The sequence below is a fragment of the Brevundimonas sp. Leaf280 genome (assembly GCF_001422455.1).
Taxonomy (GTDB): Bacteria; Pseudomonadota; Alphaproteobacteria; order Caulobacterales; family Caulobacteraceae; genus Brevundimonas.
The window spans coordinates 339,750-393,459 of record NZ_LMNC01000003.1 but is presented as its reverse complement, the minus strand read 5'-3'; the positions used below and the strand labels follow the sequence as shown (position 1 = coordinate 393,459).

Here is a 53,710-nt window from a genome sequence, read left to right as displayed (position 1 = left end):
GTCCTCTTCGCGCAAGACCGTCTCGATCTCCCAGCCCTTCGCGCGGGCGTAATCCAGCACGCCCTGCCGGAAGGCCGCGCGATCCAGCGCATCCCCATCGGTGTAGCGCGTATCCTCGATCAGCAGCGTGCGATCATCGAACGGCAGGGTGTAGAGAAACCGATAGCCCCCGGCCTGATCGACGCAGGCGTCCATGACGATGGGCGTGGTCAGACCGTGCGGCGCCGCCAGCCGCACCTCTAGCCCGACGAACTTCTGGAAACCCAGCGCCAGATCCGGCGTCGCGGTTGGCCCGCGCCCATCGATCACCGCCTTGGCGCTCAGACGCCGTCCATCAGCCAGCACCGCTTCGGTCGGCGACACCGAAGCGACCGGCGCACCCAGCATGATCTTTCCGGGCAAAGCCGCCTGGATCACCGCCGCGAACCGTTCGGCCGTGACGCTGCAATAGGGGGTCGACAGCGCGCGTTCGAACTGGGGAAAACGGACACTGTATCCCGGCCAGCGATGCACCACCACGGGCGCGATCCAGTCGCGCTGCGCCTGCGTCAGGTCGCTGTCGAAGAAGGACCAGGTGTGGCCCCCGCCCAGGGTCTGCGCCGCCTCGACGATTCGCACGTCCAGATCAGGGCGGACCTGCGACAGCCGCAACGCCAGCAAGCCATTGGCCAGGCCGCCGCCGACCAGCAAAAGGTCCGGCGCGGAAGTGTCAGAGGCGTCGACCTGCATTCCAGACAGGTGGCACGCGCGGAGGCATGCGGCAAGCGAACAGGATGCTTACCGGGCCGCGATGCGCTAAGTGTCGCGCCATGTCCGCCGTCACGCCAATGTCACGGGTCGTCCCGAACCAGGCCCTGATCGGGCTGACGCTGGCTGGCCTGATCGCGGCGGCTTGGCTGAGCCTGCATATCTACGGCGTCTATTTTCATCGCTGGACGATCTGGAGCGTCCTGACCGTTCCGCTGATCGTCGCCGTCCAGACCTGGCTGTCCGTCGGCCTGTTCATCGTCGCCCACGACGCCATGCACGGCTCCCTGGCGCCGGGGCGCCCCCGGCTGAACACGGCGATCGGCAGCCTGACGCTGGCCCTCTACGCCGGTTTTCGGTTCGCGCCTTTGAAGACCGCACACCACGCCCATCACGCCGCGCCCGGCACGGCGGAAGATCCCGACTTTCACGCCGACGCCCCCCGCGCCTTCCTGCCCTGGTTCTACGGCTTTTTCCGCACCTATTTCGGCTGGCAAGAACTGGCCGTCTTGACGGTGCTCGTGGCCGTCGCGGTGCTGATCCTCGGCGCCCGCATGCCCAATCTCCTGGTCTTCTGGGCCGCGCCCGCCCTGCTCTCGGCGCTACAGCTTTTCACATTCGGCACTTGGCTGCCTCACAGGCATACCGACGACGCCTTCCCCGACCACCACAACGCCCGCACCAGCTCCTTTGGCCCGGTCCTGTCGTTGCTGACCTGCTTCCACTTCGGCCGCCACCACGAACACCATCTGACCCCCTGGAAGCCCTGGTGGAGTTTGTTCAGCTAGCCGGATCGCGTCAGCCGTCGCGCCATTCGCTGAGCATCTGGCCGTCGGCGTCTTCGAAGGCGACGCGGTCCAGTTGCACCGCCCCGATGCACACCGGCCGTTGATCGGGCGCGGCCGCCCGACAGTGGATGGCGCGGCCGTCGGCGAAGGCGGTCATGCGCCCTTCGAGGACCAGACGGTATCCTTGCGCCGACGGCACGGGTGGTTGACCGTCCTCGCCGCGCAGCGTGAACTCGTAGGCGCGGCCGTTTCGGCGGCCGGTCCGCGCGCCGTTCGCCTTGAACACGGCGGCCAGACCCACTGTCTGAGGCGAAGACAGGTCGGACGTCGAGGCGCCGGGCGCCATCGCCGGGCAGACCTCGGTGCGCAGCCACGGCCGTTCCAGCCAGAACCCCTCGACCGCCTCCAAGCCGCTGTCGTCGCCTCCAATCAGACCGGACTGCAGCCAATCCGCCGGCGCCAGGCTGAACCTCAAGGTCTGGCGGTCTTTCGCCCAAGTCACTGTCGCCAGTCCGTCCGCCGCTGTTTCAGCAGCGTCACTAGGTGCCCCGCAGCCAAAGGCCTGGCGGACGACGAAGCGTCGCCCGGCCAGAGACGCGCCCCCGACCTCTCGCCCTGCGGCGAAGGCCGAGGCGGCGATGTCCATGGCCTCAAGCAGGCCGGCGCGATCCAGCACCGGCGCAGGCGCAACGGTCACCACCGGCGGCGTTTCGGATTTTTGGGCCGGAGCAGGCGCAGGCTGCGGCTCACGCTGGCAAGCGGCGAGCGCCAGCAGGGACGCCGCAAGCGCGACTATCAAAGACCGAGGCGACGCAATCGTTTCGAGCATGGAACCACTCTAACACGCGAACCGCTGAGGTGGATGCGCTGACCCGAAAAGGTTGACGCGAACGATGGGGGACGGTCTGCACAGCATCATGACTTTCGACCAGATCGCCGCCCTTGCCGTGCTCGTCGCCGTCGTGGGCGTCCTGATCCATGGCAAGATGCGGGCCGACGTCGTCGCCTTGACCGGCGCCGCCGTGCTTCTGCTGCTGGGCGTCGTGCGGCCGGTCGAGGTGCAGGGCGCCTTCGCCAGTCCCGCCGTCATCGCTTTGGCAGGCCTGTTCGTCATCGCCTACGCCATTGAACTGTCCGGTCTCTTGGGCTGGCTGATCCGACAGGCGACGCAGCTTTCCGCCCGGATCGGCGCCCGGGGTATCTGGATCGTCATCGGCCTGTGCGGTTCAGTCGGCGGCTTTCTGAACAACACGCCTGTGGTGGTCTTGGCCGCGCCGGTGATCCGCGACGTGGCCCAGTCGCTGCGCCTGTCGCCGAAACGCTTTCTGATGCCGCTCAGCCACGTCACAGTCATGGGCGGTCTGCTGACGCTGATCGGCACCTCGACCAACCTGCTCGTCAACGACATGGCCCGCAACGCCGGCCAGCCGGTCTTCGGCCTGTTCGAGATCACCCCCGTGGGTCTGGCCATCGCGGTCGTCGGCGGCCTGTGGCTCTATTTCGTGGGTGCGCGCCAGCTGGGTCGATCGGTCGCCAGGGATGAGGCGGAAACCGCGCGCCTGGCGGAAATGGAAGAGGCGCGTCGCCGCGCAGAGGCCGAAGCCATCAATCGCCGCAAGCGCCTGCTGCCGTTCGGCCTGCCGCGCCTGGGCGGATCACGAAACCAGGTCGATGGATCGGGCGATGCGCATCTCGGCGACGTTGAACTGTATGGCGCCGCCGATCGTCCGCTGCGGCTGAGGCCGGCTGCGATTTCGCTCGGCGTGTTTGTTCTGGTCATCTTGTCGGCGGCGCTGGGGTGGGCGCCGATCGCCGCCTCGGCCTTCGCCGGCGCCGTCGGCTTGATCCTGCTGCGCGCCATCACGCCCGAAGAGGCCTATGCCGGACTGCGCCCTGAAATCCTGTTGCTGATCGCCGGCATGGTCGTGGTCGGCACGGCCATTGAGGTCACGGGGCTGGCGTCCGCCGGCGCGGACCGTCTGATCGGCGTGATCCGGCCCCTGGGGCCGCTGGGCGCCCTGATCGTACTTTACGGCGTGACGCTGTTCGCCACCGAACTGCTGTCCAACGCCACGGTCGCGGTTTTGATTACCCCCATCGCCGTAGCCCTGGCCGAAAGCCTGGGCGTCGATCCCCGCCCCTTTCTGGTGTGCGTCATGATGGCGGCCTCTGCCGCCTTCGCCACCCCTTTCGGCTATCAGACCAATGTGCTGGTCTTCAACATGGGCGGCTACAGCTACATGGACTTCGTCCGCGTCGGCCTGCCTTTGAACCTGATCACCTGGATCGCCGCCATGGTCGCCATCCCGATCTTCTTCCCATTCTGATCGAGTGGCAGTCGGAGTGGTGCGGGCGGCCGGGCTTGAACCGGCAAGGACTTTCGTCCGACAGATTTTAAGTCTGCTGCGTCTACCAGTTTCGCCACGCCCGCAGCCCGGTCTGGCCCGGTTCGGCTCCTATAGACGGAACCGGGCCGGGTCTCCAAGTCGTCAGCGTGTCGGGGTCGCCGGCGTGGTCTCGGGCTTCATTGCCCGAAAGTCCACGTCCGAATCGGCGATCAGCCACAGCAGGCCCGCCCAGGCGGCGACGTTCTGGTTCAGCTGCGCCGGGTCGATCTTGTCCAGCGTGTCGTTGGCGGTGTGGTGCAGGTCGAAATAGCGAGTTCCGTCCTGAGCCAGACCGAAGAAGGGCACGCCCAGCGGGCCCATCGGTCCGACGTCGACGCCGCCTTCGGTTTCGACGCGATCCGAGGCCAGGACGCCGATCGGGTAGAGGACGCGGGTCGCGGCCTTCTGGAAGTCCGAGCCTTGCGCGCCGGCGGGCAGGCGCAGGGCATAGACGCGGTCGGCGCCGAAATCGCTCTCGCCGGCGATGATGTGCTTGTCCAGCGCTGCGCCCTGGCCGCGCGCGTATACGCCGCCGCCGTTGCCGGTCTGGGCGGTCGGCTGGGCCACTTCTTCCGAACCGTAGAAGATGACGCGCAAGGTGCGGGCCGGGCGGCGGCCGCTGTCCGCGATGGCCTTGGCGGCGGCGACGGTGATGGCGCCCCCTGCCCCGTCGTCGATGGCGCCGGTGCCCAAGTCCCAGCTATCCATGTGGGAGCCCAGCACGATGATCTCGTCGGGGCGCGTGGCGCCCGGCAGATCGCCGATCACATTCTGACTGGTGGTGCGATAGGTACGGGCGGTCGAGGTCAGGCGCATGCGCACCGGCTGGCCCAGGGCAACCAAGCGGCTGACCTGATCGGCGTCGGGCGCGGCCAGGGCGAAGGCGGGAATGGTCGGCTTGCCGTCGACATAGCGGGTGGTGCCGGTGTGCGGCATCCGGTCCTCGTCAGAGCCCACCGAACGCATGACGAAAGCCGCCGCGCCCTTGGCCGCCGCCACGCCGGGGCCGGCGCCGCGCACGCGGGTCTGAGGACCATAGCCTGAACCGTCCTGCATGGGGTGCATCTGGCCCAGATCGACATAGACGATCTTACCGCGGACGGCGGCCTCGGGCGCGGCCTGCAGGTCTTCGAAGGTGGAGAAGCGCACGATCTCCGCCTCGACACCGCCCCTCGGCGTGGCCGGCGAGTGGCCCAGAGCCGCAGCGACCAGGGCCTGGGCGTTGTCGCCGACGATGGCGGCCGAGCTTTCGCCCCGCTCCCAGCCGACCAGTGGGAACTCTTCGATGCGGACATTCTGGAAGCCGTTGGCGCGCAGATAGTCGGCGGCCCAGGCGGCGGCCTGCTGTTCGGAACGGGAACCCGCCGGGCGCGCGCCGAACCGCGTCGTCAGCTGGGTGACATAGTCCATTGCGATGTTCGAGCGCATCGCGGCGTCGCGCACGACGATCGCCTGCTGCACCGTCGCCGCATCCTGAGCCTTGGCCGCCGGGATAAACGCGACAAGACCCAGGGCGACGGCGCTGGCGGTCAGCAGACGGATGGACATAGGCAGGCTCCGGACTCAGATGAGAGCCGGACCCTAGGTAGGTTCAATCGTTCTGGAAATAGGGTTCGACCGGACCCTGCAGTTTCACGGTCAGGGCCTTGCCCTTGCGATCTACGCGGTTGCCGAGCGCCAGACGGACCCAGCCTTCGGAGACGCAATATTCCTCGACATTGGTCTTCTCTTCGCCCTTGAAGCGAATGCCGACGCCGCGTTGCAGGACTTCGGCGTCGTGATGCGGGCTGGACGGGTCGACCGAAAGGCGATCGGGGGGCGTGTCGGACATGGCGTTGGTCGGGCTCAGATCTCGGGAAGGCGCGGTGATAGACGCGCAGGCGCGCCCTGCCAATCCGAAACCGGGCTCAATGAACTACGGCAGCAGGTGATAGTGCTGGGCGACAGCGGCCATCATCACGGTTCCGACCGCCGGAACGGCGAGTATGATGGCCCGGCGCATGCGGTGCGCGACGTAAAGCAGTTCGCCGATCATGGCGCGGATCCTCGATGTCATCGCTCTCTGACGGAGCGTTCGAAGATCATTGGTCGAACAGCGCGCGCTGTCGAGACGAAACGTCAGCGCCGAGATCACACTTAAGGTTACTGCACAGTTTGACGGGGCTGGGCGTTGGGGGCGGCTGACGGCTGATAGGCCTGCGGGCCGGTCGCAGCGGGAGCAGTCGCAGGCGTGGCGGCGGGACGGCGCGCCGGGGTCGCGGCTGGGCGGGCCGCCGGTCGCGCAGCGGGACGGTTGGCGGCCGAGCGCGGCGTCGGACGGGTCGTCGGGGCGGCGGCGGGCTGAGCCGTCGGTGTCGCGGGCGGGGTCGTGGCGGCTGGCGCAGCAGCGGCTGGCGCGGCGGCCGGAGGGGGCGTGGCTTCGGCGGCGGCGGCGCGGGCGGCCATCTGCTGGGCCTGGAAGCGGGCGGCGAGTTTTTCGGTCAGCTCCTTGGCCTGCGGTGCGCTCATCTGGGCCATGATGGCGGCCAGGGTGCGCGGACGCATGGCGGCGGCGACCGGCAGGCGCACACGATCTTCCAGCGACGCCATGACGGGGGCGGCCTCCTTGGGACGCATGGCGGAATAGACCTGCACCAGACGGTCGATCTCGGCCTTCTCGCGCTCGTCCACCTGGCCAAGCATCTGCTTCATCTCGGCCTTCAAGGCTTCCAGCGCCTTGACCTTGGCGTCCAGCTTCTGCTCGGCGGCGACCATCAGCGGCAGGGTGGTGGCGAAGTCTTGGTCACGCGCATCCAGCGCCGCGCGGCGCTGCGACAAGGACTGGATGATCTTCAGCTCGGCCGGCGAAATCCCCGCCTGCTGGGCCAGTTGTTCGGGAGACAGGGCGGAACAGGTGCCGGGCAAAGCCGGCTTGGGCGGCGCGCCGGCCGCAACGGGAACCGCCTCCTCGGCCCAGGCCTTGGCCCCGTCGAACAGGCCAGGCGCGACGCCGACGGCGCGCACGGCGACGACCCCGCCGATGGCGATGGCGATCAGGGGCAGGATGCGGGGAAGGCGGGCCATGAAATGGGGTTCCGAACTCAGGCGGCGAACAGGTCGTCGTCGAGATTACGACGCGCGGCGTTGAGGCTTTGTTTGGCGGAATGGTTAGCGGAGCGTCCGGCGGTCAGGGCCTGAACGATCGCGGCGACATTGTCGCGCCCGGCGGGCGCAGCCGCTTCATTGCGACGGTTCGAAGAGGGACCGGCCAGTCCCTGGATGCGTTGAGCAAGGGCCGCCATGCGCTCGGCCCGCTCCTCGTCTTCGGTCGCGGCCAGGGTCGGAGCGAGGGCGACCGGGGGCGCGCGGCGGACGGCCTCTTCCTCGACGATCCGCGCCGGCGCCACGGCCGGCGCGCGGGCGATAAGGGTTTCCAGCTGCGCCTTGACCTCACGCGCCTTGATGATCCGGTCGTGAAGCAGGTCCGTTTCCTGGCCCGAGGCGCGAAGGGTGGCCAGCGCGTTTTCGGCGCGGCCAGCGGCGGCATTCAGTTCGGTGACGGCCTGGGCGAAGGCCAGCTGTCCGGCGCGCAGGGCGGCCAGCTTGCGTTCCAGCTTGATGCCGTAGCCGACAGCCGCGATCAGCAGCACCATCAGCACGCCGTCCATGATCATTCCGGCCATCAGACGTTCACTCCCAGGCGGGCGGCGACTTCCGGATTGACCGGTCCTTCGACGCGTATGGCGATGTGCTGGCCCTTGCGACCCATGCGGCCTGTGGTCAGCGGAATGGAGCCGGCGCGGATCGAAACCTCGGAATCCGGCGTGGCGTTCAGCATCATCGTGTCGCCGACCTTGAGGTTCAGCACGCTAGACAGAGGCATTTGCTGTTCGTCCAGGACCGCGCGGACTTCGGTCTCGGTCGTCCAGATCTCGGTGGCCAAGTGGCCTTCCCAGATGTTGTCGCGGCCGAACTTCTCGCCCATGAACTGCTGCAGCAGCATCTTGCGGATCGGCTCCAGCGTCGCATAGGGCAGCAGCAGCTCGATGCGACCGCCGCGATCCTCCATATCGATCCGCAGCTTGATCAGGATGGCCGCGTTGGCGGGACGCGCGATGGCGGCGAAGCGCGGGTTGGTCTCCAGCCGGTCCAGGTTGAAGTGCACCGGGGTCAGCGGCTCGAACGCCTGGCGGGCGTCGTTCAGCACGACCTCGACCATCCGCTGCACCAGCACCCGCTCGATCGTGGTGTAGGGCCGGCCTTCGATGCGCAGCGCCGCCGTGCCGCGACGACCGCCCAACAGCACGTCGACGATCGAATAGATGAGGTTGGAGTCGACCGTCAGCAGGCCGTAGTTGTCCAGCTCCTCGGCGCGAAACACCGCCAGAATGGCCGGCAGCGGAATCGAGTTCAGATAGTCGCCGAACCGGATCGACGAGATATTGTCCAGGCTGACTTCGACGTTGTCGGAGGTGAAGTTGCGAAGGCTGGTCGTCATCAGACGCACCAGGCGGTCGAACACGATCTCCAACATCGGCAGACGCTCGTAGCTGACGAGCGCGGAGTTGATGATGGCCCGGATTCCCGAGCGTTCGGAACCGTCGTCGTCGCCCAGATCGAAGCCCAGCAGGCTGTCGATCTCATCCTGGTTCAGGACGCGTTCGGACAGGGCGTCGCCGGGATCGCCCAGACCGCCGAACGGATCGAGTTGCGCTGCGTCCGTCATGCCTATTGCACCAGCATTTCTTCGATCAGCACGGCGTCGATCTTGCCCGGAGCGGCGATCAGATTGACGCGGCGCAGGATCTCGGCGCGCAGCTGATAGGTGCCGGCCGAGCCGCCGAGGTCCTCAGGACGCAGTTCGCGCACGAAGCCGGTGAACATGTCCTGCAGACGCGGCATCTCTTCCTGCAGATGGGTCGCCACTTCGGCGTCCTGCATCTCCAGCGTCAGCTTCAGCTTCAGAAAGGTCGGACGGCCGTCGGGCGACTGAATGTTCATGACCATGTCGGGCAGGGTGTAGAAGGTGACGCCATCCGGCCCTGCGGCGATGACGCCCAGCGCAGGATCGGCCTCGCCCTCCTTGCCGCCGCCGCCGTGACCGCCGCCTTCCTTCTTCTCTTCCTTGCCCTCGGCCTTCTTGTCGGCCTTCTCTTCTCCGTGGCCGGCTTCGGCTTCGGCGCCGTGCGCTTCGGCAGGCTTGGGCTTCAGCATGAAGAAGGCCGCCGCGCCCCCGCCGCCCAACACCAGCAAGGCGACCGGCGCGATGATGAACAGCAGCGGGATTTTCTTTTTCTTGGGCGCGGCGGCGTCACCCTCGGGGGCCTCGCCTTCGGTCACGGCCGGCAGGTTGGCGTCGGCGTCGGCCGCAGGCGCACCCTTCTTCTTGCCGAACTTGAACATGCGTGCGCCCCGGAGACTCTCTCATGGCGAGGATCGTCCGGTTTGGTTAACGCGACGTTTACAATGGGCAGGATTTGCCGGGTCAGAAGCGAGCCGATCCCGCTCAAACCCGCATTCCGCCTGAATTAACCCTGTTGGCACGGCCGTTGCGAGGGCTGAGGCGAAGGAGCACGCCTCTCGTGGAAAACGCCGCCTATATCGGACTGTCACGCCAGATGACGCTGCGTCGCGAACTGGACATCGTGGCCAACAACGTCGCCAACGCCAACACCACCGGCTTCAAGGTCGAGCAACTGATGCTGGGCACCGAGATCGGTCAGCGGGCGCGCAATGACTCGATCCGCCCGTCGGCCAGCTTCGTGCTGGACAATGGCGTCGGTCGCGACTTCGGCCAGGGTTCGATGCAGCAGACGGGCCGCTCGCTGGACTTCGCCATTTCCGGCGAGGGCGCCTTCTTCACCGTGCGTGATGGCGCCAACGGCGAGGCCTACACCCGCGACGGCGCCTTCACCCTGGACCCGGAAGGGCGTCTGACCACCAAACAGGGTCAGGCCGTCCTTGGCGGCGGCGCAGAGATCGTGCTGGACCCCGCGCTTGGCGCGCCCAGCGTCGGCGCCGACGGCACCATCACCCAGAACGGACAGGTCACTGGCCGGCTGTCGGTCGTGCGTTTCGACACGCTGGGCGTGCTCGAAAAGGGCGGCGACAGCCTCTACCGCAATAAGTCCAACGCCCAGCCGATCGAGGCCGCCGACGCCCAGGTTCATCAGGGCTCGCTGGAATCCTCAAACGTCAATCCGTTGATCGAAATCACCAATCTCGTCGAGATCAGCCGCGCCTACGAGAGCATTTCCAAGCTGATCGAAAACACCACAGACCTGAGCCGTCGCGCCGTCGAGCGCCTCGGCAAGGCCGCTTAAGGGAGAGCCGGAACATGCGCGCTCTGAGAACCGCAGCCTCGGGCATGGCCGCCCAGCAGCTGAACGTGGAGGTCATCTCCAACAACATCGCCAACATGAACACGGTGGGCTTCAAGAAGCAGCGCGCCGAGTTTCAGGACCTGCTGTACCAGAACGTCGAACGTATGGGGGCCCAATCCTCGGCCTCCGGCACCGTGGTTCCAACCGGCATCCAGATCGGCGCAGGCGTCAAGGCCGGTGCCGTCTATCGGATCACCGAACAGGGGACGCCCCAGGCGACCGGCAACCCGTACGACATGGCCATCGACGGCAAGGGCTATTTCCAGATCAGCCTGCCTTCTGGCGAAAAGGCCTACACCCGCGCAGGCAATCTGCAGGTCAACCCAGAAGGTCAGATGGTGACGGACGACGGCTATCTGCTGGAGCCGGCGATCACCATTCCGCAGGACGCGACCAAGGTATCGATCTCCAAGACTGGCCTGGTTCAGGTGACCCAGGCCGGGCAGCCCGCGCCGACCACGGTCGGTCAGATCGAACTGGCCAGCTTCTTCAACGAAGCCGGTCTGGAAGCCATCGGCGACAACCTGTTGCTGGAAACCGCTGCGTCCGGGCCGGCGATCGTCGGGACGCCCGGCGACGCGGGCTACGGCCAGATCATGCAGTCGTACACCGAGGCGTCGAACGTCGATGCCGTCGCTGAAATCAGCGCCCTGATCGTGGCGCAGCGCGCCTATGAGATGAACTCCAAGGTCATCAGCACCGCCGACCAGATGCTGTCCGTCGCCTCGCAAGTGAAGGGCTAGGGCCATGACCATGATCCGTTCCCTGCTGCTCGCCGCCGCCGTCAGCGCCTTCGCCGGCGCCGCCCTCGCAAATCCGGTCGTGCTGCGCGCAAACCCCGTGGATGACGACGGTCGCGTCACCCTGGGCGATATCTTCGAGGGCGCGGGCGCTGCGGCCAATGTCGCCGTCGCCGAGCGCGTCGGTCCTTCTGTCGTGCTGGACGCCGGTCAGCTTCAGGCCCAGGCGCGTCAGGCGGGCCTGGACTGGAGCAATCCCAACGGCCTGCGCCGCGTCGCCGTGCGGCGTTCGGCCGGACCGGTTCAGACCGTGGCCGAGGCCGCGCCGACGGACGCTGTCCAGGCTGCCCAACCCATCGCCCGCGCCGCCTATCGTCCCGGCGCCGCGCCACAGATCATCGCCCGCAACGATATGGTGCGCGTCACCTATCAGGTCGGCGGCGTGAACCTGGCCGTTATGGGTAAGGCCATGCGCAGCGCCGGTCTGGGCGAACCAGTGGCCATCATGAACACCACGTCCAACCGCGTCATCGACGCGGTCGCCTCGGGTCCCGGCCAAGCCATCGCCGGCCCCGGCGCCGACATGGCCCGCGCCAATCCCCAACAGTTCGCCGCCCGCTAGGGAATCCAAGTCATGCGTAAAGCCATCCTGATCCTCGCCGCCCTCGCCCCCCTCGCCGCCTGCTCGACCGTCGCCGAAACGGTGCGCGGTCCGGAACTGGCCCCCATCGGCTATCCGGCCGCCCTGATCCCGGCGCAGCAGGCCTATTTGCCCGCGCGCGAGACCGCGCCAGCCAGCGCCAACAGCCTGTGGCGCACGGGCGCCCGCACCTTCTTCGGCGACCAGCGCGCGCGCCACATCGGCGACATCCTGACGGTCAAGATCGACATCGACGATCGCGCTCAGACCCAGAACTCGACCCAGCGCTCGCGCTCCAACGAGATCAATGCCGGCGTCAGCAATCTGTTTGGCCTGGAAAGCAGCCTGGGCCGGGCTTTCCCCGGCGGCTTCGATCCGTCGAAGATGGTCGGCATGGAAGGCGATCTGAAGTCGTCGGGCAATGGTTCGGTCACCCGCGCCGAGAAGGTGTCGCTAACCATAGCCGCCGTCGTCACCGACGTCCTGGCCAACGGCAATCTGGTGATCCAGGGTCGGCAGGAAGTGCGCACCAACCGCGAGGTCCGCGAACTGACGGTCGCCGGCATCGTCCGCCCCGAAGACATCTCATCGGCCAACGCCATCAACCACACCCAGATCGCCGAGGCGCGCATTTCCTACGGCGGTCGCGGCGACGTCAGCCGCGTCCAGGCCCCGCCCGTGGGTCAGGCGCTGGCGGAACGCTTCAGCCCGTTCTGACGCGAGCTGACCCTGCGGGTTGAACTGCGGACGGATAACCGCGTTCAAAGGAAATGCGGTCGTCCGATCTCTTGCGGTCACAGCCGCGTCTGACGACATTCAAGGCGACGCGGCGCTGCGCGTCGTCGGCGGGGGCTGACACATGATGCTGATACTCTCCGCCCTGATGACGGTCGCGATACAGACTGCGCCCGCCGCAGGCTGGACCTGGAGCCTGTACGAGGGCGAGGGACCGATGGTGCTGGCCAACGACATCCCCGACACGGCCAGCCTGCGCGCGACACTGCAATGCCTGCCGGGTTCGGGCGCGGTTTCGGTCGCGGTCTATGGCGAGGATGCGTCCGCCGGCTTTGCGCGCATCACCTCAGGCGGGTCGACGGCCACCAGCGAGGCGCGCGTCGGGCGTGGCGGCAAGCTGGAGACGGCGATCCCCGTCGACCACCCCGCCTTTTCCGCCTTCGTGTCCAACGGCCGGATGACGATCGCCGTCGGCGACGACACCAGCACGATCACCGTCGAACGTCCGCACATGGCCAAGCTGCGTCGCTTCGCCGATCGCTGCGCCGGCTGAGGAACTCACGCATGCGTCTTTGCTTGATATCAGCTTTGACCGCCGTCTCGGCTCTTGCGGCTTGCGCGACCCAGGCCCCGATGCTCGCAGCCGGCTCTGCGGCGACTGCATCGGCGCCGGCTCCGACGCCCGGTTACGACTGGTTCCTGAACACCGATGGTCAGGAGGCCATGCTGGCCTACGGCATCGCCAACAGCGACGAAGTCAAACTTCGGCTCGCCTGTCAGGTGGGGTCGAGCGCGCTGGAATTGACGGCGTCCAGCGACAAGCCGGGCCGCGAAATCTATTTGGAATCCGGCGGCGACACCGAGCGCTATCGCGCCGCATCTGAACCAGCCGTTGTGCATGACGGCGAACTGCTGACGGCGCAGGCCAAGACCAAGGATCCGGTCTTCCAACGCTTCCGCCGTCTGGGCTGGATCGCCGCCTGGGCTGACGACGAACGTCACGTCTACGCCGCCCATCCCGCCGCAAAGGTGCAAATCGAGCAGTTCTTCACCGTCTGCGGTTGACGCATCGGCTCTGCTCGGCTTGCGTGCCCCTCCTGACAGGAGGGGCGTCATGAAGATTTCTTATCTGGCTGTTGCAGCCATGCTTGCGGCTGGCTCGCCGGTTGCGGCCGTCGCGCAGACGCCGCCCGCTGCCGTCGCAACCGCCCCGGCAGACGCCGCGCTGAACGCCGTCATCGCTGACTACGAGACCTATCTGAAGTCGGTCGATCCGATCTCGGCAGGCGGAGAGGGCGATGTCGAGGCGATGGGGCGGGTGCCTGACCTGTCGCGGGAGTTCGAACTGGCCCAGCGCGCGCCGCTGCAAGGGTTCGTGCGGCGGTTGGCGGCCATCGACCCGGCAAGTCTTTCCCACGGCGGCGGCATCAACCACGCCTTCCTGCTCTATACGCTCAACCGCAGTCTCGAAGGGCTGGATTACGACACCAGCCGCCTGGCGTTCGACTCCGAAGGCGGCCCTGGAACCTGGGCGCTCTATGTCGGCGGCAGCACGCGACTGAACTCGGTCGCGGAGGCCGAGGCCTACATCAAGCGTATCCGGGGCTTCGGCCAAATCTACGCCCAGACGACCGCCAATGCCCGGCGCGGCCTGGACACCGGCCTGGTCCAGGCCCGATCCGTGACAGAAAGCGCCCTGACGCTGGCGCGAAACGATGTGGCGATCAAGCCGGACGCCGAGCCGCTGCTGAAGCCCTTGGCGACCCTGCCCTCGACCGTGTCTCAAGCGGATAAGGATCGCCTGAGCGCAGAGGCGACGGCGGCGGTTTCAGAAGCGATCCTTCCCGCGCGCCGGGCCTGGCGGACCTTCCTTGAAAGGGATTATCTGCGCGAGGCGCCGGTCCAGCCGGGCATCGGCAATCGGCCCGGCGGCAAGGCGCTCTACGCCTATCTGGTGCGCGGCCACACCACGACCGACCTGACGCCGGACCAGATCCACCAGATCGGTCTGAACGAGGTCGCCCGCATCCGCGCCCGCATGGATGTGGAGATGAGGGCCGCCGGCTGGACCGGCGAATTCGCCGGCTTCCTGAACTTCCTGCGCACGGATCCTCAGTTCTATGCGACCAGCCGTGAGGCCCTGTTGCAGCAGGCGTCGGAGATGGCCAAGCGCGCGGATGGCGGCCTGCCCCTCTGTTCGCCACCCTGCCCCGCCTGACCTACGACGTGCAGCCCGTGCCGCCGCAGATCGAGGAAAACTACACCACCGGCCGCTACAACGGCGGTTCGATGCAAAACGGCGTTTCGGCCCATTACATCGTCAATACGTCCAAGCTGGATCAGCGTCCGCTGTACGAGTTGCCCGCCCTGACCCTGCATGAGGCCGTGCCGGGCCACCACCTCCAGATCGCACTGCAACAGGAGGCGCCCGGCCAACCCTATTTCCGCCGCCAGGCCAACGTCAGCGCCTATACCGAGGGCTGGGGCCTGTATGCCGAATATCTGGGCGAGGAGATGGGCTTCTACCGCACGCCTTACGAACGGTTCGGCCGCCTGTCCTATGAGATGTGGCGCGCCTGCCGACTGGTCGCGGACACCGGCCTGCACTGGATGGGCTGGACCGAGGAACAGGCCCGCGCCTGTTTCCGCGACAACTCGGCGCTCGCGCCGCACAATATCGAGACCGAACTTCAACGCTACATCGGCTGGCCCGGTCAGGCCACGGCCTACAAGATCGGCGAAATCCGCCTGCGCGAAATCCGCGCGCGGGCCGAGCGGGAGTTGGGGCCGAAGTTCAACATCCGCACCTTCCACGACGCCCTGCTGGTCGAGGGCCCGCTGCCGCTGGCGCTGTTGGACCAGCGGATGGACGCCTGGATCGCGGAGCAGAAGGCGAAGTAGCAGAAGCGTCGTCTCCTCCCCGCTTCGTGGGGAGGTGGCTCGGAGCGAAGCGGAGAGACGGAGGGGTTCTTAGCCGCATCACAGGCCGCTTGTGGGACTTCAAGAGCCCCTCCACCGCTTTGCGGTCCCCCTCCCCACAAGTGGGGAGGAGACGATGGGCTTACGCCCAGTCCGGCTCCGGCAAACCCTTTGACCGCAGGAATTCCGGGTTGAACAGCTTGGACGCATAGCGCGAGCCGGGATCGCACAGGCAGGTCACGATGGTCTTGCCTGGCCCAAACTCGCGCGCCAGCCGCACCGCGCCGGCGATGTTCACCCCCGCCGATCCGCCCAGCGACAGGCCTTCGTGCTTCACCAGGTCGAACAGGATCGGCAGGAACTCCGCGTCCTCGATCCGATAGGCGTAGTCGGGTTTGAAGCCTTCCAGATTGCCGGTGATGCGGGCCACTCCGATCCCCTCGGTGATCGACGATCCCTCGCCCGTCATCTCGCCCTTGGTGAACCAGTTGAACATGGCCGCGCCCGCTGGATCGGCCAGGGCGATGGTCACATCCGGCTTCTGTTCGCGCAGATAGGCGCCGACGCCGGCGATAGTCCCGCCCGAGCCGACGGCCGAGACGAAGGCGTCGACCTGACCGTTTGTCTGCGTCCAGATTTCGGGGCCGGTCGTGTTGTAGTGGGCCTCGCGGTTGGCGGTGTTGTCGAACTGATTGGCCCAGATGGCGCCGGCCTCTTCGCTGTCGTTCAGTTCGGCGGCCAGACGCCCGGAATAGTGGACGAAGTGGTTCGGGCTGGAAAAGGGTGCGGCGTCCACCTCGACCAGGCGGGCGCCCAGCGAACGGATGGCGGACTTCTTCTCTTCCGACTGGGTGCGTGGAATGACGATGACGACCGGATGACCCAAGGCGGCCCCGACCAAGGCCAGGCCGATGCCGGTGTTGCCGGCCGTGCCCTCGACGATCGTCCCGCCGGGTTTCAGCGCGCCGGACGCCCGCGCGCCCTGGACGATCGACAGGGCCGCGCGGTCCTTGATCGAGCCGCCGGGGTTCATGAACTCGGCCTTGCCCAGGATCTCGCAGCCCGTCGCGTCGGACAGACGGTTCAGGCGCACCAGCGGCGTATTGCCGATCAGATCAGTGACGGATGACGTAGCGGACAAGGTCAGGCTTTCAGGCGAAGGTCGAGGACAGGGCGGATCAGGCGGCGGCCTGGCGTTGCCCTAAGTGGATGCCGCACTCGACCTTGTCCATGCCCGACCAACGTCCGGCGCGGGCGTCTTCGCCGTCCTGGACCGCGCGGGTGCAGGGCCAGCAGCCGATGGAGGCATAGCCCTGCTCGACCAGCGGGTGACGCGGCAGATCGTTCTCTTCCAGCCAGGCTTCCACGTCGTCGGCGTCCCAGTTGGCCAGGGGATTGATCCGCAGCACTCCGTCCAACACCTCGAACGGCTTCAGCTTTGCCCGCGTGGCGGATTGGTAGCGTTTACGTCCGGTGATGAGCGCATTGAACCCGGCGGTCGCCCGCGCCAGCGGCCGCACCTTCCGCAGATCGCAGCAGGCGTCGGCGTCGGTCTTCCACAGGTCGTCGCGCGCATCCAACGTCGCCTTCTCGCCCGCATCCGGCGTGACCAGCCGCACGTCGGTCAGGCCCAGCGCCTTGGTCAGTTGCGTGCGATAGGACAGGGTCTGGAGAAAATGCTGGCCTGTCTCCAGAAACACCACCGGCACGGTCTTGTCCTCGCCGGCGATGATGTCAAGCAAGGCGGCGGATTCGGCCCCGAACGACGAGATGGCGCCGACCCTCAGGGCCAGCGCTGGGTCCAACGCCGCCTTCAGGATTTCGGACGCGTCCTTGCCCGCCGTCTCGCGGTTCAGCCGTTCGGCCAGCGCGTCCAGATCACGGTCGTTCGACACCGCACGACGACGCTGCCAGATGGTCGGCGCGGTATCGACGGCGGGCTGATAGGCACCGCTGAACGCCTGATCCATCCGGTCCCAGGCGGCGGGATCCGCGCCCTCGGCCAGTTCCACCGCATCGAAGCCCGAACGCCGCAGGTGCCGCGCCTGATCCGGCAGCACCTTGCCCGCCGCGATCAGCCGCCCGGAATAGCCCCGCTCGCGCAGCACGGCCGCCAGCGAGAATCCGCGCCCGTCGCGAAAGGCGTCGAACTCCAGCACCAGGGTATCTTCGTTGGCGGCAGCCGCCTCGACCTCCTCCAGCGGCGTGGTGACGGGCAGGCGCAGCCCGTTCTGAATGCCCTCAAGCCGTTGCATCGAGCGTCTCATAGATGGCGTCGCGGAAGGGATCGGGACCGACGCGGCGCACCGTGTCGATGAACCGTTCGCCGTCCGTGCGGATTTGCAGATAACGGTCCAGGGTCCGGTGAATGGCCGGCGCGACCTCGTCGGCCGGCAGGCTCTTGCCGACGATGTCTCCCAGAGCCGCCTGTTCGTCAGGCGAGCCGCCGACGGTGATCTGGTAGTATTCCTCGCCCTTGCGATCGACGCCCAGCACGCCGATGTGGCCGACGTGGTGGTGGCCGCAGGCGTTGATGCAGCCGCTCATATTGATGCGGACCGGCCCCAGCTTCTCCTGATAGTCCATGTCCGCCAGCCGCTTGGACAGGGCCTGGGCCACCGGGATCGACCGGGCGTTGGCCAGGCTGCAATAGTCCAGGCCCGGGCAGGCGATCACGTCCGTCGCCAGATCGGCATTGGCCGTCGCCAGCCCCGCCTTTCGCAGCGCCCGCCAGACCGTCGGCACATCGTCCAGCCTCACATGGGGCAGGACAAGGTTCTGCTCGTAGGCGGCGCGCAGTTCGTCGAAGGAATATTGCTCGGCCAGGTCCGCCACCGCGTCCATCTGGTCCGCCGTGATGTCGCCCGGCACCCCGCCGACCGGCTTCAGCGACACCACCACCGAAGCGTACCCCGGCTGGCGATGACGACGGACGTTGTTGCGGGCGAACCGGGCGAAGTCCGGATCGGCCAACAGGGCGCGGTCGAACGGACCGCTGACCTTGGGCAGATCCTCGAACGGCGGCGGGGCGAAATAGGCCTTGATCCGCTCGGCCTCGTCCTCGGGGATGCGCAGATCCTCACGGCGTAAGGTGGCGTAATGCTTGTCCACCTCCTCGCGGAAGGCCTCGATCCCCAGCGAGGCGACCAGGATCTTGATCCGCGCCTTGTGGATGTTGTCACGCCGACCCAGCAGGTTCCAAGCCCGTAGAATGGCGGTCAGATAGGCCAGAAGGTCCGCCGCCGGGACCGCCGGGGCGATCTCCTGACCGATATGCGGCAGACGCCCCTGCCCGCCGCCGACGAAGACGCGGAAGGCCGTTCCACCGTCTTCGCCCTTCACGATCTGCAGGCCGACGTCGTGGGTGCGGATCGCCGCCCGATCTTTCTCCGCGCCGATCACCGCGATCTTGAATTTGCGCGGCAGGAAGCTGAATTCCGGGTGGATCGTCGACCACTGGCGGATGATCTCGCACCAGGGACGCGGATCCTCGATCTCGTCGTCGGCGGCGCCGGCGAAGACGTCTGTCGTGGTGTTACGGATGCAGTTGCCCGAGGTCTGGATGGCGTGCATCTCGACATCGGCCAGATCGCTCAGGATCGCCGGCAGGTCGGTCAGGGCCGGCCAGTTGTACTGGATGTTGCAGCGGGTGGTGAAGTGGCCGTAGCCCTTGTCATAGGTCCGGGCGATATGGGCCAATCGGCGCATCTGACGGCTGCTCATCACGCCATAGGGAATGGCGACGCGCAGCATATAGGCGTGAAGTTGCAGATAGACGCCGTTCATCAGCCGCAGCGGCTTGAACTCGTCTTCGGTCAGGGCGCCGGATGCGCGGCGCGTCACTTGGTCCGAAAATTCCTCAACCCGTTCGCGCACCAGGGCATGGTCGAATTCGTCATAGCGATACATCAGCCCACGCCTCCGACGACGCTGTGACCCACGGTCGGCCCGGCCGAGCGGATGCGTTCCTTCAGCCGGTCGCGGCCCGAGGGCGTGCGGTTCTGACCCTCGAACAGGTAGGGATTCACAAAGACGTCCGGACGCCCAGCGACATCAGCCAGCACGACCTCGGCCGCCGTATCGTCCAGCACCAAAGCCTGATCAATGTGCTCGACCGGCTGGTTGTCGACGCCTGCATAGATGACGCGACCGTCCGACAGGCGGTTTGCGGTGACGATCTTCACGCCGCGACCTCCGCTCGAACATCCAGTTGAGCTGCCGACAACGCCGCCGTTTCGCCGACGAACAGCAGGGCCGGGCCGGTCAGGTCGGCGCCGCGCACCAAGGCGCCCAGCCCATCCAGTCGCCCGGTCAGAACCCGCTCGTCCGGGCGGCTGCCGTTCTCGACAATGGCGACGGGCGTCGAGGGCGAACGCCCCGCCGCGATCAGGCGCGCAGCCGTCTCCTCGGCACGGTCCGACCCCATGTAGATGGCCAAGGTGTGGTTGGGGCTGGCCAGTCGCGTCCAGTCGGCCTCGACGCCGCCTGGCTTGGCCTGGGCCGTCACGAAGGTGACCGCCTGGGCGTGATCGCGATGGGTCAGGGGGATGCCCGCCAAGGCCGCGCAGGCCAGCGCCGCCGTCACGCCCGGCACGACGAAGACTGGGACTCCGGCCGCCCGCATGGCGTCCAGTTCCTCGCCGCCGCGCCCGAAGACGAAGGGATCGCCGCCCTTCAGTCGGACTACCCGATGACCGGCGCGCGCCTCCGCGATCATCAGGGCCTCGATCTGATCCTGCGGCACCGAATGCTCGCCGCGCGCCTTACCCACGTACAGCCGCTTGGCGTCGCGCCGCGCCCGCTCCAGCACCGCCTCGGGCACCAGTCTATCGTGGATGATGACGTCGGCGTCCTGCAACACCCGCAGCGCCTTCAGGGTCAGCAGTTCAGGATCGCCCGGCCCGGCGCCGACGATATGGACCACGCCCTGTTCGGGTGCGGCCGAGTTCAACAGGCGCAGCATTTCACGCCGCGCCTCGGCCGTCCGACCTTCCGCCGCCAGCGTCGCGGCCGGTCCCCGGAAGGCCTTCTCCCAGAAGCGACGTCGCGCCATGAAGTCCGGCACGCTGGCTTTGACCGTGTCGCGCAACTCGCGCGCCAGCCGCGCCACATTCGCCAGTCCGGCGGGCAGCACGCCCTCGATGGCTGTGCGGATGTCCCGCGCCAGAATGGGCGCTGAACCACCGGTCGCCACGCCGATCACGACCTCGTCGCGGTCGATCAGGGCCGGGGTCTGGAAATCGCTCAGATGCGGCTTGTCCACCACATTGACCTGGGCCCCAGCCGCCCGCGCCAAGGCGCCCAGTCGCGTCAGTTCGTCCACATCGTCCAGCGCAATGAACACCAGCCGGGCACCCACCAGATCTTCAGGCTCTGGCGAACGCAGGACCGGCTCCGGCGCCGTCAAAGGCGTCTCTATCTTGGGGGGCGCGCCGTCGGGCGCGAACCAGACTACCTCGGCGGGCGTGTTCAGGAACAGTCGCAGCTTGGCCAGCGCCGGCTCGCCGCCGCCGATGATCACGATCTTTGCGGCCTCCAGCGGGATGGAGGCGAGAAATACACGCATCGTCTTGCTTTCAGGGCCGTCGGGAGAGGAAACAGGGACGACAGCAGGGCGCGAACCTTCCTCTTCCCCGTCCGGAGCCGCAAACCAGATTGCCTTTGTCTCGCTGATAGGATTTCTATCCGCGATGGCCCGTCCCCTGCTCCCGCTCAACGCCCTGCGCGCCTTCGAGGCTGCTGCCCGGCACCTGAACTTTTCGCGCGCCGCCGACGAACTGTCGGTGACGCCGGGCGCGGTCAGCCAGCAGATCCGCCTCTTGGAAGACATCGTCGGCGGGCCGCTGTTCGCACGCGAGGCGCGGGGCCTGCAACTGACCGATCTGGGCCGCTCGTCCGTGCCGCTGCTGCGCGAAGGGTTCGAGCGGCTGATGGACGCCTCGGCGCTGCTGCGTGAACCGCCGCGTCGCAAACAGGTGTCGATCAGCGTGGCGCCCGGTTTCGCCTCCAAATGGCTGATGCCGCGCATGGACGACTTTCACACCGCCCATCCCGAGATCGAACTGTGGATCTCGGCCGACATGGAGCCGGCGGACCTGAGCGAGGGCAAGGTCGATCTGGCGGTGCGCTACGGTCCCGGCGACTATCCCGGCCTGACGGTCGATCGGCTGATGACCGAGACAGTGCTGCCTGTCTGCGCCCCATCGCTGATGGATGGCGACAAGCCAATCCGCAAACCCGCCGACCTGATCGGACACACCCTGCTGCATGACATGTCCAACGACGGCGATCCCAGCCGCCCGGACTGGGCCATGTGGTTGAAGGCGCGCGGCATTCGTCACCCCGACCCGCGTCGGGGCTCACGCTTCAACCAGTCAGGCCTGCTGATCGAGGCCGCCATATCGGGACGCGGCGTGGCCTTGGCCAAACGCACCCTGGCCCAGGCGGACCTGGCGTCGGGGCGGTTGGTGGCGCCCTTCCCCGATGGATCGGAAGCGGTCGGCTTCGCCTATTATGTCGTCCAGCCCCGTGACCGCCCGCCATCGCCCAGCGCGACCGCCTTCGTGGGCTGGCTGAAGAAACAGGCCGTGGATCACGACAATACGATGGGGCAACTGTAAGGTCCGCCGCACCGCAGACTGGCGGCGCAGGAAAAGGACATCCGCCATGGCTGACGACAAGGCCCCCCGCCTCGCGGTCCTGATCGATGCGGAGAACGCCTCCGCCCGGATCGCAGAGGCGCTGTTCAGCGAGATCGCCACCCTGGGCGAGGCCTCGGCGCGGCGCATCTATGGCGACTTCGCCAGCCCGCAGATCGCCGGCTGGACGCGGGTCCTGGCCCGTTTCGCCATCCAGCCCCAGCAGAATTTCGCCAACACCAAGGGCAAGAACTCTGGCGACATCGCCCTGGTCATCGATGCGATGGACCTGCTGCATTCCGGGAGGTTTGACGGCTTCTGCCTGGTATCGTCCGACGCCGATTTCACCCGCCTGGCGGCGCGCATCCGCGAGGAAGGCGTCGACGTCTACGGGTTCGGCGAGCAGAAAACGCCCGAAAGCTTCCGTCAGGCCTGCACCCGTTTCATCTATACCGAGAACCTGATCGCGCCGGTTCCGGTCGACGCCGGCGCCAAGTCGCCCGTCGCCGAAGCGCCGGCGACCAAGCGCAAGCCGTCCGAGGCCGCGCGCCTGATCGCGGCCATCATCGCCGACATGGACGAGGACGGCGACGGATGGGTCGCGGTGGGCGGTATCGGCAATCGGCTGCGCAACGCCCATCCCGACTTCGACCAGCGCACCTACGGCTACGCCAAGCTGTCGGATCTGATCCGCGCCACCGGCCGGTTCGAGGTGGAGACCGGCGAGCGCGGGGCGATGCGAATTCGCGACCGGGCCTGATCTAAGCTCTGGCCGCCTGACTCGCCGACACGCCCAGGGCCTGAAGCGCGGCAGCGGCGATGTGTTCGGCGTTCAGGCCGGCCTGGGCGTACATGGCCATCGGCGCATCCTGGTCCTGGAAGGCATCGGGCAGATTCAGGGTGCGGATCTTCAGACCCGCATCCAGCGCGCCCTTCTCGGCCAGCAGCTGCAGCACGAAGGCGCCGAAGCCGCCCATGGCGCCTTCCTCCACCGTGATCAGCGCCTCGTGCTCGCGCGCCAGGCGCAGGATCATGTCGGCGTCCAGCGGCTTGGCGAAACGGGCGTCCGCAACCGTCGCCGACACGCCCTTGGCGGCCAGCATGTCCGCCGCCTTCAACGATTCCTGCAAGCGCGTGCCCAGGCTGAGGATGGCGACTGACGTGCCCTCGCGCACGATCCGACCCTTGCCGATCTCAAGCGGCGCAGCGAGTTCCGGGATCTCCACTCCCACGCCGTCGCCGCGCGGATAGCGGAAGGCGCTAGGCCGGTCGTCGATGGCCAGGCTGGTCGAGATCATCGCCGCCAGTTCGGCCTCATCCGCCGCCGCCATCAGCACCATGCCGGGCAGCGCGCCCATGAAGCCGATGTCGAAGGATCCAGCGTGCGTCGCGCCGTCCGATCCGACCAGACCCGCCCGGTCCATGGCGAAACGCACCGGCAGCGACTGGATCGCCACGTCGTGGACCACCTGGTCATAGCCGCGCTGAAGGAAGGTCGAGTAGATGGCGCAGACCGGTTTCATCCCGTCCGCCGCCAGACCGGCCGCGAAGGTGACCGCGTGCTGTTCAGCGATGCCGACGTCATAGGTCCGCTCGGGGAAGGCCTGACCGAACAGGTCCAGACCCGTGCCGGACGGCATGGCCGCCGTGATTGCCACGATCGACGGATCGACCTTGGCGTGTTTGATCAGCTCGGTTCCGAACACCTTGGTGTAGCTGGGGGCGTTGGAGATGGCCTTGGCCTGCTTGCCTGAGACCACGTCGAACTTGACGACTGCATGCAGTTTGTCGGCGCTGCTTTCGGCGGGGGCATAGCCCTTGCCCTTCTGCGTCACGACGTGAACCAGAACCGGGCGGTCCTCAATGGCGGCCGCCTTCTTCAGGATTGGCACCAGATTGTCCATGTCGTGGCCGTCGATCGGACCGACGTAATAGAAGCCCAACTCCTCGAAGAAGGTGCCCCCGGTGACCATGCCGCGGGCGTATTCCTCGGCCTTCTTGGCCGCCTTGCGGAAGGGGCGCGGCAGGTGCTGGGCCACCGTCTTGCCCAGGCGGCGGACGTTCTGATAGGCACCGCCCGACACCAGGCCGGCCAGATAGGCGCTCATCCCGCCAACCGGCGGCGCGATCGACATGTCGTTGTCGTTCAGGATGACCATCAGCTGGCCGCTGGTCGCCTCGGCGGCGTTGTTCATCGCCTCATAGGCCATGCCGGCGGACATGGAGCCGTCGCCGATGACCGCTACGACGCGGTTCTTCTCACCCTTCTGATCGCGCGCGGCGGCGAAGCCCAGGGCGGCGCTGATGGAAGTCGAGGCGTGGGCCGCGCCGAAAGGATCGTATTCGCTCTCGCTGCGCTTGGTGAAGCCCGACAGGCCGCCGCCCTGGCGCAGGGTGCGGATGCGGTCGCGCCGTCCGGTCAGGATCTTGTGCGGATAGCACTGATGCCCGACGTCCCAGATCAGGATGTCCTTGGGCGTCTCGAACACATGGTGCAGCGCCGTGGTCAGTTCGACCACGCCCAGCCCCGCGCCCAGATGGCCGCCGGTGACGGACACGGCGTCGATTGTCTCGGCCCGCACCTCCTGCGCCAGCTGTTTCAACTGGGCGATATCGAAGTCCCGCGTGTCGGCGGGCGTCTTGACGGTGTCGAGTAGCGGGGTGTCGGGCATCAGCCGTAAAACCTTGGAAAGTCTGGTCGATCAACCCGCAGGTCGGTTCAACGTTTCGTATCAGGACCGGCGCTTTAGCACAAAGTCCACGCTGGCCCTGAGGATTTCGGCCTCGTCGCCGAACGGCTCCAGATGCGAACGGGCCTGGTTTGCGAGATGCGCGACCCTTTGCCGCGCCGCCTCCAGACCCAGCAGGGTGACGAAGTTGGTCTTGCCGAGAGCCGCGTCCTTGCCCCCGGCCGCCTTGCCCATTTCCTCGGCCGACCCTTCAGCATCCAGCAGGTCGTCGACGATCTGATAGGCCAGGCCGACATCGTGGGCGAAGCTGATCAGGGCATGGCGGTGCTGGGCAGAGGCGTCGGCGATGATCAGAGGAATTTCGAAGGCATAGGCGAACAGGGCGCCGGTCTTCAGTCGCTGCATACGCGCCACGCCGCCCAGGTCGTCGCGCACGCCCAGCAGATCGATCATCTGACCGCCCGCCATGCCCCGCGCGCCGGACGCCAGCGACAGCCGCGCCGCCAGTTCGCAGCGCACGGCCGCATCCTCATGGGTGTCTTCGTGCAGGATGATGTCAAAGGCGGCCGTCTGCAGCGCGTCGCCGGCCAGCACCGCCGTCGCCTCGTCGTAGGCGCGGTGAACGGTCGGGCGGCCCCGGCGCACGTCGTCGTCGTCCATGCACGGCAGGTCGTCGTGGACCAGGCTGTAGGCGTGCACGCATTCCAACGCGCAGGCGGCGCGGAGCACCGACCGCTCATCGATGTCGAACAGGCGTGCGGCCTCCAACGCGAAGAACGGGCGAAGGCGTTTGCCGGGGCCCAGCGCCGCATAGCGCATCGCCTCGGTCAGGCGGGATTCTGGGCCCTCGGCGCGCGGCAGCAGTTCATCTAGCGCGACCGTGACCAGATCGGCGACCTCAGCCACGCGATCGATCACAGCCTGTTCCGGCGAGTTGGCGGCGATGACCCGGTTCACGAGAACCGGCTCCAGACCAGGCTCGAAGACGACACGGGGATCATTCGAACGACGCCGCCTCGACGCCCTTGGCCTGGCCGTCGGGGCCGACGACGATCTTTTCCACACGCAGTTGAGCCGCCTTCAGCCGCGCCTCGCAATGCGCCTTCAGCTTGGCGCCCTCTTCATAGAGGGCGATCGATTCTTCCAGCGGCGCCTGGCCGGATTCCAGGCGAGACACGATGGTTTCCAGGCGCTTCAGGGCGTCTTCGAAGCTGAGATCGGCGGGGATGGCGGCGGCGGTATCGGTCATGGCGCGGACCCTAGAGGCGCGCGCGGGGCGCATCAACGTTAGAAGCGGCTATCGCTTCTCGTAGCGACGCTGCGACCAGTATTTGAAGCCCTGGTTCTGGACCAGTTTCCAGCCGTCGGCCTTCAGCGCGCGGCCGACCATGTGGTTGAAATAGCCGTGGGCGAAGACCAGCACGTCCTGACCGTTCTCGGCTCGCGCGATCAACTTTTGCGCCGCCTGATCGGCGCGCGCCTCGGCCTGGGCGCGGGTTTCCTGGCCGCCGTGATGATCGAAAGCGTGCCACCAGAAGCGCGACACCACGCCCCACCATTTGGGCGACAGCTTGATCCATTCCGGAATCGGCGGCGGCGGCAGGGGCGCCTCGATGAACATGACGTCGGCCATGACCTCACGCCCGGCGGCGACAGCAGCGGCGGTTTCCTGGGCGCGCTGACGGGTCGAGGCGTAGATGGCCCCAGCCCCTTGGGCCGCCGCAACCAGTTCGGGCGGCGGCGTCTGACCGGCCAGCAGGCCGCCGATCTCATATTTCGCCCACCAGTCGCCGTACTGGCGCGCAGAGATCAGACACTTGCGCGACAGGGCCGGCTCGCCGTGACGCGTCAGGATGATGGCGCCGGGACGGACAGCGACAAGCGCGCCGCCGGATGGCGCGGCGTCAGGCGGGGACACGGACGGTTCGGTCGAATCGAGGGACAGGGCGGGGGCTGACATGACAAACGGACGGGCCTTTGGTTTCAAGGCGTTAAGCGTCCTCAGTCCTCCCCGAGCGCAGCGACGTGGGCGACCGCAGAGCGGCCTAGTCCTTCAAGGTCGTAACCGCCCTCAAGCGCCGACACAACCTTGCCCGAACAGGTCCGACGCGCGACCTCCAGAATCGCACGCGTCGCCCAAGCGAAATCCTCGGCCTCCAGCGACTGATGCGCCAATGGATCGCGTCGGTGGGCGTCGAAACCGGCAGAGATCAGGATCAGGTCCGGCCGGAACGATTCCAGCGCCGGCATCAACCCGCCGGCGAAGGTGGCGCGCCAGTTCTCGCGCGCCGCATGGGGCCCGACAGGCGCGTTGACGATATTGCCGACGCCCGTCTCGGACGCCGCGCCCGTGCCGGGATAGAGCGGCATCTGGTGGATGGAGGCCAGAAACAGGCTGTCGTCGTCTTCGAACGCCGCCTGGGTGCCATTGCCGTGGTGAACGTCGAAATCAACCACCGCCACGCGCGCCATCCCTTCGGATTGAGCCGCACGCGCCGCGACGGCGACGGAGGAGAACAAGCAGAATCCCATCGCGCGGTCCGGCTCGGCGTGGTGGCCCGGCGGGCGCACGGCGGCGAAGGCGCGGTCCATCTCGCCCCGCGCCACGGCCCTTACGGCATTGATCGCCGCCCCCGCCGCCAACCGCGCCGCCGGCACGCTGCCGGGTGACAGGACGGTGTCGGCATCCAGCTGAACCATGCCGGCGACCGGCGAGGCGTCCAGCAGGCGCGCGACATAGGCGGCGGGATGCACCCGCTCCAGATCCACAACCTCGGCCTGGGTCGCGGCGCACCGGTCGCGGGCCAGGCCTGCATCCTCCAGAGCATCCAGCACCGCCTTCAGCCGCTCGGGACTTTCGGGATGGCCCGCGCCCGGCGCGTGGGACAGCATGGACGGATGGGTGAAGATCGGCAGGGACATTGAAGCGACGATACGACGGGCTTTCGGACTTGTCGCCCGTGACGCGCACCAAGGCGCGCGCTAGAGCCGACGCATGACCGAAATCGTGATCCGCCCTGCCCGCCCCGAAGACGCCGCCGCCTTGGGCGCCCTGGGCCGCCAGACCTTTATCGACACCTTCGTCGAGGGGTTCGGCATCCCCTACCCGCAAGCCGACCTGAACGCGTTTCTGGACGCCAGCTTCGATCTGGAGCCGACGCTGAAGAAGTTGGCGGAGCCCGACTGCGCCTGGTGGGTGGCTGACCGCGACGGCGAGCTGCTGGCCTTCGCCAACGCCGGCCCCAACGGCCTGCCCCATCCCGCGGCCAGACCGTCGCACATGGAACTGCGCCGGCTCTATGTGTCCCAGGCGGCGCAAGGTCAGGGCCTTGGAACCAGACTGCTGAAGCTGTCTCTGGACTGGATGCAAACCCACACGGACGGCCCGCTATGGATCGGCGTCTGGAGCGGCAATGACAAGGCCCAGCGTCTGTACGCCGCCTACGGCTTCCAGAAGGTCGGCGAATACGACTACCCCATCGGGGCCTGGCGCGACCACGAGTTCATCTTGCGGCGCGGATAGACCAGGCCTATCCAGACAACCGGGGATAAGAGTTCGGGGGAACCAATGCGTAGATTATTGCTGGCGGCCGTGGCCGTCTTCCTTTCGGCAAGCCCCGTCATCGCACAGGAAACCGAAAGTCCTCCCGCCGATCCCATCGCCGCCAAGGCGGAAGGCGAACGCATTCTCGCGGAAGGTCGCGCCGCAGACCTGTTCGAGAACATTACTGCAGAGGACGGCGCAGTTCGATTGCGTCACAAGGCCAGCGGCATGGTCTGCATCTTCGAGGCCGCAGCGCCAGGCAATGTGGTTCGCGTCTATCCGCAAAGCATCATGACGCCCAATCGCGGCGACGACGTCAGTTGCGGCAACACGATGATGGGAGCGACCTTCACCCTCTACGCCACACGATACCGAACCATGCCGACCGAAGCGCAGGACATGGCGAGTTCCGTGGCAAGCATTCGCGCCAACTGGACCAACGTCCAACCGCTTGAAGGCGCCTTTGGCGTCGCCTCGGTGGAAGGCCGCCCCGCACCCCTGTTCGCCGCCTTTAAGGGACGCCATCCGTATGGGTGGGACGCGGCAACCTTCATCATCCTGACCCACATCGACGGGTGGTCGTTCAAGACCCGCGCATCCGGCCCCGTCGCCGACGCCGACACCATCGCCTTGGCGGCTGGATTGATGTCCGTCGCCAGCATTCCAGCGCCGAAGAACTAAGCCACATGACGGCGTCGCCGGCGCCGTCCTATAGTGCCGCCATGCTCCTGCCCTTCTTCACCGCCCTGCGCGACGCCAAAGTTCCGGTGTCGATGAAGGAATGGCTCCATCTGATGGAGGCGATGGATCGCGACGTGGCGGGTCGAGAGGTCGAGGCCTTCTACCACCTGTCGCGCGCCGTCCTGGTTAAGGACGAGAAACACTATGACCGGTTCGATCAGGTGTTCGGGAGGGTGTTCAAAGGGATCGAGTCGGTAGGGGCGGGCGAGGACCTGACCACCGACATTCCCGAGGACTGGCTGCGGCTGCTGAACGAAAAATATCTGACCGACGAGGAGAAGGCCCAGATCGAGGCGCTGGGCGGGTTCGACAAGCTGATGGAGACGCTGAAGCAGCGGCTTGAGGAACAGCACGAACGCCATTCCGGCGGCTCCAAATGGATCGGCACGGGCGGCACCAGCCCCTTCGGCCACGGCGGTTACAATCCCGAAGGCGTGCGCATCGGCGGGCCGGGCAAACACGGCCGGGCGGTCAAGGTCTGGGAGAAGCGCGAGTTCAGGAACCTGGACGATACGGTCGAACTGGGCACGCGCAATATCAAGGTGGCCTTGCGCCGCCTGCGCCGTTTCGCGCGCGAGGGGGCGGCCGAGGAACTGGACATCGACGGCACCATCGACGGCACGGCGCGCCAGGGCTGGCTGGACATCCAGATGCGGCCCGAGCGGCGCAACACCATCAAGGTGCTGCTGTTCCTCGACATCGGCGGTTCGATGGACGGTCACATCAAGCTGGTTGAGGAGCTGTTCTCGGCTGCCAAGACCGAGTTCAAGAACCTGGAGTTCTTCTACTTCCACAACTGCCTCTACGAAGGCGTCTGGAAGGACAATCGCCGGCGCCACACCGAGCGGATCCCGACGTGGGATCTGCTGCACAAATACCCCGGCGATTGGCGCGCCATCTTCGTCGGCGATGCGACGATGAGCCCCTATGAGATCACAATGCCCGGCGGCTCCGTCGAGCACTGGAACGAAGAGGCCGGCGCCGTCTGGATGAAGCGGGCGCGCCAGCAGTGGGAGAAGTCGGTCTGGCTCAATCCCGTCCAGGAGCGGTACTGGGACTATACCGCTTCCGTCGGCCTGTTGCGCGAGGTGATGGAGCAGAGGATGTTCCCGCTGACGCTCGAAGGCCTCGACAAGGCGATGCGCGCCCTGACAAGGTAGGGGACGTTCAGGCGACCGCCTGAAACTTCACGAAGGGTCCGACCATGATCGCCGCCGCCTTCGCCTTGTTGATCCTCCAACAGACTGCGCCGACCGTCGTGTGGGATGCGCCCGCGCCGGAGGCGGTCGTTGAAGTGCCCGCGCCGCCGCCCGAGCACAACATACCTGCCTGGGGCCTTGCCGATCCGTTCGGCTTCGAGCGCGCACGGTGCAGTCCGCTGGTGCGCGGCCAGAAGTCCATGGCCGAATGCCAGACCGAGGTGCGCGAACAACTCGCCATCGCCATGGGGTCCGACCTGCCCGAGGCTCTGCGCCCGAGCGGCATGGCCGGCGACTGCCAGATGATCCGGGCCAGCGCCGCGGGCTCGGACTATGCGGTCCAATGCGGCCCGCAGTCGCGCACGGCGGCCGCGCCCTCGAGTCTGCGCGAAATGGAATGTCGTCCGCGTCCGGTCGAGGGCGGGTTCAGCTCCGAGTGCCGCCCAGTCGATGCAGCGGACAAGAAGGGTCTGTCGCTGACGCTGTGGGGCGACAAGGATTGATCGACACAGAAAAGCGCCGCCCGCTTTCCCGGACGGCGCTTCGCATTTTCGCGCATTTCTAGCGAGGCTTAGGCCTTGTCGCGCAGGCTGTCCTTGGCGCCGCCAACGGCGTTCTGGACCTTGCCTTCGACCTGATCGGCCTTGCCTTCGGCTTGCATCTTGGTGTCGCCGGTCAGCTTGCCGACGCCTTCCTTGATCTTGCCGCCGATGTTTTTGGCGGCGCCTTCGATACGGTCATGATCAGCCATGGAAATCTCCTGTTTTCATCGCCGCGACGTGGCGTTGCGGTTCGAAAAATAAACGACTTCGCTGAGGGCCTGTTCCGTAAAGCTCAGCTTGGGCGGCGGAGCCAGACGGCGACAGCCCAGGCGTGGGAATCGTGACGCAAGCGCGAGATGGCGAAGGTCGGATCCAGCCACACCAGCGTATGATCGTCCTCGCATTTCGCATCGGGATTTTCCGCCGCCACGGTCGCTGTCCAGAAGCCGCCGACGTTGTTCACCGGCTCGCGCGTGGACCGCACGAAATACTGGCTGGCCTCGGCGATGCGGTTCAGCGGCGTAACCGTCAGGCCGGTTTCCTCGACGAATTCGCGGATCAGGGCCTGGACCTCGGTTTCTTCCATATCCACGCCGCCGCCGGGAAGGTCGAAATAAGGACCGGCCTCGCGCTCGACGCGCACGCAGGCGATCAGGCCCTCACGCTCGACGATGCCGAACGCGGTGGCGCGGTGACGATAATCCGAAGCGGGTTTGCGAACGCCGAACTGCAACATGATGAAAACCGACCCTAGAGGTCGAACGACAACCTGGCGCGCACACCCTTGTGGGCGCCGTCGAACTCGACCGCCGACCGCAGACCCGATGCCATGGCGGAAATGATCTTGGCGCCCAGACCAGTGCCCTTTGGCGTGCCGTCGCCCATGCCGGGGCCGTCGTCCTCGACCGTCAGCATCACGCGATGTTCGTTTTCGCGACGCAGATGGATGCGGATCTCGCCGCCCTGCCCCGGCGCATAGGCGTATTTGACGGCGTTGGTCACCAGTTCGGTGACGATGACGCCGATGGAGACGGCCTGATCGGTGGTGACCGACAGAGGCTCGGCGTCGAGCGTCAGTTTGGGTGATCCTTCGTCCGGTCCGATGGACTTGGACAGTTCGTCCATCAGCCCGACCAGATATTCGTCCATCGCCACGTGGCTCATGTCGCCGGACGTGTAGAGGCGGCGGTGAACATGGGCGACGGCCTCGATCCGCGCCTGCGATTCGCGCAACGCGTCCTTCGCCCCCTGATCGGTGACGTGGCGCATCTGCAACGACATGAAGCTGGACACCAGTTGCAGCGAGTTGCCGACGCGGTGGTTGACCTCGCGCAGCATGGCCTCGGCCCGATCGCGCGCCCGGCGGATTTCTTCCTGCGCCAGTTGGTTCTCGCGCTCCAGCCGACGACGCGACAGGGCGTCCTCGAGCGCCGAGCGCAACAGGGAGGTGAAGTCCTCCGACACGTCCTTGATCACATAGTCCGCCGCGCCGGCGCGCAGGGCCGCGACGGCGATCCGACCATCCTGCGCACCCGTCACATAGACGACGGGCGGCGGCGCCGTCAGGGCCAGAATGTCCGGCAGGACGTCCAGCCCGTCTCGCGTCGGCATATAGTGGTCCAGCGCGCAGACGTCGTAGTCATGCTGCTGCAACAGCTCCAACCCCGCATCGCCGTCCGGCGCGCAGGTGACGGCATAGCCGTGACGCCCCAGCTCCTTCTCGACCAGCCGGGACAGACCCCGATCATCGTCGATGTAGAGCAGGCGAATGGGCTGGGACGCGTTGATCGTCAGATCTCCGGCGCCTGAATCACCGACAGGAACAGGCCCAGCTGACGGATGGCGCCGGCGAAGGATTCATAATCCACCGGCTTGGTGATGTAGACGTTGCAGCCCAGATCGTAGCAACGCTGGATCTCGACCTTGTCGTCTGTTGTGGTCAACACGACGACCGGCGCCCGCTTCAGACGATCGTTGCCCTTCACCTTTTCCAGAATGTCCGTGCCCGACATATCCGGCAGATTGAGGTCGAGCAGGATCAGGAGCGGACCGTTGGCCAGGATTTCGTCGCTGAACAGATAGTCCAGCGCCGATCCGCCGTCGTCGAAATGCTTGATCTCGTTGTTGATGTTGGCCCGGCGGATGTTCTTTTCGATCAGTTTGGCGTGGCCGTGGTCGTCTTCGACCATAATGATTTTGACGGGTTGCGTCACAGCGCGCCTCCGGGTTCAGACAGGATCAGTCGTTTGGGGAATTTCAGCAGGAAAGTCGAGCCTTTGCCCAGTTCGGACTCGACGTCGATGGTGCCGCCCAGGCGGCGCACGCTGTTTCTGACGAACGCCAGCCCCAGACCTTCGCCGGAACGGTCTTGTTTTCCCGACCGACGGAACAGCTCGAAGATCCGCTCGTGGTCGCGTGGGGCGATGCCCCGGCCGTTGTCGGCGACCCGGTAAACGACCCAGCCGCCCGGTACGTCCTCGCCCGACACGACGATTTCGCCCGGCCGGTCGTGATCCAGATATTTGACGGCGTTGTCGATCAGATTGCCGACGATCTGCTCCATCGAAATACGGTCGCTTTCGATTTCAGGCAGCGACTGCACATCGATGCGCGCGCCCGAGGCTTCGGTCTGGTGATGGACGCTGTTGGCGATGTTCTGAGCCATCGTCGTCATGTCCAGCGGTTCTGGAAGCAGGTTGCGGCGACCTTCGCGCGACAGCTTCAGGATGGCGTTGATCAGCCGGTCCATCTTCTCGGTCGAGGCGCGGATAAAGCCGATGGCCTCGGGCATTTCCTCGCGGACGGCTGTGACGATCTCGGGATCGACCACGCGCGTCTTTTCCGCCTCGTAGATCGCCTTGTCGACGATCTTGCCCGCCTGCTCCAGTTCGGAGGTGTAGCCCATCACGTTGACCAGCGGCGCGCGCAGGTCGTGGCTGACGATATAGGCGAAGCGCTGGATCTCCTCGTTCGCGCGCATCAGGTCGCCGGTGCGCTCGCGGACCTTGTCCTCCAGGCTGGCGTTGGCGGCGTCGAGCGTCGCACGGGCGGACTGGATCTCGGCCACGTATCGCCGCACCAGCCAGGCCGACAGCAGGGCCAGAACGATGACCAGAAGCCCCGCGATGGCGTTCATGACCACCGTCAAAACGCCAGACCGTTCCGACGCGATCCGTCGGTCCTCGATCCGCTTGGATTTCAAGGCATCGAACGTGTCCACGGCCGCGCGCAGTTCGTCCATGTAGCGCTTGCCCTCGCCCGAGCGCACGGACTGGATCGACTGACCGATCCGTCCCTGCTGAGCCAGCGACACGGTGCGCTCCATCTCCGCCCATTTGCGATCGGCGAGGCGATGAATGGGATCGACGGTAGCCTTCAGGGTCGGGTCGAGCGCCGCCCCCTCGTCCAGGAAGGCCAAGGCCGGCGCCATGTCCGCCTGCGCCTTGCGATAGGGTTCGAGGAAGTCGCTGCGCCCGGTCAACAGGAAACCGCGTTGGGCCGTCTCGGCGTTCAGCATGGCGATCAAGGTCGTACGCGCCGCCCGGCGCATCTGCTGGGCGTGTTCGATGGTCCGGTTCACTGACGCCGTGCGCTGGATCATCACGAACGTCGTCGCATTGACCAGAATCAGCAGCCCGAACACCAGGACCAGCATCGCCGACATGGACCGGGCCAACGACGGCGTACGCATGAAGTCGCGCAGGCGCGACCATTGGGATCGGGGGTTCGGACTCATGACGGCGGAGCTTTAGCGGGGTGCGTCGCCGCGTCAAACGTCAAACTGCCAAGTCGGCGGGATCAGACTTGGCCCAAGGTCCGCAGACGGGCCTTGGGATGGATCTCGTTCTGGCTCATCACGACGGTCTGGCCGCGGAAGCGTTCGATGATCGATCGCACATAGGGCCGCGTCATCGGGCCGGTGAGCAGCACCGGGTTTTCGCCCGTCATGGCGATCCGCTCGAAAGTGTCACGCACGGCGCGGATGAAGTCCTGAAGGCGCGACGGCGCCATCGCCAGCTGCTTGTCTTCGCCCTGACCGATCAGGCTTTCGGCGAAGGCGTTTTCCCATTCCGGCGAAAGGGTGACGATGGGCAGGGCGCCCTCGCCGTCCTTGTTCTGCCAGCACAGTTGACGGCCCAGACGCGCACGAACGTGTTCGACCAGGGTCGTGACGCTGGAGCTGTGCGGCGCGGCCTCGGCCAAACCTTCCAGAATGGCCGGCAGGTCGCGGATCGACACTTTCTCGCGCAGCAGAGACTGCAACACCCGCTGCAGCGTCGTGACGGTGACCACGCTGGGCACCAGTTCCTCGACCAGCTTCTTCTCTTCGGCGCCCAGTTCCTTCAGCAGCTTCTGCACCTCCGCATAGGACAGCAGATCGGCCATATTATCTTTCAGGATCTCGGTCAGATGGGTCGTCAGGACCGTCGACGGATCGACAAGCGTATAGCCCCGGAACGTCGCCTCCTCGCGCAGACCTTCCTCGATCCAAGTCGCCGGCAAACCAAAGGCGGGTTCGCGCATATGCTCGCCCGGAAGCTCGACCTGGCGACCTGCCGGGTCCATCGCCATCAGGTGGCCCAGCCGCACTTCGCCCGCGCCCGTCTCCATCTCCTTGATGCGGATGGCGTAGCCCTGGGTCGGCAGGCGCATATTGTCGAGGATGCGCACCTGGGGAATGACGAAACCGTATTCCTGGGCCAGCGACCGCCGCAGAGCGCGAATCTGATCGGTCAGGCGCCGCCCTTCAAGGTCGTTGATCAGGCTGAGAAGCGAATAGCCGAGTTCAATCTTCACCTCGTCAATGGTGAGCACATTGGCGATCGGCTCTTCGACGTCTTCCTTGGGTTTTGCGGCCGCTGCCGCCGCCGCAATTTCCGCCTCTGTCGGCTGAGGCTTCAAGCGATTGCGGCCCAGCCGCCAGGCCATGAAGCCCGAGCCGATGGCCAGGGCCGCGAACGGGATCAGCGGCATCCCGGGGATCAGACCGATCAGACCTGCCGCGCCCGACACCACGCCCAGCGACACGGGATTGGTCGCCAACTGGGTGACCATGGCCTTGTCCGCCGTGCCTTCGACGCCCGCCTTGGACACCAGGAAGCCGGCGGCGATCGAGATGATGATGGCCGGCACCTGCGTCACCAGACCGTCGCCGATGGTCAGCTGGACATAGGTGTTGGCGGCCTCCATCGCCGGCATGCCGTGTTGCAGCGTGCCGATCAGTATGCCGCCGATGGCGTTGATGAAGGTGATGATCAGCCCGGCGACGGCGTCGCCGCGCACGAACTTGGAGGCGCCGTCCATGGCGCCGAAGAAGGTCGATTCCTGCTCCAGCTCCTTGCGACGCAGCTTGGCCTGGTCCTCGGTGATCAGGCCCGAGGACAGATCGGCGTCGATGGCCATCTGCTTGCCCGGCATGGAGTCCAGGGTGAAGCGGGCGGACACCTCCGCGATCCGGGTCGAACCCTTGGTGATGACGACGAAGTTCACCACCAGAATGATCGCAAAGATGATCACCCCGATAATGAAGTTGCCGCCCATCATCAGCTGACCGAAGGCGTTGATGACCTGACCCGCCGCATCGTGACCTTCCTGGCCGTGGGTCAGGATCAGGCGCGTGGACGCCAGGTTCAGGCCCAGCCGGAACAGGGTCGAAACCAGCAGCACCGTCGGGAAGATGGCGAAATCCAGCGGCCGCTTCATCATCACGGCGGTCATCAGGATCAGCACGCTGGACACCAGCGAGAAGGCCAGCAGCAGATCCAGCAGGAACTTGGGCACCGGCAGGATCAGCAGCATGATCACGCCGATCACGCCGACCGCCATCAGCACTTCGCCGCGGTTGACCCAGCCCAGAACGTCGCGACCCGTCGGGCGCGCCATGCCGTCCTTCATCATCACCGGCGTATCAGTCACGGCCCAACGCCCTCAGCGCGCGACGCGTCGCCTCGGCGATGACGGCCGCATTGGCGTCGTCCGATGTCGCCCGGGCAGCGTGGTAATAGGCGGCGACGATCACGGGTTGGCCGTTCGGCGGATACAACAGGCCGATGTCATTGGTCGGCCCATAGCCCCCCGTCCCCGTCTTGTGCGCCACCCGCCAATCCGCAGGCGTTCCAGCCCTAAGACGATTCTGACCCGTGGGCGTGTCGGTCATCCACTGCAGCAACAGGGCGCGCGACGCTGCGGTCAGGGGCGACGCCGGATCCAGAAAAAGACGTTCAAGATTGGCGACCGACTGGCTGGGAAGGATCGTGTCCTTGTCGCCGTCCAGACGATTCATCTCCGGCTCGAACCGATCTGAGCGGGTGCTGTCGTCGCCGATGCCGCGATAGAAGGTCTGCATCGCCGACGGGCCGCCCATGGCCTTCAGCAACAGATTGGCGGCGGGGTTGTCGCTGACCTCAACCGCGCCCTTCATCAACTGCTCGACCGTCAGGCTGGCGCCCACGGCAGGCTCGGTCACCGGAGCGTGGTTGATCATGTCCGCCGCCGTGATGGGGATGCGGCGATCCAGTCGCTCCTGCCCGGCCTGCACCCGCAACAGGGTCGCGGCGGCCAGATACATCTTGAAGGTCGAGCAATAGACGAAGCGTTCGTCGCCGCGCCAAACCAGCTTACGGCCCGTCGCCGCGTCCTGAACGACGAAGCCGAGACGGCCGCCATTGCGCGTTTCCAAGCCGGACAGGTCAATGACTTCCTCCGCCAAGGCGACGGGCGCGGCAGGACGTGATTCCGCGCGCGGCGAACAGCCGACCGCGCTCAAGGCGGCCAGCCCCGTCAGGACGCATCGGCGCTCCACGGGTGCGCGCATGGGTTCAGGCCGCGTAGCCCGAGGCGGAGACGCCGCTCATCGGCGCCGGAATGGCCGTGCCCTCATCGGCGTATTCGTTCAACTTGTTGCGCAGAGTGCGGATCGAGATGCCCAGGATGTTGGCCGCATGGGTGCGATTGCCGAGGCAGTGGGTCAGGGTGTCCAGGATCAGCGTCTTTTCCATCGCCGCCACCGTCTGGCCCACAAAGCTGCGGGTCACGGCGTCGGCCGCCTGAGCGGCGCGGGCGGCCACTCCGGCTTGCGGGGCCTCATAGGCCTGTCCGGCCATCATGCCGCCCAGCGGCTGGCCGTCCGGCAGGCGGATGGCGTCCACGTCGATCTCGGGTCCCGTCGCCAGCAGCACCGCGCGGTGCATGGCGTTTTCCAGTTCGCGGACGTTGCCCGGCCAGCGATGGGCCGAAATGGCCTGACGCGCGGCGGCCGAGATCGGACGCACCGGCACGCCGTTCGCGGCGGCGTATTTCTTGATGAAGTGGTCGGCCAGAACCACGATGTCGCCGGGCCGCTCGCGCAAGGACGGCAGGCGCAGGTTCACCACGTTCAGGCGATACAGCAGGTCCTCGCGGAAGGTGCCTTCCGCCACGGCCTTGGCCAGATCGCGGTTCGAGGTGGCGATGATGCGGATGTTCACAGAGACCGGCTTGGAGCCGCCGACGCGGTCGATGACGCGCTCCTGGATGGCGCGCAGCAGCTTGGCCTGAAGCCGGGCGTCCATCTCGGAGATTTCGTCCAGCAGAAGCGTGCCGCCGTCAGCCTCTTCGAACTTGCCGATCCGGCGCGCGACGGCGCCGGTGAAGGCGCCCTTCTCGTGACCGAACAGTTCGGATTCCAGCAGATTGTCGGGAATGGCGGCGCAGTTGACGCTGATGAAGGGGCGTTCGGAGCGGCGCGAATGCTCGTGCAGATACCGCGCCATCACCTCCTTGCCGACGCCGCTTTCGCCGGTGATCAGGATCGAGGCTTCCGAGCGCGCGACCTGGTCGGCCAGTTGCAGCACCGCCTTCATCGACGGGTCGGCCGAGATCATCGGCTTTTCGTCGTCGGCGACGGCCGACAGGACGGCGGCGATCAGTTCGGCATCGGGCGGAAGCGGAATGAATTCCTTGGCGCCGGCCTTGATGGCTGCGGCCGCCTCTCGCGCATCGGCATCGACGCCGAAGGCTACGACCGGAATGGTGATCCGCTCGGCCTCGTTGGCGGCGATCAGGGCGGCGATGTCCAGCTGATAGTCGACCATCAGCAGGTCCGCGCCCTGCCCCCGGCGCAGTTGCTCGGTCGCCTGGTCGGCGCGCTCGACGTGATTGACCTTGGCGCCGTGCGCCATGGCCATCTTCACCGCCGAAGCGAGCTGGCCGCTCAGTCTGCCTACCACCAGAAGACGCATCGTTCTTCTCCTCTAATCTCTAAAGCCGGTCGCCAATCAGGCGCCCGAATCCTCGGTCTTGATGATTTCCGTCATGGTCACGCCCAGCCGGTCGTCGACGACGACGACCTCGCCGCGCGCGATCAGGCGGTTGTTGACGAAGATGTCGATCGCCTCGCCGACCTTGCGGTCCAGCTCCAGCACCGAGCCCTTGTTCAGCTTCAGCAGCTGGGCCACCGACATGTGCGACTTGCCCAGAACCGCCGAGATGTTGACCGGCACGTCGAAGACCGTGGCCAGGTCGGCGGCGCTCTTTTCGCCGCTGTCGTCCAGGGGCGGCAGGCCCGAAAGGCCGGAGAATTCCTCCAGCGCCAGGTCGTCGGATGCCATCAGAACATGCTCCTGTCGACGGGAAGGGTTTCGGCGTGTCCGGCCTCGGCGGCCAAGGCGGCGGTCAGGGCCTCAGCGACGCGGTCGGCCGAGCCTTGCGGATCGTGATCAGCCCGGCCGTCGGCCCATTCCAGCTGGAAGGCGGCCTGGGCCATGCCTGGTTCATCGCGGAAGGCAACCGTACCGGTGAAGCCGCTGTCGGCGCACGCCCGCTCAATCAGGCCGCGCGCCTCGTCATCCAGGCCCGAGGAGCGAACGACCAGGCGCGGCGAGGCGTCGATCTCCTGCGCCAACAGTTCCAAAGCGGCTTTCAGCGGCGCATGCGGAAACCGGTCCAGAGCGGCCCCTGCGATGGTGCGCGCAGCAGCCAGGGCCAGGTCAGCGGCCTGTTCCCGGTGCGCCTGGGCCACAGCCTTCAGGGTCGGCATGGCCGATGCGACGGCCAGGGCGATATTGCTCAGGGCCATGGCGCGGATGTTCTCGACCTCGCTAAGGGCCTGTTCGCGCGCTTCCAGACGCCCTTGGGCGACCAGGGCCTCGACCTCGGCCGGCAGATAGGAGCGCTTGGCCGGCGTCCAGGCGCCAGGGCGCACGACCGTGCCGTCCGCGTCAAACTCAGTGTCGAAGGCGAAGAGGCGCCGGATTTCAGGGGACTGGGTCATGTCAGTAGATCAACTCGTCGTCGGCGCCCTGACCGGCCAGCATGATGTCGCCCTTGGCGGCCAGATCCTTGGCGACCTGGACCATGGCCATCTGAGCGGCGTCCACGTCCTTCAGACGCACCGGCCCCATCGACTCCATGTCTTCGCGCATGATCTTGGACGCGCGTTCGGACATGTTGGAGAAGAACATCTCGCGCAGACCTTCGGACGCGCCCTTCATCGCAAGACCCAGTGAATCCTTGTCCACGGCGCGCAGCAGGGTCTGCACCCCGCCCGGGTCCAGCTTAGACAGATCCTCGAAGACGAACATCAGGGCGCGGATGCGTTCGGCCGATTCACGATTGCGCTCTTCCAGAGCCCCGATGAAGCGGGCCTCGGTCTGGCGATCGAAACTGTTGAAGATGTCGGCCATCATTTCGTGGCTGTCGCGCTTGGAGGTGCGCGCCAGGTTCGACATGAACTCGGTGCGCAGCGTGGCCTCAATCTTGTCCAAGATCTCGCGCTGCACCGGCTCCATGCGCAGCATCCGCTGGACGCATTCCAGGGCGAAGTCTTCCGGTAGGCTGGTCAGGACGCGGGCGGCGTGGTCCGAGCGCACCTTGGACAGGATCACGGCGACGGTCTGGGGGTACTCGTTTTTCAGATAGTTGGCGAGAACGGCCTCGTTCACATTGCCCAGCTTGTCCCACATGGTGCGGCCGGCCGGACCCCGGATTTCCTCCATCAGGCCGTCGACACGATCCTTGGGCAGGAAGGCGGCCAGCAGCTTTTGCGTCTGCTCATAGCTGCCCATCACGGCCCCGGAGCCGGACAGGCCCGAGACGAACTCGATCATCAGGGCCTCGACGGCCTCGGCGCTGACGTTGCCCAGGGTCGCCATGGCCTGGGAGATTTCCTTAACCTCGTCGTCGTCCAGCCGCTCCCACAGGGCGGTGTGCTCTTCGCCCAGCGCCAACAGGATGACGGCGGCCTTCTCCGGCCCCGACAGCTTGTTGGGATCGTCGATCGAGGCTTTCTTGTTGACCAGCTTCGCCATCAGCCTTCGGCCACCCAGGTCCGCAGGATGCCGGCCGCGTCATCGGGATGCGACTGAACGAAGTCGGCGACCTTCTTGACCGACGACGCCTTCACCTGACCCTCGATGCGGGCGATGTCGATCTTCTGTTCCATCTCGCTGGGCGCCGGCAGCTGAACCAGCTGAGGCTGGCCGTCCGGGCCGATCACCGTGGTCGCCACGGTCGTGACCGGCACGCCGTTGGCGCCCGCCAGCGCCGGCAGATTGGCCCCGCCGGCCGCCGCCGTCTTCAGCAGAGGACGCAGCACGAAGAAGATCAGCAGCAAGGCGACGACCGTCAGAATGCCCAGCTCGACGAAACGCATGATGTCGTTCTTGGAGAAGTCCAGCAGCGACGACTTTCCGTCCAGACCGCCCTCAATGCCGGTGTCGTGGTTGAAGCGGACGTTGATGACCTCGATCTTGTCGCCGCGCGTCTCGTCGATGCCGGCGGCGGCGGCGACCAGCGACTTGATCTGGGCGATCTCCTCGGCCGTGCGCGGCGCATAGGTCGGCTCGCCCTTGCCGTCCTTGGCGGGCGTCCACTTGCCGTCGACCGCGACGGCGACGGCCAGCTTCTTGACCTCTCCCGGCTCCTTGGTCGTGGTCGTGGTGGTCTTGGAGATTTCGTAGTTGGTCGTCTCGGCGTTTTCCGAGTTGGTCGAACCGGCCGGCGCGGCGCCGGGCGCCGCCCCGCCAGGGATGTTGTTCGTCGCAGTCACGCCGCCGTCGGGCTGGGCGCTGTTGTCTGCGGATTGCGAGCCGTTGGTCGTGGTCGAGCGGACGACCTGACCATCGGGATCGAACTTTTCTTCCTGTGTCGTGGCGCGGCTCTGGTCGATGTCGGCCGTGACCTGAACGCGAGCAGCGCCGGCGCCGACGACGCCTTCGACGATATCCTTGATGCGCGCCTGAAGCTGGCTCTCGGTATTGCCCTTGGCCTCGGCGGCGGAAGCCGAGGTGAAGGTTCCGTCGTCGCTGCCGGCCGCCAGGGTGCGGTTCGTTTGGTCCGCCACGGTGACGCGGTCGGGCTTCAGGTTCGGCACGGATGAGGCCACCAGGTTGCGGATCGCCCGCACCTGATCGCTCGTGAGATCGCGCCCGCCCAAGCCCACCAGCACGGCGGCGGTCGGTTCGCCGGCGGCCGAGGTGAACATTTCGCGGCGCGGCATGGTGATGTGGACGCGGGCGGCCGTGATGCCACGCATGGACATGATGGTGCGCGAAAGCTCGCCCTGCAGGGCGCGCTGTTCGTTCAACTGTTGCTGGAACTCGGTCTGGCCTAGCACCGACTGGCTGTCGAACAGCTCGTAACCGACCGATCCGGACGTGACCAAGCCCTTGCCCGCGACCAGCATCCGCGCCGTGCCGACCTCGTCGCGGTTGACCATGATGGTCGAACCGTCGCCCTTGGACGAATATTTGATGCCGGCCTGATCCAGGGCGGCGCTTATCTCGCTGGCCTCGCGCAGATCCAGGTTGGAATAGAGAAGCGCGTCGGGCGCTTGGCCCATGCGCAGCATGACGGCGACCAGCACGGCGGCCACGCCCGCGGCGACGCCGAGGACCGCAGCCAGACGGCCGATCCCGAACTTCTGCAACGCCGCTGTGAAGCCGCCCACGCGTCCCCGCCCCCTACTCGCGGGAGACACGAACGCCCCGCTAGGCAGAAAATGCCGCCTGGATGGTAAACGTCGCGTTAAGACCCGTTTAAGGGCGCGCCCCGCCCGCCTGAAGCTGCGGCAAAACCGCCGGCGCACCGGACGGCAGGGGGGCTGTCGGGTCTCTCAACCACGAGACGACGTCGCGATAGACGATCTCGGCGTCCAGATCGCGGTTCAGCAGATGCCAGCCGTTCGGATACCAGGCGGTCCGCAGCGTTCCGCCCTCCCGCTCGGCCCGCTCAAGCGCTGCCTTCATCGGCCCCTTCTTCACCACCTCGTCGTGGGCGCCGTACATCAGGATGGCGTCGCCCCGAATGCGGCCCAGGCTGCGCGATGAGGCCTCCATCAGATCGACCAGCCCATAGACGGTGTCGAACCGCGTCGCGAGGATGCTCATCGGATCGCGCCCGTTGCGGATCAGCTCCAATGTATTCGAAGAGGCGTGGATGTCGCGCGTGATGAACTCCGGCGGCTCCAGCGCCACGTCGCCCAGCGCTCGAGCTGCGATGTTCAGCGCCGTGCTGTTCAACGGTCCTTGCGTCGACCAGCCCCATACGCCGGGCGCCAGCAGCACGATCCGGTCCGCATCCGGCGGATTGTCGGAGCCGAACGCCGCCGCCGTCACCGACCCTCCCATACTCTCGCCCACCACAGCGATGACGGCATTGGGATAGCGGGCCCGCGCCATCGCGGTGATCTCGCGCAGATCATCCGTCATCCGCTGCTGCCCGGCCCATTCGCCCCGCCCCGGCGCCCCGCCGAAGCCACGCTGGTCGTAGGACCAGGTCTCGATACCCTGCTCGGCCCACCAAGGGCCGGCCAAGCGGAAGCTGGCGTCGTGATCGTTCATCCCATGCAGGGCCACGATCACCGCCCAAGGCGCCCCATCCTTTGGCCCCCAATGCAGATACGGCAGGCGCGCGCCGTCCGACATGACAAGCGCCCGATCCTCGACATGGGCGCCGACAAAGCCCGGCGGCGGCGTCAACGGCGGCTGAATGTGGGGTGCGGCGCAGGCCGACAGAATAAGCGCGGCGGTCAGCGGCATAAGTCTGGAGGCGATCAAGGCCATGTGTCCCAAGCAGCGCTCATGATACCACCGGCGTGTCCTTCTCGCTGGAGCGAATGGCCGCCGGATTTGCAGAAGTCAGAATGCGCTGAACCCGTTCCCGGAGATAGGGAAGCACCTCCGCCTCGAACCACGGATTCTTCTTCAGCCAGGCCGTATTGCGCCACGACGGATGCGGCAGCACCAGCAGATCCGGTGCATACTCCCGCCACGCCCTAATCGTTTCGGTCATGGTCCGCTTGGCGTCATCGCCCAGCGCCCACGCCTGGGCATAGCCGCCGACCAGCAGGGTCAGTTCCATCTGTGGCAGGGCGTCCAGCAACTGCGGTCGCCACAGTTCCGCACAGCGTGTCGGCGGTGGATAGTCGCCGCCCTTTGGCGCAGTGCCCGGATAGCAAAAGGCCTGGGCCGCGACCCCGATGCGCGGGTCGGCGTAGAAGGTCTCATAGTCCACGCCCATCCAGTCACGAAGACGATCGCCCGAGGGATCCGTGAACGGCAGGCCGCTCTCATGGACCCGTCGTCCCGGCGCCTGGCCGCAGATCAGCAGCCGCGTCTCGGGAAAGACCCGCACCACCGGGCGCGGCGTGTGCGGCAGGACGCCCGCGCAGGCGCGACAGGCGCGGATGTCGTTCAGGATATCCTGGAGATCAGTCGTCATCGCCCTCGACGACCGGCGGACGGCGGCTCAGCGCCAGGGCCGTTTCTTCCTCGGTCGCCTGGCGCAGGCGCGTGACGCCGCGGAAATTGTCCGGATCGACCGCCTTGCCCTTCTTGATGATGGTCAGCTTGCCCTGGCGCATCAGGCCCAAAGCGGTCGCGCGGACCTTGGGCAGCATGCGCTGCCATTGCTCGGGCTGTAGCTCTTTGGCCACTTCCGCGGGCTCAATGCTCTTGCCGGCCTCAAGCGCGGCGATTTTGTTCAGGATTGCGGTTTCGATCGGGTCGCTCATTGCGCCTATATGCTGCAACGCACGCCCATAAGTAAGGCCGAGTCTGCATGCCCAAGAAAATCACCATCACCGAGGGCGAGTTCGCCGGCTGGCAGACCTACGATCTGCACGACACCTTCGACACGGTGGTCGGCCCCTTCTACGGCAAGCCGGATCCCGATGGGCACATGCGCTGCGCCTTCCGCGCCGAGCAGAAGCATATGAACGCAGGCGGGCGGATGCACGGCGGCTGCCTGATGACCTTCGCCGACATCGCAATGTTCCAGATCGCCTATCAGGAGATGGAGGGCGCCTCGGGCGTCACGGTCCAGCTGGACTCAACCTTCATCGACGGCGGCTATGTCGGCGAACTGATCGAGGCCACCGGCCAAGTCACCAAGGCGGGCAAGAGCCTGATCTTCGTGCGCGGCCAGATCAACACCGGCGACCGCCTGCTGATGACCTTCTCCGGCGTCATCCGCAAGTTCACGCCTCGGTGAGACGCGCGCCCTAGCCGAAAACGACGCTCGGCATGGCGCCGACGATGGCCGCGGTCATCAAGGTGGCGAGGAAACCGGCGAACAGGCCCTTCCAGACCATGCCCAGCACCTCTTCGCGGCGTTCGGGCATCAGGACCGAAAGGCCGGTCACGGTGATGCCGACCGAGCCGATATTGGCGAAGCCGCACAGGGCGTAGGTCATCAGCATCCGCGTGCGCTCGGTCATCTCGGCGGCCGGCACCTTGCCCAGGTCGATGAAGGCGACGAACTCGGTCAGGGTCAGTTTGACGCCCAGCAGCCAGCCGGCGACATCGGCGTCCTTCCACTCCACCCCGATCAGCCAGGCGACCGGCGCGAAAATCCAGCCCAGCATCCGCTCGACGGTCAGGGGCGCATCGAACACCACGAACCCGCCCAGCATGACATTGACCAGGGCGACCAGCGCCACGAACACGATTAGCACGGCCGAAATGTTCAGCACGACCATCAGGCCGTCGGACGTCCCTTTGACGATGGCGTCGATGGCGCTGTCGTATTTCAGGGCCGAGTCATAGTCGGCGACGGCGCCGCCCATCCCTTCTTTCTCGGGGATGATGATCCGCGCCAGCAGCACGCCGGCCGGCGCCGACACGATCGAGGCCACCAGCACGTGACCCGCCGCATTGGGCAGCACCGGCGACAGGATCGTCGCATAAGCCACCATGGTCGAGCCGGCGACCGTCGCCAGGCCCACCACCATCATCAAAAAGATCTCGGACCGCGTCAGCTTGTCCAGATAGGCGCGGATCACGATCGGGCTTTCGATCATGCCCAGGAAGATGTTGGCCGCGACCGCCAGGGCCGAGGCGCCGCCCAGCCCCATCGTCTTCTGAAACAGGAAGCCGAAGCCCAAGGTGATCCACTTCAGAATCTTCCAATGCCACAGGAGGGCCGACAGGGCGGAAATCACCAGGATCAGCGGCAGAACCTGGAAGGCGAAGGTGAAGAGCGCGCCTTGGTTGGACACCGCATAGGGTTGGTCCCCGCCGGCCAGATAGCCGAAGACGAACTTCGTTCCCTCGGTCGTGGCGACCGCCAGACCATCCACCGCGCCGGTCACCGCCGCCAGCACCGCCTGCGAACCGGGGATCGCGAACAGGGCCAGCACCAGCCCCGCCTGCACCAGGATCGCGCCGATGGTCAGCCGCCAAGGGAAGGCCTTGCGGTTTTCCGAGATCGCCCAGCAGACCGCGACGATGACGACCAGACCGAGAAGGCTCTGGAGGTTCAGGAGGCTGAACATAAAAACGATCCCCGCACCCGGCGCGCCTGCCGGTCTTTACTCGCTTCAAGGACAAAGTGACGCGGCTGGCAAGCGAAACGAAAAAGGGCGGCCCCTTAAGGGACCGCCCTCATCCTGTCGTCGCGCCTCGGCTTACAGCTGGCCGCGCACCAGCTTGCCGTAGTGATCCATCAGATCCAGCGACAGGGTGCCGGGGGTGAATCGATATTCGCCCACCTCGGCGACCGGGGTCACCTCGACGGCCGTGCCGGTCAGGAAGCATTCGGTGAAGTCCGACAGTTCTTCCGGCTTGATCTCGCGCACCACGACCTCGATGCCCTTTTCGCGAGCGATCTCGATCACGGTCTGACGGGTGATGCCGTCCAGAATGTGCTCGACGTTCGGCGTGTGGATGACGCCGTCCTTGACGAAGAAGACGTTGGCGCCGGTCGCCTCGGCGACATAGCCGCGCCAGTCCAGCATCAGGGCGTCGGCGAAACCGCGACGCTCGGCGGCGTTCTTGGACATGGTGCAGATCATGTACAGACCTGCCGCCTTGGCCGTTGTCGGGGCCGTCGCCGGATCGGGACGGCGCCACTTGGACCATTCCAGACGCAGGCCGCGCGCCTTGACTTCGGGGTCGAAATAACTGGGCCAGTCCCACACGGCGATGGCCAGATGGACCTTGTTGTTCAGGGCCGAAACGCTGGTCTGTTCCGGGCCCAGGTAGGCGACGGGACGCACATAACAGTCCGTCAGACCGTTCTTGGCGCAGGTTTCCTTACAGAAGGCGTCGATTTCAGCGACGCTGTAGGGTATCTCGAAATCGAGCAGGTTGGCGGACCGCTTCAGGCGCTCGGAATGTTGCGTCAGCTTGAAGATTTCGCCGCCGTACATACGCTCACCCTCAAAGACCGACGAGCCATAGTGAAGGGCATGGGTCAGAACGTGCGTTTTCGCTTCCCTCCAGGGGACGAAATCGCCATTCACCCAGATGAAGCCGTCACGATCGTCGAAAGGAACGAAGGCCATTGAAATACGTCTCCCGCGAAACTGACGGTCTTAGAGCCGCACGAATCGCTCAGGTCAACGCCGCAAGCGGGGGAAACGTCGCATGAGCATGACGGAATCGCGTTCGCATGGCCGCTCAGGCCCCATCGCCGGCCCCGGCGTCGGCCGCCATCTGCTGATTGTCGACGACGACGATCGCATCCGCGAACTGCTGAAGGAATTCCTGGCGCGCGAAGGCTACCGCGTGACGGGCGCCGCGCACGCGGCCGCCGCCAAGCGGATGATGGAGCTGATCGAGTTCGATCTGGTCGTGCTGGACGTCATGATGCCGGGCGAAAGCGGCCTGGACCTGACCAGCTGGGTCCGCAACAAAGCCGAGCTGTCCAAGACGCCGGTCCTGCTGCTGACCGCGCGCGGCGATCCCGAGGATCGGATCGAGGGCCTGTCGCGCGGCGCCGACGACTATATGTCCAAGCCCTTCGAACCGCGCGAACTGGTGCTGCGCATCGACGCCATCCTGCGCCGCACCGGCGGCAAGCCGATCGGTCCCAAGGAAATCAAGCTGGGCACCGCCGTCTTCGACATGGAACGGCTGGAGTTGAGCCGTGACGGCGCGCCCCAGCGTCTGACCGAGGCGGAGGCCCAGTTGCTCAAGACCCTGGCGCTTCACGCCCATGCGCCGGTCGAGCGGATGAGCCTGTCGCCGGATACCGCCGACATCACCGGACGCGCCGTGGACGTCCAGGTCACCCGTCTGCGCCGCAAGCTGGAGGTCGATCCCAAGAACCCGCGCTATCTCCAGACGGTGCGCGGCGTCGGCTATATGCTGGCTCCCGACTGAGCCGATGCGGCTTCTGCCCGCCTATCTGTGGCCGCGCTTTCTGAAGCGGCGCCTGCCGACCTCGCTATGGGGCCGGTCGCTGCTGATTATCGTCCTGCCGGTGCTGGTCATGCAGATGGCGGTGACGTGGGTCTTCTTCGACGCTCACTGGCAGACGGTGACCGCGCGCCTGTCCGAAGGCCTGGCCGGCGACATCGCCTGGGCCGTCGAGAGCTATGAGGACGACCCCAGCCCGGCGAACCTGGACAAGCTGGCCAATCGCGCCGAGCGATCCATGTCCCTGTCCATCGTGCTTCAGGATGGGCGCACCCTTCCGACGGAAGAACGCCGCGGCGCCATCGGCGTGGTGGACCGGGTGCTGGACAAGGCCTTGGATGCGCGTCTGGACCGCCCCTACTGGTTCGACACCACCCGCTATCCCGCCTACGTCGACATCCAGGTGCAGGAGCCGCAAGGGGTGTTGCGCATCATCGCCCCGCGCGAGCGCGCGGTGGCGACGCAGGCTCATATCTTCGTCCTATGGCTGGCGGTGGCGACCGTTCTGTTGATGGGAGTCGCCATCCTGTTCATCCGTAATCAGGTCCGCGCCATCGAGCGTCTGGCCGACGCGGCCGAAGCCTTCGGGCGCGGCGAAACCGTGCCCCGGTTCAAGCCGCACGGCGCGCGCGAGGTCCGCGCCGCCGCCGTCGCCTTCATGGCCATGCGAGACCGGATTCAGCGCCACATCGATCAGCGCACCGCCCTGCTCGCCTCGGTCAGCCACGATCTGCGCACGCCCCTGACCCGTCTGCGCCTCGAACTGGCTCTTGCTCCACCTTTCAAGCGCCAGTCCGCCATGCGGGGCGACCTGGACGAGATGGAGCATATGATCGACGAATACCTCGACTTCGCCCGTGGCGAAGCGGGCGAACCACCCAAGCCGGTGTCGATTTCCGACCTGTTGAACGCGGCCGGCGAGGATGCAAAACGTGCTGGCGCCGAGGTCGAGGTGGTGGTCGCCGACGGGCTGACGGCCTCGGTTCGCCCCCTCGCCTTCAAGCGCGCCCTGGTAAACCTGGCCGGCAATGCCGCCTCGCACGGCGAGCATGTGCGGCTGTCGGGCCGCGCCCTGGCGTCAGGCGGGCTGGAGATCATCGTCGAGGACGACGGTCCCGGCATCCCCGAGGCCATGTATGACGAGGCCTTCCGGCCCTTCTCGCGCCTGGACGACTCTCGCAACCAGAACCGCAAGGGCGTCGGTCTGGGCCTCGCCATCGCGCGCGATGTGGCGCGCGGCCACGGTGGCGACGTCACCCTGGATCGCAGCGAACTGGGCGGGTTGAAAGCGACGATCCGCATCCCCGGCGCGGTCACCGTCGCCGAGCCCGCTTAAGGCTTAAAAGCTTTCGTCGGCAGGGTCTGGCGGAACGGCGCTGCAAGGGTCATCTTGAGGGCGACAGGGCTTGGAGATGATTTCGATGCGTAAACTCGCCTTCTTTGCACCCTTGGCCGCGACACTCGCCGTCGCCGCCATGGCTCAGGCTCAAGCGCCGACGGTGAACGTCACGGTCGGGCCGCAGCTTCAGCGCGAGGTCGAAAAGCTCGGCGACCGCGAGGTCAACGAACAGATCGCCGGCCTTCAGGCCGAGGTCGGCAAGGCCTTGGCCCAGCGTTATCCGGGCGCGACCGCCAATCTGGTGCTGGTCGATCTGAAGCCCAACAGGCCGACGTTCGAACAGGTCCGTCAGACGCCCGGCCTCGACCCGATCCGCAGCGTGTCCGTCGGCGGCGCGGCCATCAAGGGCGAGATCGTGATGGCGGACGGCGTGACGCGGCCCGTGGACTATTCCTACTTCACGCCCAGCATTAACGACGTCTGGGGCTACAGCGTCTGGCGTGACGCCAACCGCGCGTTCGAGCGCTTCGGCGATCAGATCGAGCGCGGACGCTTCTAGCCCATCTCGCGGTTGCGTCTGACCGCCGCCGCGACCGTCTCGTCCAGCATCGCCGTCAGGCGGCCGTCCTTCGCCATGACGTCAAGCCCGGCGCGGGTCGAGCCGCCAGGCGAGGCGATGCGGCCTATCAGGGCCTCCAGCCCGTCGTCACCCATGGAGTCGGCTGCGGACCTCAGGGTCGCGCGCGCCAGCACATCCGCCGTCGCCGCATCCAGACCCGCCGCCTCCCCGGCCCGCGCCAGGGCCTCGGTGAAGGCGTAGAAATAGGCCGCGCCCGATCCGGCCACCGCCGTCGCCGCATCCATCAGGGCCTCGTCGGCCAGAACCACGGTCTCGGCCATCGGCTCGAACAGCGCCCGCCCGATGCCCTCGGCGCGCCGGTCCGCCGACCAGACAGAGGCCACGCCGCGCCCGCGCGACACGCCGGTTGTCGGCATCACCCGAACGATGGGCCAGCCTCCCAGGCCTTCGGCCAAAGTCGGCGCCGTCACGCCCGCCATGACCGACAGGATGACGGCTCGGTCATTCAGGAACGGCGCCAGCGGAGCCATCACTTCACGCCACATGGCCGGTTTCACCGCCAACACGATCACCGCCGCCTCGGTCAGGGCCTCCAGCGGCGGATTTATCCGCGCGCCCTTGGCCCGCGCCATCTCGGCCGCCGGCTTTTCAGAGGGAGAGAGAATGATCAGGTCGGACGCCGCCACCGTCTCGGTCAGCAGCCAGCCTTCCAGAATGGCGGAGCCCAGCCGGCCGCAGCCGACCAGAACAACGGCACCCGGCACAGATGCCGCGCTTGGCATCAGGCGGTGCCGACGGTCTCGAACAGGCAGGCGTCGATCGCCTCCTGCGGCTTCTTGTTCCCGCGCACCATGAAGTCGAAGGCGGGGTAGTAGCGATCCGAAGCCTCGATGGCCGCGTCGATCATCGACGCCGCCTGGGCCAAGGTCGGGCGCTCGCCCATCGGCAGGGCCAGCGAATGGCGGAAGACGATCTCCCCGTCTTCCGCCCAGACCTCGAAATGACCCATCCAGGTGCGCTGGTTGATCAGGCCAACCAGTTCATAGGCCGCCGTCTTCCGGCTTTTGGCCACCTTCAGATCCAGCGCGCAGCACAGCTGAAGACAGTCGCCCTCGGGACGCCAGGCGAACCACAGCTCATAGTCCTTCCAGTCGCCGGCCAGAGCAAAGGCGAGGTCGCCGTCGTCGGTGCGGTCGAACGGAAGGTTCTCGGCCGTGAGCACATGCTCGACGACCTCAAGCGGGTCGAAGGGCACGTCCACTTCCTCGGGCCGGGCGATGTCCATCAAGTGTCTTTCACGCTGCGTCCGCGAGAATCGCGGGCGTTAACAGAACGGTAAGCCTGTTCGCAGATTCGGCTCAACCGGCTGCGTCCCCGGGTTGAGTTCCATCTGTGGACGTTCCCTTCACGGGCTTTGCAGCCGGCTTTTGGGCGCCCTTCAGCTCTGCGATCTCGGCCCGCAGGGCGGCGATCTCGTCCTTCAGAACATCGAACTCGTCGCGACGGACCAGGTCCATTTCGGCGGCGATCCGGTCGGCCTGGGCGCGCCAGGCGGTCTTGGCCTCTTCGCCTGCGGCCTGGGCCAGGCCCATGGCGCCGGTCGTCAGCTTGGCGAACTCGTCCAGAATGGGATTGCGGGTCTGCATGGCGGCTCCGACCTCAACGTCGTTAACGAAGGTTCACCGACTATGGTGAACGAAACCTTTCTTTCTGCTGCTTCGCGGGCGCCATCAAGGCGTCGTGATGCGTCTTCACAGGCGACGACGGCGGCGACGCTTGCTAAACCGCAGTCAAAGACAGTCCCGCACAGGAACGCCCCTTGCCCTTTCCCGAATTCGATCCGGTCCTGATCCACCTCGGACCGCTTCCGATCCGCTGGTACGCCCTGGCCTATGTCGCCGGCATCGTGCTGGGCTGGTGGTATGCCGCGCGCCTGGCCAAGACTCAAAGGCTGTGGGCGCCCGGCAAGCCGCCCGTCACCACGACGCAACTGGACGACCTGGTTCTGTGGATCGTGCTAGGCATCATCCTGGGCGGCCGCTTGGGCTACGCCCTCTTCTACAAGCCGACCATGTACGGCCAGTTGTTCACCGGCCAGACGCTGGGCGAGCGGTTCGAACTGTTCCAGCTGTGGACCGGCGGCATGAGCTTCCACGGCGGCTTCCTGGGCGTCTGCCTGGCCATCGTCCTCTATGCCCGGTCGCAGAAGATCGACATGCTGCGCCTCGGCGATCTGGTCGCGCCCGTCGTGCCGATCGGCCTTATGTTCGGCCGCCTGGCCAACTTCATCAACGGCGAGCTGTGGGGCCGCGAGACGACCGTTCCCTGGGCCGTGCGCTTCTGCAACGCCCGCATCGAACAGATGTACGGTTTTTGCCCCGCCGGCGACGCCCCCCGCCACCCCAGCCAGCTCTATGAGGCGGGTCTTGAGGGGATCGTCCTGTTCTCGATACTGTCCATCGCGATCTGGAAGTTCGATCTGCTCAAGAAGCCCGGCTACATCACCGGTCTGTTCCTGGTCGGCTACGGCGTCTGCCGCGCCGCCTTGGAGAATGTGCGCGAGCCCGACTTCGGCATGCCCGACTTCCCGCTGGGCCTGACCATGGGGATGATGCTGTCGATCCCGATGATCCTGGTCGGCGCCTGGCTGATCTGGCGCGCGTGGAATCGTCCCCCGGTCGTCGCCGAGGCATGAGCGAAGCCGAAACCCTCAAGACCCGTCTGGCGCGCGAGATCGCCCTGACGGGTCCGATGACGGTCTCCGACTACGTCACCCGCTGCCTGCACGATCCCAAGGGCGGCTACTATGCGTCGCGTCCTGACCTGGGCGCACGCGGCGACTTCATCACCGCCCCCCTGGTCAGCCAGATGTTCGGCGAACTGATCGGCCTGTGGGCGGTCGAAACCTGGAACCGGCTGGGCGCGCCCGAGCGGTTCCGCCTGGTCGAGGTCGGGCCCGGCGACGGCACATTGATGAGCGACGCCTTGCGCGCCGCCCGCCTGGTCCCCGGTTTCCTCGAAGCTTGCGACCTGATCCTGATCGAGCCCAGCGCCCCCTTGCGCGATCTTCAGGCCAAGGCCTTGGCCGGCGCCGACCTGTCGCCGCGCTGGGTGCGCGACCTGACGCGGATCGAGACCGACGCCCCCGTCATCCTGATCGCCAACGAAGTGCTCGACTGCATGCCCGCGCGCCAGTTCGTCCGCACCGAAGGCGGCTGGGCCGAGCGGCGCATCGGGGTCACCCACGACAACGATCTGATCTTCGGCCTCACCGCCATCTCCGGCGGCTTCCAGAAGCCGGACTTCGACGTCGCGCCGGGCGGCATCTTGGAGATTTCGGAGCAGCAGGCGATCTTCGGCCGCGACCTGGGCCTGTTGATGAAGGCCGCCTCGGGCGCCGCCCTGCTGATCGACTACGGCCGCGCCCGCCCCGAGGCTGGCGACACGCTCCAGGCCTTGCGTCGTCACCAGAAGGTCAATCCCCTCGCCACGCCCGGCGAA

62 protein-coding genes and 1 tRNA gene (2 of these 63 only partly in view) are annotated in these 53,710 nt (G+C 66.6%); 23 read left to right on the top strand and 40 right to left on the bottom strand.

Annotated features, from left to right (window positions below):
* A protein-coding gene (gene crtY / locus ASF31_RS08000) for a lycopene beta-cyclase CrtY (RefSeq protein WP_055754143.1) crosses the window boundary here: on the bottom strand, window positions 1-729 show its 5' portion. It extends 438 nt beyond the left edge of the window; 729 of the gene's 1,167 nt are visible here — the first part of the coding sequence; it begins with the start codon at window positions 727-729; the stop codon falls past the left edge of the window.
* A gap of 98 nt (window positions 730-827) precedes the next feature.
* Here crtY and ASF31_RS07995 point away from each other — a divergent pair, with 98 nt between their 5' ends.
* A complete protein-coding gene (locus tag ASF31_RS07995; RefSeq protein WP_055754142.1) occupies window positions 828-1,535 on the top strand; it encodes a fatty acid desaturase in 708 nt (235 codons plus the stop codon).
* A gap of 10 nt (window positions 1,536-1,545) precedes the next feature.
* Here the strand turns inward: ASF31_RS07995 and ASF31_RS07990 are convergent, their stop codons facing one another.
* On the bottom strand, window positions 1,546-2,364 hold the full coding sequence (locus ASF31_RS07990) for a hypothetical protein (protein ID WP_055754141.1): 819 nt from the start codon (window positions 2,362-2,364) through the stop codon (window positions 1,546-1,548).
* A gap of 88 nt (window positions 2,365-2,452) precedes the next feature.
* On the opposite strand from ASF31_RS07990, the gene ASF31_RS07985 reads away from it, so the two are divergent.
* On the top strand, window positions 2,453-3,862 hold the full coding sequence (locus ASF31_RS07985) for an SLC13 family permease (protein ID WP_055754200.1): 1,410 nt from the start codon (window positions 2,453-2,455) through the stop codon (window positions 3,860-3,862).
* Between the two features lie 17 nt (window positions 3,863-3,879).
* On the opposite strand, the gene ASF31_RS07980 is transcribed toward ASF31_RS07985, so the two are convergent.
* The 8 genes from ASF31_RS07980 to ASF31_RS07950 form a co-directional block, all read right to left on the bottom strand.
* A tRNA-Leu gene (locus tag ASF31_RS07980) sits at window positions 3,880-3,966 on the bottom strand.
* 58 nt (window positions 3,967-4,024) lie between these two features.
* Window positions 4,025-5,470: a M20/M25/M40 family metallo-hydrolase gene (locus tag ASF31_RS07975; protein ID WP_055754140.1), complete on the bottom strand. Its 1,446-nt coding sequence runs from the start codon at window positions 5,468-5,470 to the stop codon at window positions 4,025-4,027.
* 43 nt (window positions 5,471-5,513) lie between these two features.
* Window positions 5,514-5,753 (bottom strand): DUF3297 family protein, encoded by a 240-nt coding sequence (locus ASF31_RS07970; protein WP_045810378.1) that lies wholly within the window; start codon window positions 5,751-5,753, stop codon window positions 5,514-5,516.
* 84 nt (window positions 5,754-5,837) lie between these two features.
* Complete coding sequence (locus tag ASF31_RS14455; RefSeq protein WP_155965911.1) at window positions 5,838-5,978, bottom strand: hypothetical protein; 141 nt, start codon at window positions 5,976-5,978, stop codon at window positions 5,838-5,840.
* An 86-nt stretch (window positions 5,979-6,064) separates the two neighbouring features.
* Window positions 6,065-6,985, bottom strand: a complete 921-nt coding sequence (locus ASF31_RS07965; protein WP_055754139.1) for a MotE family protein — start codon at window positions 6,983-6,985, stop codon at window positions 6,065-6,067.
* Window positions 6,986-7,002: 17 nt separating this feature from the next.
* Complete coding sequence (locus ASF31_RS07960; protein ID WP_055754138.1) at window positions 7,003-7,584, bottom strand: DUF6468 domain-containing protein; 582 nt, start codon at window positions 7,582-7,584, stop codon at window positions 7,003-7,005.
* A complete protein-coding gene (fliM, locus tag ASF31_RS07955; RefSeq protein ID WP_017504455.1) occupies window positions 7,584-8,627 on the bottom strand; it encodes a flagellar motor switch protein FliM in 1,044 nt (347 codons plus the stop codon). The genes ASF31_RS07960 and fliM overlap by 1 nt, the downstream gene beginning before the upstream one ends.
* A 2-nt stretch (window positions 8,628-8,629) precedes the next feature.
* Window positions 8,630-9,304 (bottom strand): flagellar basal body-associated FliL family protein, encoded by a 675-nt coding sequence (locus ASF31_RS07950; protein ID WP_055754137.1) that lies wholly within the window; start codon window positions 9,302-9,304, stop codon window positions 8,630-8,632.
* A gap of 179 nt (window positions 9,305-9,483) precedes the next feature.
* Here ASF31_RS07950 and flgF point away from each other — a divergent pair, with 179 nt between their 5' ends.
* From flgF to ASF31_RS14840, 8 genes are all read left to right on the top strand, one after another.
* Complete coding sequence (flgF, locus tag ASF31_RS07945) at window positions 9,484-10,224, top strand: flagellar basal-body rod protein FlgF (protein ID WP_055754136.1); 741 nt, start codon at window positions 9,484-9,486, stop codon at window positions 10,222-10,224.
* Window positions 10,225-10,238: 14 nt separating this feature from the next.
* A complete protein-coding gene (gene flgG / locus ASF31_RS07940; protein WP_055754135.1) occupies window positions 10,239-11,027 on the top strand; it encodes a flagellar basal-body rod protein FlgG in 789 nt (262 codons plus the stop codon).
* A gap of 4 nt (window positions 11,028-11,031) precedes the next feature.
* Window positions 11,032-11,646, top strand: coding sequence for a flagella basal body P-ring formation protein FlgA (locus ASF31_RS07935; protein ID WP_055754134.1), 615 nt, complete (start codon window positions 11,032-11,034; stop codon window positions 11,644-11,646).
* A gap of 12 nt (window positions 11,647-11,658) precedes the next feature.
* Window positions 11,659-12,381: a flagellar basal body L-ring protein FlgH gene (gene flgH, locus ASF31_RS07930; protein ID WP_055754133.1), complete on the top strand. Its 723-nt coding sequence runs from the start codon at window positions 11,659-11,661 to the stop codon at window positions 12,379-12,381.
* Window positions 12,382-12,523: 142 nt separating this feature from the next.
* A complete protein-coding gene (locus ASF31_RS07925; protein ID WP_055754132.1) occupies window positions 12,524-12,952 on the top strand; it encodes a hypothetical protein in 429 nt (142 codons plus the stop codon).
* Window positions 12,953-12,987: 35 nt separating this feature from the next.
* On the top strand, window positions 12,988-13,464 hold the full coding sequence (locus ASF31_RS07920; protein WP_235551283.1) for a hypothetical protein: 477 nt from the start codon (window positions 12,988-12,990) through the stop codon (window positions 13,462-13,464).
* Window positions 13,465-13,513: 49 nt separating this feature from the next.
* Window positions 13,514-14,617: a DUF885 family protein gene (locus ASF31_RS14845; RefSeq protein ID WP_255353561.1), complete on the top strand. Its 1,104-nt coding sequence runs from the start codon at window positions 13,514-13,516 to the stop codon at window positions 14,615-14,617.
* Window positions 14,618-14,625: 8 nt separating this feature from the next.
* A complete protein-coding gene (locus ASF31_RS14840; protein WP_255353560.1) occupies window positions 14,626-15,300 on the top strand; it encodes a DUF885 family protein in 675 nt (224 codons plus the stop codon).
* A 160-nt stretch (window positions 15,301-15,460) separates the two neighbouring features.
* On the opposite strand, the gene ASF31_RS07910 is transcribed toward ASF31_RS14840, so the two are convergent.
* From ASF31_RS07910 to cysG, 5 genes are read right to left on the bottom strand one after another with little or no spacing between them, the layout of a single operon-like run.
* Window positions 15,461-16,459: a cysteine synthase A gene (locus tag ASF31_RS07910; protein WP_055754130.1), complete on the bottom strand. Its 999-nt coding sequence runs from the start codon at window positions 16,457-16,459 to the stop codon at window positions 15,461-15,463.
* Window positions 16,460-16,496: 37 nt separating this feature from the next.
* Complete coding sequence (locus tag ASF31_RS07905) at window positions 16,497-17,573, bottom strand: phosphoadenylyl-sulfate reductase (RefSeq protein ID WP_055754129.1); 1,077 nt, start codon at window positions 17,571-17,573, stop codon at window positions 16,497-16,499.
* Complete coding sequence (locus tag ASF31_RS07900) at window positions 17,560-19,227, bottom strand: nitrite/sulfite reductase (protein WP_055754128.1); 1,668 nt, start codon at window positions 19,225-19,227, stop codon at window positions 17,560-17,562. The genes ASF31_RS07905 and ASF31_RS07900 overlap by 14 nt, the downstream gene beginning before the upstream one ends.
* On the bottom strand, window positions 19,227-19,502 hold the full coding sequence (locus tag ASF31_RS07895) for a DUF2849 domain-containing protein (RefSeq protein WP_055754127.1): 276 nt from the start codon (window positions 19,500-19,502) through the stop codon (window positions 19,227-19,229). Before ASF31_RS07895 ends, ASF31_RS07900 begins: the two co-directional genes overlap by 1 nt.
* Window positions 19,499-20,884, bottom strand: a complete 1,386-nt coding sequence (cysG, locus tag ASF31_RS07890) for a siroheme synthase CysG (RefSeq protein ID WP_055754126.1) — start codon at window positions 20,882-20,884, stop codon at window positions 19,499-19,501. The genes ASF31_RS07895 and cysG overlap by 4 nt, the downstream gene beginning before the upstream one ends.
* 124 nt (window positions 20,885-21,008) lie before the next feature.
* On the opposite strand from cysG, the gene gcvA reads away from it, so the two are divergent.
* Together gcvA and ASF31_RS07880 are read left to right on the top strand one after the other, a co-directional pair.
* On the top strand, window positions 21,009-21,938 hold the full coding sequence (gene gcvA / locus ASF31_RS07885; RefSeq protein WP_055754125.1) for a transcriptional regulator GcvA: 930 nt from the start codon (window positions 21,009-21,011) through the stop codon (window positions 21,936-21,938).
* A 46-nt stretch (window positions 21,939-21,984) separates the two neighbouring features.
* Window positions 21,985-22,716, top strand: coding sequence for an NYN domain-containing protein (locus tag ASF31_RS07880; protein ID WP_055754124.1), 732 nt, complete (start codon window positions 21,985-21,987; stop codon window positions 22,714-22,716).
* A 1-nt stretch (window position 22,717) separates the two neighbouring features.
* Here ASF31_RS07880 and dxs read toward each other — a convergent pair whose 3' ends face one another.
* From dxs to ASF31_RS07855, 5 genes are all read right to left on the bottom strand, one after another.
* Window positions 22,718-24,631 carry a 1-deoxy-D-xylulose-5-phosphate synthase gene (dxs, locus tag ASF31_RS07875; RefSeq protein ID WP_156355954.1) on the bottom strand — a complete coding sequence of 638 codons (1,914 nt, stop codon included), beginning with the start codon at window positions 24,629-24,631 and terminating at the stop codon, window positions 22,718-22,720.
* 57 nt (window positions 24,632-24,688) lie between these two features.
* The gene (locus ASF31_RS07870; protein ID WP_038293630.1) at window positions 24,689-25,564 is read right to left on the bottom strand and encodes a polyprenyl synthetase family protein; all 876 of its coding nucleotides are present in this window, start codon (window positions 25,562-25,564) and stop codon (window positions 24,689-24,691) included.
* A 79-nt stretch (window positions 25,565-25,643) separates the two neighbouring features.
* The gene (locus ASF31_RS07865) at window positions 25,644-25,895 is read right to left on the bottom strand and encodes an exodeoxyribonuclease VII small subunit (protein WP_017504472.1); all 252 of its coding nucleotides are present in this window, start codon (window positions 25,893-25,895) and stop codon (window positions 25,644-25,646) included.
* 48 nt (window positions 25,896-25,943) lie between these two features.
* Window positions 25,944-26,606 (bottom strand): histidine phosphatase family protein, encoded by a 663-nt coding sequence (locus ASF31_RS07860; RefSeq protein WP_055754122.1) that lies wholly within the window; start codon window positions 26,604-26,606, stop codon window positions 25,944-25,946.
* Between the two features lie 41 nt (window positions 26,607-26,647).
* On the bottom strand, window positions 26,648-27,568 hold the full coding sequence (locus ASF31_RS07855) for a histone deacetylase family protein (RefSeq protein WP_055754121.1): 921 nt from the start codon (window positions 27,566-27,568) through the stop codon (window positions 26,648-26,650).
* Between the two features lie 73 nt (window positions 27,569-27,641).
* Here ASF31_RS07855 and ASF31_RS07850 point away from each other — a divergent pair, with 73 nt between their 5' ends.
* Genes ASF31_RS07850 through ASF31_RS07835 form a run of 4 tightly spaced genes read left to right on the top strand, consistent with a single transcriptional unit; the run spans window position 27,642 to window position 30,633 of the window.
* Complete coding sequence (locus ASF31_RS07850; RefSeq protein ID WP_055754120.1) at window positions 27,642-28,169, top strand: GNAT family N-acetyltransferase; 528 nt, start codon at window positions 27,642-27,644, stop codon at window positions 28,167-28,169.
* 45 nt (window positions 28,170-28,214) lie between these two features.
* Window positions 28,215-28,871 (top strand): hypothetical protein, encoded by a 657-nt coding sequence (locus ASF31_RS07845; protein WP_156355952.1) that lies wholly within the window; start codon window positions 28,215-28,217, stop codon window positions 28,869-28,871.
* A 41-nt stretch (window positions 28,872-28,912) separates the two neighbouring features.
* Window positions 28,913-30,091, top strand: a complete 1,179-nt coding sequence (locus ASF31_RS07840; RefSeq protein ID WP_055754199.1) for a VWA domain-containing protein — start codon at window positions 28,913-28,915, stop codon at window positions 30,089-30,091.
* A 44-nt stretch (window positions 30,092-30,135) separates the two neighbouring features.
* Window positions 30,136-30,633, top strand: coding sequence for a hypothetical protein (locus ASF31_RS07835; RefSeq protein WP_055754118.1), 498 nt, complete (start codon window positions 30,136-30,138; stop codon window positions 30,631-30,633).
* Between the two features lie 68 nt (window positions 30,634-30,701).
* On the opposite strand, the gene ASF31_RS07830 is transcribed toward ASF31_RS07835, so the two are convergent.
* The 3 genes from ASF31_RS07830 to ASF31_RS07820 form a co-directional block, all read right to left on the bottom strand.
* Complete coding sequence (locus ASF31_RS07830) at window positions 30,702-30,881, bottom strand: CsbD family protein (protein WP_055754117.1); 180 nt, start codon at window positions 30,879-30,881, stop codon at window positions 30,702-30,704.
* An 83-nt stretch (window positions 30,882-30,964) separates the two neighbouring features.
* Window positions 30,965-31,408 carry an NUDIX domain-containing protein gene (locus ASF31_RS07825; RefSeq protein ID WP_055754116.1) on the bottom strand — a complete coding sequence of 148 codons (444 nt, stop codon included), beginning with the start codon at window positions 31,406-31,408 and terminating at the stop codon, window positions 30,965-30,967.
* A 14-nt stretch (window positions 31,409-31,422) separates the two neighbouring features.
* Window positions 31,423-32,385 (bottom strand): histidine kinase dimerization/phosphoacceptor domain -containing protein, encoded by a 963-nt coding sequence (locus ASF31_RS07820; protein WP_235551290.1) that lies wholly within the window; start codon window positions 32,383-32,385, stop codon window positions 31,423-31,425.
* Between ASF31_RS07820 and ASF31_RS14735 the strand changes: the two genes are divergently transcribed.
* Window positions 32,314-32,481: a hypothetical protein gene (locus ASF31_RS14735; RefSeq protein ID WP_235551282.1), complete on the top strand. Its 168-nt coding sequence runs from the start codon at window positions 32,314-32,316 to the stop codon at window positions 32,479-32,481. The two genes, ASF31_RS07820 and ASF31_RS14735, sit on opposite strands and share 72 nt — an antisense overlap.
* Here the strand turns inward: ASF31_RS14735 and ASF31_RS07815 are convergent.
* The 12 genes from ASF31_RS07815 to ASF31_RS07760 form a co-directional block, all read right to left on the bottom strand.
* Complete coding sequence (locus ASF31_RS07815; protein WP_055754114.1) at window positions 32,463-32,861, bottom strand: response regulator; 399 nt, start codon at window positions 32,859-32,861, stop codon at window positions 32,463-32,465. The genes ASF31_RS14735 and ASF31_RS07815 overlap by 19 nt on opposite strands.
* A 20-nt stretch (window positions 32,862-32,881) precedes the next feature.
* On the bottom strand, window positions 32,882-34,408 hold the full coding sequence (locus ASF31_RS07810) for a CHASE3 domain-containing protein (protein WP_055754113.1): 1,527 nt from the start codon (window positions 34,406-34,408) through the stop codon (window positions 32,882-32,884).
* A 62-nt stretch (window positions 34,409-34,470) separates the two neighbouring features.
* On the bottom strand, window positions 34,471-36,570 hold the full coding sequence (gene flhA / locus ASF31_RS07805) for a flagellar biosynthesis protein FlhA (RefSeq protein ID WP_055754112.1): 2,100 nt from the start codon (window positions 36,568-36,570) through the stop codon (window positions 34,471-34,473).
* A gap of 10 nt (window positions 36,571-36,580) precedes the next feature.
* Complete coding sequence (gene bla, locus ASF31_RS07800; protein WP_055754111.1) at window positions 36,581-37,486, bottom strand: class A beta-lactamase; 906 nt, start codon at window positions 37,484-37,486, stop codon at window positions 36,581-36,583.
* 4 nt (window positions 37,487-37,490) lie between these two features.
* Window positions 37,491-38,891 carry a sigma-54-dependent Fis family transcriptional regulator gene (locus tag ASF31_RS07795; RefSeq protein ID WP_055754110.1) on the bottom strand — a complete coding sequence of 467 codons (1,401 nt, stop codon included), beginning with the start codon at window positions 38,889-38,891 and terminating at the stop codon, window positions 37,491-37,493.
* A 36-nt stretch (window positions 38,892-38,927) separates the two neighbouring features.
* Window positions 38,928-39,260 (bottom strand): flagellar motor switch protein FliN, encoded by a 333-nt coding sequence (fliN, locus tag ASF31_RS07790; RefSeq protein WP_039246916.1) that lies wholly within the window; start codon window positions 39,258-39,260, stop codon window positions 38,928-38,930.
* Window positions 39,260-39,922: a flagellar assembly protein FlbE gene (locus ASF31_RS07785; RefSeq protein WP_055754109.1), complete on the bottom strand. Its 663-nt coding sequence runs from the start codon at window positions 39,920-39,922 to the stop codon at window positions 39,260-39,262. The genes fliN and ASF31_RS07785 overlap by 1 nt, the downstream gene beginning before the upstream one ends.
* A 1-nt stretch (window position 39,923) precedes the next feature.
* Window positions 39,924-40,958: a flagellar motor switch protein FliG gene (fliG, locus tag ASF31_RS07780; protein ID WP_055754108.1), complete on the bottom strand. Its 1,035-nt coding sequence runs from the start codon at window positions 40,956-40,958 to the stop codon at window positions 39,924-39,926.
* Window positions 40,958-42,598 (bottom strand): flagellar basal-body MS-ring/collar protein FliF, encoded by a 1,641-nt coding sequence (fliF, locus tag ASF31_RS07775; protein ID WP_055754107.1) that lies wholly within the window; start codon window positions 42,596-42,598, stop codon window positions 40,958-40,960. The genes fliG and fliF overlap by 1 nt, the downstream gene beginning before the upstream one ends.
* 88 nt (window positions 42,599-42,686) lie before the next feature.
* The gene (locus ASF31_RS07770) at window positions 42,687-43,712 is read right to left on the bottom strand and encodes an alpha/beta fold hydrolase (protein WP_055754106.1); all 1,026 of its coding nucleotides are present in this window, start codon (window positions 43,710-43,712) and stop codon (window positions 42,687-42,689) included.
* Between the two features lie 16 nt (window positions 43,713-43,728).
* A complete protein-coding gene (locus ASF31_RS07765; RefSeq protein WP_055754105.1) occupies window positions 43,729-44,370 on the bottom strand; it encodes a uracil-DNA glycosylase family protein in 642 nt (213 codons plus the stop codon).
* Window positions 44,360-44,662, bottom strand: a complete 303-nt coding sequence (locus ASF31_RS07760; protein ID WP_055754104.1) for a DUF3253 domain-containing protein — start codon at window positions 44,660-44,662, stop codon at window positions 44,360-44,362. The genes ASF31_RS07765 and ASF31_RS07760 overlap by 11 nt, the downstream gene beginning before the upstream one ends.
* 47 nt (window positions 44,663-44,709) lie before the next feature.
* Between ASF31_RS07760 and ASF31_RS07755 the strand changes: the two genes are divergently transcribed.
* Complete coding sequence (locus ASF31_RS07755; protein WP_055754103.1) at window positions 44,710-45,141, top strand: PaaI family thioesterase; 432 nt, start codon at window positions 44,710-44,712, stop codon at window positions 45,139-45,141.
* 10 nt (window positions 45,142-45,151) lie between these two features.
* Here the strand turns inward: ASF31_RS07755 and ASF31_RS07750 are convergent, their stop codons facing one another.
* Together ASF31_RS07750 and ASF31_RS07745 are read right to left on the bottom strand one after the other, a co-directional pair.
* On the bottom strand, window positions 45,152-46,423 hold the full coding sequence (locus tag ASF31_RS07750; RefSeq protein WP_055754102.1) for a NupC/NupG family nucleoside CNT transporter: 1,272 nt from the start codon (window positions 46,421-46,423) through the stop codon (window positions 45,152-45,154).
* A 132-nt stretch (window positions 46,424-46,555) separates the two neighbouring features.
* Window positions 46,556-47,434 (bottom strand): branched-chain amino acid aminotransferase, encoded by an 879-nt coding sequence (locus ASF31_RS07745; RefSeq protein WP_055754101.1) that lies wholly within the window; start codon window positions 47,432-47,434, stop codon window positions 46,556-46,558.
* An 88-nt stretch (window positions 47,435-47,522) separates the two neighbouring features.
* On the opposite strand from ASF31_RS07745, the gene ASF31_RS07740 reads away from it, so the two are divergent.
* The 3 genes from ASF31_RS07740 (at window position 47,523) to ASF31_RS07730 (ending at window position 50,188) form a co-directional block, all read left to right on the top strand.
* Window positions 47,523-48,254, top strand: coding sequence for a response regulator (locus tag ASF31_RS07740; RefSeq protein WP_369814635.1), 732 nt, complete (start codon window positions 47,523-47,525; stop codon window positions 48,252-48,254).
* A gap of 4 nt (window positions 48,255-48,258) precedes the next feature.
* A complete protein-coding gene (locus ASF31_RS07735) occupies window positions 48,259-49,626 on the top strand; it encodes an ATP-binding protein (RefSeq protein WP_055754099.1) in 1,368 nt (455 codons plus the stop codon).
* Window positions 49,627-49,711: 85 nt separating this feature from the next.
* Window positions 49,712-50,188 (top strand): hypothetical protein, encoded by a 477-nt coding sequence (locus ASF31_RS07730; protein WP_055754198.1) that lies wholly within the window; start codon window positions 49,712-49,714, stop codon window positions 50,186-50,188.
* On the opposite strand, the gene ASF31_RS07725 is transcribed toward ASF31_RS07730, so the two are convergent.
* The 3 genes from ASF31_RS07725 to ASF31_RS07715 form a co-directional block, all read right to left on the bottom strand.
* Window positions 50,185-50,973 carry a pyrroline-5-carboxylate reductase gene (locus ASF31_RS07725; RefSeq protein ID WP_235551280.1) on the bottom strand — a complete coding sequence of 263 codons (789 nt, stop codon included), beginning with the start codon at window positions 50,971-50,973 and terminating at the stop codon, window positions 50,185-50,187. The genes ASF31_RS07730 and ASF31_RS07725 overlap by 4 nt on opposite strands.
* A 17-nt stretch (window positions 50,974-50,990) precedes the next feature.
* Complete coding sequence (locus ASF31_RS07720; RefSeq protein ID WP_017504503.1) at window positions 50,991-51,494, bottom strand: YbjN domain-containing protein; 504 nt, start codon at window positions 51,492-51,494, stop codon at window positions 50,991-50,993.
* A gap of 73 nt (window positions 51,495-51,567) precedes the next feature.
* Window positions 51,568-51,855 carry an accessory factor UbiK family protein gene (locus ASF31_RS07715; RefSeq protein ID WP_055754097.1) on the bottom strand — a complete coding sequence of 96 codons (288 nt, stop codon included), beginning with the start codon at window positions 51,853-51,855 and terminating at the stop codon, window positions 51,568-51,570.
* A gap of 173 nt (window positions 51,856-52,028) precedes the next feature.
* On the opposite strand from ASF31_RS07715, the gene lgt reads away from it, so the two are divergent.
* Window positions 52,029-52,904, top strand: a complete 876-nt coding sequence (lgt, locus tag ASF31_RS07710; protein ID WP_055754096.1) for a prolipoprotein diacylglyceryl transferase — start codon at window positions 52,029-52,031, stop codon at window positions 52,902-52,904.
* Window positions 52,901-53,710, top strand: partial view of a class I SAM-dependent methyltransferase gene (locus tag ASF31_RS07705; protein ID WP_055754095.1) — the 5' portion only. Its footprint extends 276 nt past the window's final position; only the first 810 of its 1,086 coding nucleotides appear in the window; the start codon lies at window positions 52,901-52,903; its stop codon lies off the right edge, out of view. Before lgt ends, ASF31_RS07705 begins: the two co-directional genes overlap by 4 nt.

Excerpts from the sequence above, each read along its gene's own strand:
- ASF31_RS07995 (WP_055754142.1), top strand. The coding sequence starts at position 828 with ATGTCACGGGTCGTCCCGAACCAGGCCCTGATCGGGCTGACGCTGGCT.
- ASF31_RS07990 (WP_055754141.1), bottom strand. The coding sequence starts at position 2,364 with ATGCTCGAAACGATTGCGTCGCCTCGGTCTTTGATAGTCGCGCTTGCG.
- ASF31_RS07985 (WP_055754200.1), top strand. The coding sequence starts at position 2,453 with ATGACTTTCGACCAGATCGCCGCCCTTGCCGTGCTCGTCGCCGTCGTG.
- ASF31_RS07975 (WP_055754140.1), bottom strand. The coding sequence starts at position 5,470 with ATGTCCATCCGTCTGCTGACCGCCAGCGCCGTCGCCCTGGGTCTTGTC.
- ASF31_RS07970 (WP_045810378.1), bottom strand. The coding sequence starts at position 5,753 with ATGTCCGACACGCCCCCCGATCGCCTTTCGGTCGACCCGTCCAGCCCG.
- ASF31_RS14455 (WP_155965911.1), bottom strand. The coding sequence starts at position 5,978 with ATGACATCGAGGATCCGCGCCATGATCGGCGAACTGCTTTACGTCGCG.
- ASF31_RS07965 (WP_055754139.1), bottom strand. The coding sequence starts at position 6,985 with ATGGCCCGCCTTCCCCGCATCCTGCCCCTGATCGCCATCGCCATCGGC.
- ASF31_RS07960 (WP_055754138.1), bottom strand. The coding sequence starts at position 7,584 with ATGGCCGGAATGATCATGGACGGCGTGCTGATGGTGCTGCTGATCGCG.
- fliM (WP_017504455.1), bottom strand. The coding sequence starts at position 8,627 with ATGACGGACGCAGCGCAACTCGATCCGTTCGGCGGTCTGGGCGATCCC.
- ASF31_RS07950 (WP_055754137.1), bottom strand. The coding sequence starts at position 9,304 with ATGTTCAAGTTCGGCAAGAAGAAGGGTGCGCCTGCGGCCGACGCCGAC.
- flgG (WP_055754135.1), top strand. The coding sequence starts at position 10,239 with ATGCGCGCTCTGAGAACCGCAGCCTCGGGCATGGCCGCCCAGCAGCTG.
- ASF31_RS07935 (WP_055754134.1), top strand. The coding sequence starts at position 11,032 with ATGACCATGATCCGTTCCCTGCTGCTCGCCGCCGCCGTCAGCGCCTTC.
- flgH (WP_055754133.1), top strand. The coding sequence starts at position 11,659 with ATGCGTAAAGCCATCCTGATCCTCGCCGCCCTCGCCCCCCTCGCCGCC.
- ASF31_RS07925 (WP_055754132.1), top strand. The coding sequence starts at position 12,524 with ATGATGCTGATACTCTCCGCCCTGATGACGGTCGCGATACAGACTGCG.
- ASF31_RS14845 (WP_255353561.1), top strand. The coding sequence starts at position 13,514 with ATGAAGATTTCTTATCTGGCTGTTGCAGCCATGCTTGCGGCTGGCTCG.
- ASF31_RS07905 (WP_055754129.1), bottom strand. The coding sequence starts at position 17,573 with ATGCAACGGCTTGAGGGCATTCAGAACGGGCTGCGCCTGCCCGTCACC.
- ASF31_RS07900 (WP_055754128.1), bottom strand. The coding sequence starts at position 19,227 with ATGTATCGCTATGACGAATTCGACCATGCCCTGGTGCGCGAACGGGTT.
- cysG (WP_055754126.1), bottom strand. The coding sequence starts at position 20,884 with ATGCGTGTATTTCTCGCCTCCATCCCGCTGGAGGCCGCAAAGATCGTG.
- gcvA (WP_055754125.1), top strand. The coding sequence starts at position 21,009 with ATGGCCCGTCCCCTGCTCCCGCTCAACGCCCTGCGCGCCTTCGAGGCT.
- ASF31_RS07880 (WP_055754124.1), top strand. The coding sequence starts at position 21,985 with ATGGCTGACGACAAGGCCCCCCGCCTCGCGGTCCTGATCGATGCGGAG.
- ASF31_RS07865 (WP_017504472.1), bottom strand. The coding sequence starts at position 25,895 with ATGACCGATACCGCCGCCGCCATCCCCGCCGATCTCAGCTTCGAAGAC.
- ASF31_RS07860 (WP_055754122.1), bottom strand. The coding sequence starts at position 26,606 with ATGTCAGCCCCCGCCCTGTCCCTCGATTCGACCGAACCGTCCGTGTCC.
- ASF31_RS07855 (WP_055754121.1), bottom strand. The coding sequence starts at position 27,568 with ATGTCCCTGCCGATCTTCACCCATCCGTCCATGCTGTCCCACGCGCCG.
- ASF31_RS07850 (WP_055754120.1), top strand. The coding sequence starts at position 27,642 with ATGACCGAAATCGTGATCCGCCCTGCCCGCCCCGAAGACGCCGCCGCC.
- ASF31_RS07845 (WP_156355952.1), top strand. The coding sequence starts at position 28,215 with ATGCGTAGATTATTGCTGGCGGCCGTGGCCGTCTTCCTTTCGGCAAGC.
- ASF31_RS07840 (WP_055754199.1), top strand. The coding sequence starts at position 28,913 with ATGCTCCTGCCCTTCTTCACCGCCCTGCGCGACGCCAAAGTTCCGGTG.
- ASF31_RS07835 (WP_055754118.1), top strand. The coding sequence starts at position 30,136 with ATGATCGCCGCCGCCTTCGCCTTGTTGATCCTCCAACAGACTGCGCCG.
- ASF31_RS07830 (WP_055754117.1), bottom strand. The coding sequence starts at position 30,881 with ATGGCTGATCATGACCGTATCGAAGGCGCCGCCAAAAACATCGGCGGC.
- ASF31_RS07825 (WP_055754116.1), bottom strand. The coding sequence starts at position 31,408 with ATGTTGCAGTTCGGCGTTCGCAAACCCGCTTCGGATTATCGTCACCGC.
- ASF31_RS14735 (WP_235551282.1), top strand. The coding sequence starts at position 32,314 with ATGCTGCTGCAACAGCTCCAACCCCGCATCGCCGTCCGGCGCGCAGGT.
- ASF31_RS07815 (WP_055754114.1), bottom strand. The coding sequence starts at position 32,861 with ATGGTCGAAGACGACCACGGCCACGCCAAACTGATCGAAAAGAACATC.
- ASF31_RS07810 (WP_055754113.1), bottom strand. The coding sequence starts at position 34,408 with ATGAGTCCGAACCCCCGATCCCAATGGTCGCGCCTGCGCGACTTCATG.
- flhA (WP_055754112.1), bottom strand. The coding sequence starts at position 36,570 with ATGATGAAGGACGGCATGGCGCGCCCGACGGGTCGCGACGTTCTGGGC.
- bla (WP_055754111.1), bottom strand. The coding sequence starts at position 37,486 with ATGCGCGCACCCGTGGAGCGCCGATGCGTCCTGACGGGGCTGGCCGCC.
- ASF31_RS07795 (WP_055754110.1), bottom strand. The coding sequence starts at position 38,891 with ATGCGTCTTCTGGTGGTAGGCAGACTGAGCGGCCAGCTCGCTTCGGCG.
- fliN (WP_039246916.1), bottom strand. The coding sequence starts at position 39,260 with ATGGCATCCGACGACCTGGCGCTGGAGGAATTCTCCGGCCTTTCGGGC.
- ASF31_RS07785 (WP_055754109.1), bottom strand. The coding sequence starts at position 39,922 with ATGACCCAGTCCCCTGAAATCCGGCGCCTCTTCGCCTTCGACACTGAG.
- fliG (WP_055754108.1), bottom strand. The coding sequence starts at position 40,958 with ATGGCGAAGCTGGTCAACAAGAAAGCCTCGATCGACGATCCCAACAAG.
- ASF31_RS07770 (WP_055754106.1), bottom strand. The coding sequence starts at position 43,712 with ATGGCCTTGATCGCCTCCAGACTTATGCCGCTGACCGCCGCGCTTATT.
- ASF31_RS07765 (WP_055754105.1), bottom strand. The coding sequence starts at position 44,370 with ATGACGACTGATCTCCAGGATATCCTGAACGACATCCGCGCCTGTCGC.
- ASF31_RS07760 (WP_055754104.1), bottom strand. The coding sequence starts at position 44,662 with ATGAGCGACCCGATCGAAACCGCAATCCTGAACAAAATCGCCGCGCTT.
- ASF31_RS07755 (WP_055754103.1), top strand. The coding sequence starts at position 44,710 with ATGCCCAAGAAAATCACCATCACCGAGGGCGAGTTCGCCGGCTGGCAG.
- ASF31_RS07750 (WP_055754102.1), bottom strand. The coding sequence starts at position 46,423 with ATGTTCAGCCTCCTGAACCTCCAGAGCCTTCTCGGTCTGGTCGTCATC.
- ASF31_RS07745 (WP_055754101.1), bottom strand. The coding sequence starts at position 47,434 with ATGGCCTTCGTTCCTTTCGACGATCGTGACGGCTTCATCTGGGTGAAT.
- ASF31_RS07740 (WP_369814635.1), top strand. The coding sequence starts at position 47,523 with ATGACGGAATCGCGTTCGCATGGCCGCTCAGGCCCCATCGCCGGCCCC.
- ASF31_RS07735 (WP_055754099.1), top strand. The coding sequence starts at position 48,259 with ATGCGGCTTCTGCCCGCCTATCTGTGGCCGCGCTTTCTGAAGCGGCGC.
- ASF31_RS07730 (WP_055754198.1), top strand. The coding sequence starts at position 49,712 with ATGCGTAAACTCGCCTTCTTTGCACCCTTGGCCGCGACACTCGCCGTC.
- ASF31_RS07720 (WP_017504503.1), bottom strand. The coding sequence starts at position 51,494 with ATGGACATCGCCCGGCCCGAGGAAGTGGACGTGCCCTTCGACCCGCTT.
- ASF31_RS07715 (WP_055754097.1), bottom strand. The coding sequence starts at position 51,855 with ATGCAGACCCGCAATCCCATTCTGGACGAGTTCGCCAAGCTGACGACC.